This window comes from Streptomyces sp. NPDC023481 (genome assembly GCF_055560195.1).
Window position 1 is genome coordinate 335,304 of the sequence record NZ_JBVHJE010000003.1, and the last position, 56,516, is coordinate 391,819.

At 72.7% G+C, this 56,516-nt stretch carries 50 protein-coding genes (2 of these 50 cut by a window edge); 25 read left to right on the forward strand and 25 right to left on the reverse strand.

Going from position 1 to position 56,516, the window contains the following annotated elements; translation table 11 throughout:
• From ACZ3ZD_RS09035 to narI, 5 genes are all read left to right on the forward strand, one after another.
• Positions 1 to 1,079, forward strand: the 3' portion of a protein-coding gene (locus ACZ3ZD_RS09035; RefSeq protein WP_467395092.1) for a chloride channel protein. The gene continues 784 nt to the left of window position 1, outside the view; the window shows 1,079 of its 1,863 coding nt (coding positions 785–1,863); its start codon lies off the left edge, out of view; its stop codon occupies positions 1,077 to 1,079.
• 165 nt (positions 1,080 to 1,244) lie between these two features.
• Positions 1,245 to 4,922 (forward strand): nitrate reductase subunit alpha, encoded by a 3,678-nt coding sequence (locus ACZ3ZD_RS09040; RefSeq protein ID WP_467395093.1) that lies wholly within the window; start codon positions 1,245 to 1,247, stop codon positions 4,920 to 4,922.
• A gap of 1 nt (position 4,923) precedes the next feature.
• Positions 4,924 to 6,546: a nitrate reductase subunit beta gene (narH, locus tag ACZ3ZD_RS09045; protein WP_467395094.1), complete on the forward strand. Its 1,623-nt coding sequence runs from the start codon at positions 4,924 to 4,926 to the stop codon at positions 6,544 to 6,546.
• Positions 6,543 to 7,148: a nitrate reductase molybdenum cofactor assembly chaperone gene (narJ, locus tag ACZ3ZD_RS09050; RefSeq protein WP_467395095.1), complete on the forward strand. Its 606-nt coding sequence runs from the start codon at positions 6,543 to 6,545 to the stop codon at positions 7,146 to 7,148. Before narH ends, narJ begins: the two co-directional genes overlap by 4 nt.
• On the forward strand, positions 7,148 to 7,888 hold the full coding sequence (gene narI, locus ACZ3ZD_RS09055; RefSeq protein WP_467395096.1) for a respiratory nitrate reductase subunit gamma: 741 nt from the start codon (positions 7,148 to 7,150) through the stop codon (positions 7,886 to 7,888). Before narJ ends, narI begins: the two co-directional genes overlap by 1 nt.
• Positions 7,889 to 7,968: 80 nt before the next feature.
• Here the strand turns inward: narI and ACZ3ZD_RS09060 are convergent, their stop codons facing one another.
• Entirely contained in the window at positions 7,969 to 9,141 is a 1,173-nt protein-coding gene (locus ACZ3ZD_RS09060; protein ID WP_467395097.1) for a serine hydrolase domain-containing protein, read from the reverse strand.
• 333 nt (positions 9,142 to 9,474) lie between these two features.
• On the opposite strand from ACZ3ZD_RS09060, the gene ACZ3ZD_RS09065 reads away from it, so the two are divergent.
• On the forward strand, positions 9,475 to 11,232 hold the full coding sequence (locus ACZ3ZD_RS09065; RefSeq protein WP_467395098.1) for a M4 family metallopeptidase: 1,758 nt from the start codon (positions 9,475 to 9,477) through the stop codon (positions 11,230 to 11,232).
• 124 nt (positions 11,233 to 11,356) lie between these two features.
• Here ACZ3ZD_RS09065 and ACZ3ZD_RS09070 read toward each other — a convergent pair whose 3' ends face one another.
• The 3 genes from ACZ3ZD_RS09070 to ACZ3ZD_RS09080 are packed head-to-tail and all read right to left on the reverse strand — an operon-like array spanning position 11,357 to position 14,837.
• Positions 11,357 to 11,716, reverse strand: a complete 360-nt coding sequence (locus tag ACZ3ZD_RS09070; RefSeq protein WP_467395099.1) for a UBP-type zinc finger domain-containing protein — start codon at positions 11,714 to 11,716, stop codon at positions 11,357 to 11,359.
• The gene (locus ACZ3ZD_RS09075) at positions 11,713 to 13,164 is read right to left on the reverse strand and encodes an ATP-binding protein (protein WP_467395100.1); all 1,452 of its coding nucleotides are present in this window, start codon (positions 13,162 to 13,164) and stop codon (positions 11,713 to 11,715) included. Before ACZ3ZD_RS09075 ends, ACZ3ZD_RS09070 begins: the two co-directional genes overlap by 4 nt.
• Complete coding sequence (locus tag ACZ3ZD_RS09080) at positions 13,161 to 14,837, reverse strand: NAD(P)/FAD-dependent oxidoreductase (RefSeq protein ID WP_467395101.1); 1,677 nt, start codon at positions 14,835 to 14,837, stop codon at positions 13,161 to 13,163. Before ACZ3ZD_RS09080 ends, ACZ3ZD_RS09075 begins: the two co-directional genes overlap by 4 nt.
• A 199-nt stretch (positions 14,838 to 15,036) precedes the next feature.
• Between ACZ3ZD_RS09080 and ACZ3ZD_RS09085 the strand changes: the two genes are divergently transcribed.
• Positions 15,037 to 15,903 carry a universal stress protein gene (locus ACZ3ZD_RS09085; protein ID WP_467395102.1) on the forward strand — a complete coding sequence of 289 codons (867 nt, stop codon included), beginning with the start codon at positions 15,037 to 15,039 and terminating at the stop codon, positions 15,901 to 15,903.
• A 1-nt stretch (position 15,904) separates the two neighbouring features.
• On the opposite strand, the gene ACZ3ZD_RS09090 is transcribed toward ACZ3ZD_RS09085, so the two are convergent.
• From ACZ3ZD_RS09090 to ACZ3ZD_RS09100, 3 genes are all read right to left on the reverse strand, one after another.
• Positions 15,905 to 17,140, reverse strand: a complete 1,236-nt coding sequence (locus tag ACZ3ZD_RS09090; protein WP_467395103.1) for a DUF4032 domain-containing protein — start codon at positions 17,138 to 17,140, stop codon at positions 15,905 to 15,907.
• Positions 17,141 to 17,247: 107 nt separating this feature from the next.
• Positions 17,248 to 17,994 (reverse strand): MBL fold metallo-hydrolase, encoded by a 747-nt coding sequence (locus tag ACZ3ZD_RS09095; protein ID WP_467395104.1) that lies wholly within the window; start codon positions 17,992 to 17,994, stop codon positions 17,248 to 17,250.
• An 83-nt stretch (positions 17,995 to 18,077) separates the two neighbouring features.
• Entirely contained in the window at positions 18,078 to 18,710 is a 633-nt protein-coding gene (locus ACZ3ZD_RS09100) for an alpha-ketoglutarate-dependent dioxygenase AlkB (protein ID WP_467395105.1), read from the reverse strand.
• A 139-nt stretch (positions 18,711 to 18,849) separates the two neighbouring features.
• On the opposite strand from ACZ3ZD_RS09100, the gene ACZ3ZD_RS09105 reads away from it, so the two are divergent.
• Together ACZ3ZD_RS09105 and ACZ3ZD_RS09110 are read left to right on the forward strand one after the other, a co-directional pair.
• Positions 18,850 to 19,470 (forward strand): TetR/AcrR family transcriptional regulator, encoded by a 621-nt coding sequence (locus ACZ3ZD_RS09105; RefSeq protein ID WP_467395325.1) that lies wholly within the window; start codon positions 18,850 to 18,852, stop codon positions 19,468 to 19,470.
• Entirely contained in the window at positions 19,467 to 21,179 is a 1,713-nt protein-coding gene (locus ACZ3ZD_RS09110; RefSeq protein WP_467395106.1) for an FAD-binding dehydrogenase, read from the forward strand. Before ACZ3ZD_RS09105 ends, ACZ3ZD_RS09110 begins: the two co-directional genes overlap by 4 nt.
• A 2-nt stretch (positions 21,180 to 21,181) precedes the next feature.
• On the opposite strand, the gene ACZ3ZD_RS09115 is transcribed toward ACZ3ZD_RS09110, so the two are convergent.
• Complete coding sequence (locus tag ACZ3ZD_RS09115; protein WP_467395107.1) at positions 21,182 to 21,529, reverse strand: DUF488 domain-containing protein; 348 nt, start codon at positions 21,527 to 21,529, stop codon at positions 21,182 to 21,184.
• Between the two features lie 169 nt (positions 21,530 to 21,698).
• Between ACZ3ZD_RS09115 and ACZ3ZD_RS09120 the strand changes: the two genes are divergently transcribed.
• The 5 genes from ACZ3ZD_RS09120 (at position 21,699) to ACZ3ZD_RS09140 (ending at position 27,143) form a co-directional block, all read left to right on the forward strand.
• Positions 21,699 to 23,105 (forward strand): M1 family metallopeptidase, encoded by a 1,407-nt coding sequence (locus ACZ3ZD_RS09120; RefSeq protein WP_467395108.1) that lies wholly within the window; start codon positions 21,699 to 21,701, stop codon positions 23,103 to 23,105.
• Positions 23,106 to 23,177: 72 nt separating this feature from the next.
• Positions 23,178 to 23,912, forward strand: a complete 735-nt coding sequence (locus ACZ3ZD_RS09125; RefSeq protein WP_467395109.1) for a L,D-transpeptidase family protein — start codon at positions 23,178 to 23,180, stop codon at positions 23,910 to 23,912.
• Positions 23,913 to 23,980: 68 nt separating this feature from the next.
• The gene (locus ACZ3ZD_RS09130) at positions 23,981 to 24,688 is read left to right on the forward strand and encodes a response regulator transcription factor (protein ID WP_467395110.1); all 708 of its coding nucleotides are present in this window, start codon (positions 23,981 to 23,983) and stop codon (positions 24,686 to 24,688) included.
• A gap of 95 nt (positions 24,689 to 24,783) precedes the next feature.
• Positions 24,784 to 26,604: a sensor histidine kinase gene (locus tag ACZ3ZD_RS09135; RefSeq protein WP_467395326.1), complete on the forward strand. Its 1,821-nt coding sequence runs from the start codon at positions 24,784 to 24,786 to the stop codon at positions 26,602 to 26,604.
• A gap of 89 nt (positions 26,605 to 26,693) precedes the next feature.
• Positions 26,694 to 27,143 (forward strand): DUF6098 family protein, encoded by a 450-nt coding sequence (locus ACZ3ZD_RS09140; protein ID WP_467395111.1) that lies wholly within the window; start codon positions 26,694 to 26,696, stop codon positions 27,141 to 27,143.
• Positions 27,144 to 27,207: 64 nt separating this feature from the next.
• On the opposite strand, the gene ACZ3ZD_RS09145 is transcribed toward ACZ3ZD_RS09140, so the two are convergent.
• Both ACZ3ZD_RS09145 and ACZ3ZD_RS09150 read right to left on the reverse strand, forming a co-directional pair.
• Complete coding sequence (locus ACZ3ZD_RS09145) at positions 27,208 to 27,459, reverse strand: WhiB family transcriptional regulator (protein WP_467395112.1); 252 nt, start codon at positions 27,457 to 27,459, stop codon at positions 27,208 to 27,210.
• A gap of 204 nt (positions 27,460 to 27,663) precedes the next feature.
• Positions 27,664 to 28,551 (reverse strand): LysR family transcriptional regulator ArgP, encoded by an 888-nt coding sequence (locus ACZ3ZD_RS09150; RefSeq protein ID WP_467395113.1) that lies wholly within the window; start codon positions 28,549 to 28,551, stop codon positions 27,664 to 27,666.
• 66 nt (positions 28,552 to 28,617) lie between these two features.
• Between ACZ3ZD_RS09150 and ACZ3ZD_RS09155 the strand changes: the two genes are divergently transcribed.
• Entirely contained in the window at positions 28,618 to 29,232 is a 615-nt protein-coding gene (locus ACZ3ZD_RS09155; RefSeq protein ID WP_467395114.1) for a LysE/ArgO family amino acid transporter, read from the forward strand.
• 75 nt (positions 29,233 to 29,307) lie between these two features.
• Positions 29,308 to 30,627 carry an MFS transporter gene (locus ACZ3ZD_RS09160; RefSeq protein ID WP_467395115.1) on the forward strand — a complete coding sequence of 440 codons (1,320 nt, stop codon included), beginning with the start codon at positions 29,308 to 29,310 and terminating at the stop codon, positions 30,625 to 30,627.
• Positions 30,628 to 30,631: 4 nt separating this feature from the next.
• Here ACZ3ZD_RS09160 and ACZ3ZD_RS09165 read toward each other — a convergent pair whose 3' ends face one another.
• Entirely contained in the window at positions 30,632 to 31,090 is a 459-nt protein-coding gene (locus ACZ3ZD_RS09165) for a cyclic nucleotide-binding domain-containing protein (RefSeq protein WP_467395116.1), read from the reverse strand.
• A gap of 275 nt (positions 31,091 to 31,365) precedes the next feature.
• On the reverse strand, positions 31,366 to 31,608 hold the full coding sequence (locus tag ACZ3ZD_RS09170; RefSeq protein ID WP_467395117.1) for a hypothetical protein: 243 nt from the start codon (positions 31,606 to 31,608) through the stop codon (positions 31,366 to 31,368).
• 125 nt (positions 31,609 to 31,733) lie between these two features.
• Between ACZ3ZD_RS09170 and ACZ3ZD_RS09175 the strand changes: the two genes are divergently transcribed.
• On the forward strand, positions 31,734 to 32,165 hold the full coding sequence (locus ACZ3ZD_RS09175) for an ATP-binding protein (protein ID WP_467395118.1): 432 nt from the start codon (positions 31,734 to 31,736) through the stop codon (positions 32,163 to 32,165).
• Between the two features lie 233 nt (positions 32,166 to 32,398).
• Entirely contained in the window at positions 32,399 to 33,253 is an 855-nt protein-coding gene (locus ACZ3ZD_RS09180) for an RNA polymerase sigma factor SigF (RefSeq protein WP_467395119.1), read from the forward strand.
• 4 nt (positions 33,254 to 33,257) lie between these two features.
• On the opposite strand, the gene ACZ3ZD_RS09185 is transcribed toward ACZ3ZD_RS09180, so the two are convergent.
• The 5 genes from ACZ3ZD_RS09185 to ACZ3ZD_RS09205 form a co-directional block, all read right to left on the reverse strand.
• On the reverse strand, positions 33,258 to 35,477 hold the full coding sequence (locus ACZ3ZD_RS09185) for an FUSC family protein (RefSeq protein WP_467395327.1): 2,220 nt from the start codon (positions 35,475 to 35,477) through the stop codon (positions 33,258 to 33,260).
• A gap of 96 nt (positions 35,478 to 35,573) precedes the next feature.
• Positions 35,574 to 35,783 (reverse strand): DUF4287 domain-containing protein, encoded by a 210-nt coding sequence (locus tag ACZ3ZD_RS09190; protein WP_467395120.1) that lies wholly within the window; start codon positions 35,781 to 35,783, stop codon positions 35,574 to 35,576.
• A 94-nt stretch (positions 35,784 to 35,877) separates the two neighbouring features.
• Positions 35,878 to 37,254, reverse strand: a complete 1,377-nt coding sequence (locus tag ACZ3ZD_RS09195) for an NAD(P)/FAD-dependent oxidoreductase (protein WP_467395121.1) — start codon at positions 37,252 to 37,254, stop codon at positions 35,878 to 35,880.
• 194 nt (positions 37,255 to 37,448) lie between these two features.
• Positions 37,449 to 37,883, reverse strand: a complete 435-nt coding sequence (locus tag ACZ3ZD_RS09200; RefSeq protein ID WP_467395122.1) for an ATP-binding protein — start codon at positions 37,881 to 37,883, stop codon at positions 37,449 to 37,451.
• Positions 37,884 to 38,034: 151 nt separating this feature from the next.
• Positions 38,035 to 39,930 carry an AMP-dependent synthetase/ligase gene (locus ACZ3ZD_RS09205; protein WP_467395123.1) on the reverse strand — a complete coding sequence of 632 codons (1,896 nt, stop codon included), beginning with the start codon at positions 39,928 to 39,930 and terminating at the stop codon, positions 38,035 to 38,037.
• 149 nt (positions 39,931 to 40,079) lie between these two features.
• Between ACZ3ZD_RS09205 and ACZ3ZD_RS09210 the strand changes: the two genes are divergently transcribed.
• Positions 40,080 to 40,313, forward strand: coding sequence for a DUF6480 family protein (locus tag ACZ3ZD_RS09210; protein WP_467395124.1), 234 nt, complete (start codon positions 40,080 to 40,082; stop codon positions 40,311 to 40,313).
• A 20-nt stretch (positions 40,314 to 40,333) separates the two neighbouring features.
• On the opposite strand, the gene ACZ3ZD_RS09215 is transcribed toward ACZ3ZD_RS09210, so the two are convergent.
• The 6 genes from ACZ3ZD_RS09215 to ACZ3ZD_RS09240 form a co-directional block, all read right to left on the reverse strand.
• The gene (locus ACZ3ZD_RS09215; protein ID WP_467395328.1) at positions 40,334 to 41,422 is read right to left on the reverse strand and encodes a glutamate--cysteine ligase 2; all 1,089 of its coding nucleotides are present in this window, start codon (positions 41,420 to 41,422) and stop codon (positions 40,334 to 40,336) included.
• A gap of 92 nt (positions 41,423 to 41,514) precedes the next feature.
• Positions 41,515 to 43,713 (reverse strand): 1,4-alpha-glucan branching enzyme, encoded by a 2,199-nt coding sequence (gene glgB, locus ACZ3ZD_RS09220; RefSeq protein ID WP_467395125.1) that lies wholly within the window; start codon positions 43,711 to 43,713, stop codon positions 41,515 to 41,517.
• 3 nt (positions 43,714 to 43,716) lie between these two features.
• Positions 43,717 to 45,081: a maltokinase N-terminal cap-like domain-containing protein gene (locus tag ACZ3ZD_RS09225; protein ID WP_467395126.1), complete on the reverse strand. Its 1,365-nt coding sequence runs from the start codon at positions 45,079 to 45,081 to the stop codon at positions 43,717 to 43,719.
• A 31-nt stretch (positions 45,082 to 45,112) separates the two neighbouring features.
• Entirely contained in the window at positions 45,113 to 46,831 is a 1,719-nt protein-coding gene (gene treS, locus ACZ3ZD_RS09230; protein WP_467395127.1) for a maltose alpha-D-glucosyltransferase, read from the reverse strand.
• Positions 46,828 to 48,819, reverse strand: a complete 1,992-nt coding sequence (locus tag ACZ3ZD_RS09235; protein WP_467395128.1) for an alpha-1,4-glucan--maltose-1-phosphate maltosyltransferase — start codon at positions 48,817 to 48,819, stop codon at positions 46,828 to 46,830. Before ACZ3ZD_RS09235 ends, treS begins: the two co-directional genes overlap by 4 nt.
• 110 nt (positions 48,820 to 48,929) lie before the next feature.
• Positions 48,930 to 49,229, reverse strand: coding sequence for a DUF5133 domain-containing protein (locus ACZ3ZD_RS09240; protein WP_030641557.1), 300 nt, complete (start codon positions 49,227 to 49,229; stop codon positions 48,930 to 48,932).
• Positions 49,230 to 49,532: 303 nt separating this feature from the next.
• On the opposite strand from ACZ3ZD_RS09240, the gene ACZ3ZD_RS09245 reads away from it, so the two are divergent.
• A complete protein-coding gene (locus ACZ3ZD_RS09245; protein WP_467395129.1) occupies positions 49,533 to 50,039 on the forward strand; it encodes a pep a2 in 507 nt (168 codons plus the stop codon).
• Entirely contained in the window at positions 50,036 to 52,180 is a 2,145-nt protein-coding gene (gene glgX / locus ACZ3ZD_RS09250) for a glycogen debranching protein GlgX (protein WP_467395130.1), read from the forward strand. The genes ACZ3ZD_RS09245 and glgX overlap by 4 nt, the downstream gene beginning before the upstream one ends.
• 44 nt (positions 52,181 to 52,224) lie before the next feature.
• Here glgX and ACZ3ZD_RS09255 read toward each other — a convergent pair whose 3' ends face one another.
• Positions 52,225 to 53,034, reverse strand: a complete 810-nt coding sequence (locus ACZ3ZD_RS09255) for a VOC family protein (RefSeq protein ID WP_467395131.1) — start codon at positions 53,032 to 53,034, stop codon at positions 52,225 to 52,227.
• A 129-nt stretch (positions 53,035 to 53,163) separates the two neighbouring features.
• On the opposite strand from ACZ3ZD_RS09255, the gene ACZ3ZD_RS09260 reads away from it, so the two are divergent.
• Entirely contained in the window at positions 53,164 to 53,478 is a 315-nt protein-coding gene (locus ACZ3ZD_RS09260; protein ID WP_467395132.1) for an ANTAR domain-containing protein, read from the forward strand.
• 43 nt (positions 53,479 to 53,521) lie between these two features.
• Here the strand turns inward: ACZ3ZD_RS09260 and ACZ3ZD_RS09265 are convergent, their stop codons facing one another.
• Positions 53,522 to 54,319: an RNA polymerase sigma factor SigF gene (locus tag ACZ3ZD_RS09265; RefSeq protein WP_467395133.1), complete on the reverse strand. Its 798-nt coding sequence runs from the start codon at positions 54,317 to 54,319 to the stop codon at positions 53,522 to 53,524.
• Between the two features lie 248 nt (positions 54,320 to 54,567).
• Between ACZ3ZD_RS09265 and ACZ3ZD_RS09270 the strand changes: the two genes are divergently transcribed.
• The 3 genes in view from ACZ3ZD_RS09270 to ACZ3ZD_RS09280 are tightly spaced (each overlapping or abutting the next) and all read left to right on the forward strand, a layout consistent with a single transcriptional unit that may run on beyond the window.
• On the forward strand, positions 54,568 to 55,068 hold the full coding sequence (locus ACZ3ZD_RS09270) for a MarR family winged helix-turn-helix transcriptional regulator (RefSeq protein ID WP_467395134.1): 501 nt from the start codon (positions 54,568 to 54,570) through the stop codon (positions 55,066 to 55,068).
• A complete protein-coding gene (locus tag ACZ3ZD_RS09275) occupies positions 55,049 to 55,927 on the forward strand; it encodes an ABC transporter ATP-binding protein (protein ID WP_467395135.1) in 879 nt (292 codons plus the stop codon). The genes ACZ3ZD_RS09270 and ACZ3ZD_RS09275 overlap by 20 nt, the downstream gene beginning before the upstream one ends.
• Positions 55,887 to 56,516: the 5' portion of an ABC transporter permease gene (locus ACZ3ZD_RS09280; RefSeq protein WP_467395136.1), read on the forward strand. 231 nt of this gene lie beyond the right edge of the window; 630 of the gene's 861 nt are visible here — the first part of the coding sequence; it begins with the start codon at positions 55,887 to 55,889; the stop codon falls past the right edge of the window. Before ACZ3ZD_RS09275 ends, ACZ3ZD_RS09280 begins: the two co-directional genes overlap by 41 nt.

Sequence of the window (56,516 nt, forward strand, 5' to 3'; positions counted from 1 at the left end):
TGGTCGCCGGCGTCGCGGCCGGGCTGCTCGCCCTGGGCGCCACCGCCCTCGTCTACTTCTCCGAGGACCTCTTCTCCCGCCTGCGCGTCCACTGGATGTGGTGGCCGGCCCTCGGCGGCGTGATCATCGGCGTCGGCGGCCTGGTCGAACCGCGCGCCCTCGGAGTCGGCTACGACGTCATCGACGCCCTGCTGACCGGACACGCCGACCTCGGACTGATCGTCGGCGTCCTGGTCGTGAAGACCCTCATCTGGGGCCTGTCCCTCGGATCGGGCACCTCCGGCGGTGTCCTCGCCCCGATGTTCATGGTCGGCGGCGCCCTCGGAGCCGCCGAGTCCCTGGTCTTCCCGCACGTCAGCCCCGGCTTCTGGGCGCTGGTCTCGCTCGCCGGCGTCCTCGGCGGTGTGATGCGCTCCCCGCTCACCGGCATCGTCTTCTGCCTGGAACTGACGCACGAGGTCAACGCCCTGGTCCCGATGGTGGTCACCGCGTCCGCCGCCCATCTGCTGTCGGTGGTCCTGCTCAAGCGCTCGGTGCTGACCGAGAAGCTGGCGCGCCGCGGCATGCACCTGACCCGCGAGTACTCCGTCGACCCGCTCGAAGTGCACCTGGTGCGCCAGCTGGAGACCCCGGCCGCCGTCACCTTCCGCGCCGACCGTCCGGCGGGCGAGGTCACCGCGCTGCTGCGGGCCGCGCACGACGAGGGCGACCCCGGCCGGCTCCTCGGCCAGCGCCTCTACCCGGTGCTCGACGCCGACGGTGCCCTCGCCGGTGTCGTCACCCGAGGGCGGCTGGTCCATGCCGATCCCGCCGACCGCACCCCGCTGGGTGCCCTGGCCACCACGGCGGTCACCGCCCATCCCGACGAGACCCTCCGGGCCCTCGCCAACCGCATGGCCCGGCACGAGGTGACCCGGCTGCTCGTCGTCACCCGGCACGAGCCGTCCCGGGTGGAGGGGATCATCGGTCTCCGCGACCTGCTGACCGCTCGGCGCATCGACCTCCACGAGGAACACCACGCCGAAAGGGTTTTCACCCTGCGCCTACGCAGGGGCGAGCGGGCGACGGTAACGACCTGACCAAGGCGCGCCCGGCAAAAACACATGCCTGTCACAACTATTGCAAAGGGCAAGGAAACCATCGTATAGGGAACATCAACTCTCCGTAGTCGTGCGATTCCGGTGGGTGGTGGTGCTGTCACGCTGAGAAAGCGCAACACCGACTGCGGCGAGGGAGTGATCACGGTGGGACGGCGTGGTGCCAGGCGGGAAGCGGAACGAGCGGCGGCCCTGGCCGCCGACCAACTGCTGCGGGCCGGGACGATACTGCGGCGCACCGAGACCACTCCCGACCTGCGGGCGGTCTTCCGCACCGACCAGGGCGTCAACGACGCTCCCTACCGGGAGCGCTGGGCCCACGACAAGGTCGTCCGCTCCACCCACGGAGTCAACTGCACCGGTTCGTGCTCGTGGAAGGTGTACGTCAAGGACGGCCTGATCACCTGGGAGACCCAGGAGACCGACTACCCGTCGACGGGCCCCGACCGGCCCGAGTACGAGCCGCGCGGCTGCCCGCGCGGCTCGTCCTTCTCCTGGTACACGTACTCGCCCACGCGCGTGCGCCACCCGCACGTGCGGGGCGTGCTGCTGGAGATGTACCGCGAGGCCCGCGACCGGCTCGGCGATCCCGTGGCCGCGTGGGCCGAGGTCACCACGGACCCCGCCAAGCGGCGCCGGTACCAGTCCGCGCGGGGCAAGGGCGGCCTGGTGCGCCTCGGCTGGGAGGAGGCCCTGGAGATCGCCGCCGCCGCGCACGTGCACACCATCGCCGCGCACGGACCGGACCGGGTGGCCGGCTTCTCGCCCATCCCGGCGATGTCGATGGCCTCGCACGCGGTCGGCGCCCGCTTCATGTCCCTGATCGGCGCGCCGATGCTCACCTTCTACGACTGGTACGCCGACCTGCCGATCGCCTCGCCGCAGGTGTTCGGCGACCAGACCGACGTACCCGAGTCCGGGGACTGGTGGGACGCCGCCTACCTGATGCTGTGGGGCTCGAACGTCCCGGTGACGCGGACGCCCGACGCGCACTGGATGGCCGAGGCCCGCTACCGCGGCCAGAAGGTCGTCGTCGTCTCGCCCGACTACGCGGACGCCACCAAGTTCGCCGACGAGTGGCTGCACCCGCACCCCGGCACCGACGGCGCCCTGGCCATGGCCATGGGCCATGTGATCCTCACCGAGTGCTTCGTACGGCGCCGCGTGCCGTACTTCGCCGACTACGTCCGCCGCTTCACCGACCTGCCCTTCCTGGTCGAGGTCGAGGAGCGGGACGGCGCCTGCGTGCCGGGCAGGTTCGTCACCGCGGCCCTGCTCGAACCCGGCGGGGACGACGAGTACGCCGCCTGGAAACCGGTGCTGTTCGACACCGGCTCCGGGCGCCCGGTCGTCCCGAACGGCACCCTCGGCGACCGCTGGTCCAAGGACGGCGAAGGCCGCTGGAACCTCGACCTGGGGGACGTCGAACCGCAGCTCACCCTGTACCGGCCGGGCGGCGACGCCGTTCCCGTCCGGCTGCCCCGCTTCGACGGCGGGCCACCCGTGACACGCGGGGTGCCGGTGCGGGAACTGAACGGACGCCGGGTCACCACGGTGTTCGACCTGCTGCTCGCCCAGTACGGGGTCGGCCGCGCCGGGCTGCCGGGGGAGTGGGCCGAGGGCTACCACGACGCCGACCGGCCGGGCACACCCGCCTGGCAGGAGGCGATCACCTCCGTGCCGGCCGGCGCCGTGGTGCGGCTCGCCCGGGAGTTCGCCGAGACCGCCGAGAAGACACGCGGCCGCTGCATGATCGTCATGGGGGCCGGCACCAACCACTGGTTCCACTCCGACACCATCTACCGCTCCTTCCTCACCCTGTTGCTGCTTACCGGCTGCCAGGGCGTCAACGGCGGCGGCTGGGCGCACTACGTCGGCCAGGAGAAGGTCCGCCCCTACGCCGGCTGGCAGCAACTGCAGTCCGCCGCCGACTGGGTGCGCCCCTCCCGGCAGATGGCCGGGACGCCGTACTGGTACCTGCACACCGACCAGTGGCGCTATGACCCGCACACCGCCGACGCGCTCGCCTCGCCCACGGGAAAGGGCCTGTTCGCCGGGCGGCACACCGCCGACCTGGTGGCCCAGTCCATGCGGCTCGGCTGGATGCCCTCGGCGCCCACCTTCTCCGCCAACCCGCTCGACCTCGGCCGGGCGGTGCACACCAGCGGGCACGATCCCGACGAGTGGGTCGCCGCCCGACTGGCCGCGGGAAAGCTGTCGTTCGCCTGCGAGGACCCCGACGCCCCCGCCAACTGGCCCCGCGTGCTCACCGTGTGGCGGGCCAACCTGATCGGCTCGTCCGCCAAGGGGAACGAGTTCTTCCTGCGCCATCTGCTCGGCGCGAGCGACAACGCGCACGCCGAACAGGCCCCGCCCGAGGCCCGGCCGCGCGACCTCGCCTGGCACGAGGAGGCACCGCGCGGCAAGCTCGACCTGCTGCTCGCACTCGACTTCCGGATGACGGCGACGACCCTCATGGCCGACCTGGTGCTGCCCGCCGCCACCTGGTACGAGAAGCACGACCTGTCCAGCACCGACATGCACCCCTACGTGCACGCGTTCTCCCCTGCGATCAACCCGCCCTGGCAGGCCCGCACCGACTTCGAGATCTTCCACGCGCTGGCCGCGAAGTTCAGCGAACTGGCCGCCGGGCGGCTCGGCACCGCCCACGACCTGGTGGCGACCCCGCACCAGCACGACACCCCCGGCGAGACGGCGCAGCCCGGCGGCACGGTGTCGGACTGGCGTACGGACGGGACGCCGGTCCCGGGCCGCAACCTCCCGCACTTCAGCCTGGTAGAACGCGACTACACGGCCGTCGCCGCGCAACTCGCCGCCTTCGGCCCGCTGGCCGAGGAGCACGGGATCACGGTGAAGGGCGTCACCGTGCGGCCCGCGCCCGAGGGCCGCTGGCTGGCCGCCCGCTGCGGGACCGCCGGCTCCGGGCCGGCCCGCGGACGACCCCTGCTGGACACCGACGTGAAGCTGTGCGAAGCCATCCTCGCCCTGTCCGGCACGACCAACGGACGCCTCGCCGCGGAGGGGTTCGCGCGGCTCGCCGAGCGCTGCGGGCCGGGCAGCGGCTTCGACGCCCTCGCCGAGTCCGCCCGCGAACGCCGGGTCGTCTTCGCCGACACCCAGGACCGGCCGGTGCAGGTCGGCACGAGCTACGAGTGGTCCGGCAAGGAGGCCCCCGACCGGCGCTACGCCCCGTTCACCGTCAACACCGAGCACCGCAAGCCGTGGCACACCCTCACCGGCCGCCAGCACTTCTACCTGGACCACGACTGGATGGCCGAGCTGGGTGAGCAACTGCCCGTCTACCGGCCGCCCCTGGACCTCAGCCCCTGGGCCGCCGCCGGCGAGCGAGAGGTCGACGTCCGCTACCTCACCCCGCACTCGAAGTGGTCGATCCACTCCGAGTACCAGGAGAACCTGCTGATGCAGACCCTGGCCCGGGGCGGCCCGGTGATCTGGATGAGCGTGGCCGACGCCGAGGCCATCGGGGCGGCCGACAACGACTGGGTGGAGGCGGTCAACCCCAACGGGGTCGTCGTCGCCCGTGCCGTCGTCTCCCACCGCATGCCGGCCGGCACGGTGTTCATGTACCACGTGCAGGAGCGCCTGGTGAACGTGCCCCGCAGCGAGAGCACCGGCCGGCGCGGCGGTGTCCACAACGCACTCACCCGCATCCTGCTCAAACCCACCCACCTCATCGGCGGCTACGCCCAGCTGTCGTTCGCCCCCAACTACTACGGACCCACCGGGAACCAGCGCGACGCACGCACCGTGATCCGCCGCCGCGCCCAGGAGGTGCAGTACTGACATGCGCGTCATGAGCCAGGTGGCCATGGTGATGAACCTCGACAAGTGCATCGGCTGCCACACCTGTTCCGTCACCTGCAAACAGACCTGGACCAACCGGCCGGGCACCGAGTACGTCTGGTTCAACAACGTCGAGACCCGCCCCGGCCAGGGCTACCCCCGGGGGTATGAGGACCAGGAGAAGTGGAAGGGCGGCTGGCGGCTGGGTGCCCGCGGCGGCCTCGTCCCGCGCACCGGGGGCCGCGCCCGCCGGCTGGCGCGCCTCTTCGCCAACCCCGAACTGCCCACGCTGCAGGACTACTACGAGCCCTGGACGTACGACTACGAGAACCTCATCGCCGCCCCGCTCGGCGACGACCTGCCCACCGCCCGGCCCCGCTCCCTGATCGACGGCCGCCCCACCGCCGTCACCTGGGGCCCCAACTGGGACGACGACCTCGGCGGCGGCCCCGAGCACCTCGCCGGCGACCCCGTGCTGCGCGCGATGGGCGAACAGGTCCGCCTGGAGTACGAGCAGGCGTTCATGTTCTATCTGCCGCGCATCTGCGAGCACTGCCTCAACCCGTCCTGCGTGGCGGTCTGCCCGTCCGGAGCGATGTACAAGCGGATCGAGGACGGCATCGTCCTGGTGGACCAGGACCGCTGCCGGGGCTGGCGGATGTGCGTGAGCGGATGCCCGTACAAGAAGGTGTACTTCAACCACGCCACCGGCAAGGCCGAGAAGTGCACCTTCTGCTACCCGCGCATCGAGGCGGGCGAGCCGACCGTCTGCTCGGAGACCTGCGTCGGGCGGCTGCGCTACCTCGGTGTGATGCTCTACGACGCCGACAAGGTGGGCGAGGCCGCCAGCGTGCCGGACGAACGCGACCTGTACGAGGCGCAGTTGGGCTGCTTCCTCGACCCGTACGACCCGGAGGTCGTCCGCGCCGCCGAGGAGTCCGGCATCCCGCACGACTGGATCACGGCGGCCCGCCGCTCCCCGGTCCGGGACCTCATCACGACCTACCGCATCGCGCTGCCGCTGCACCCGGAGTACCGCACCATGCCGATGGTCTGGTACGTGCCCCCGCTGTCCCCGGTCGTCGAGGCCCTCACCCGCGAAGGCCACGACGGCGAGCACCCGGCGGCGCTGTTCGGCGCGATCGACACCCTGCGCATCCCGCTGGCCTACCTGGCCGGCCTGTTCACGGCCGGCGACACCGCGCCCGTCGAGGCCGCGCTGTGCCGGCTGGCGGCGATGCGCGTCCACATGCGCCGGATCAACCTGGGCGAGGCACGCGACCCGGGCGTCGCCGCCGCCGTCGGCATGGACGAGTCCGGCCTGGAGGCCATGTACCGGCTGCTGGCGGTCGCCAAGTACGAGGACCGCTACGTCGTCCCCACCACCTACGTCGCCGGCGCCGACCCGGACGGCCGGGCCGGCGCCGGATGCAGCCTGGAGCACGACGGCGGCCCCGGCATGTACGGCCCGGACACACCGGAGGCCTTCCACGCCCCGCCGGCCCCGGAGGCCGCGGGCACCGGCGCGGACGGAGGTCTGCGCGGCCGGGTCAACCTGCTCAACTGGAACGGGCGGGGCCGGCCCCGAGGACTCTTCCCCGCCCGGAAGGCCGAGCCGCGGTGAGCCTGCACCGGGCCGTCCACCAGGCCGCCTCCCTGCTCCTGCACTACCCCGACGACACCTGGCCGGACCGGCGCGCGCGGGTCGCCGAGGCGCTGGCCGTCCTGCCCGGCCCCGAGACCGGTCTGCTGCTGCGCTTCTGCCGCCGCACCGCCGACGTCCCCCTGCTCGAACTCGCCGCCCGCTATGTGACCACGTTCGACCGCAGCCGCCGCCGGACCCTGCACCTGACCCACTACACCGACGGCGACACCCGTCGCCGCGGCGCGTCGCTCGCCGCGCTCAAGGCCCGCTACCGCCGGCACGGCTGGGAGCCGGCCGACGGCGAACTGCCCGACCACCTGCCCGCCCTGCTGGAGTTCGCGGCGCGCTGCCCGGACGCCGGCCGGGCGGCACTCCTCGACCACCGCGGCGCCCTGGACCTCCTCGCCCGCGGCCTCACCGCGCACGGCAGCCCCTACGCCGACGTCGTCGACGCGGTGCGGGCCACCCTCCCGGCCGCCCTCCCCGTCGTGCCGCCGCCCCCCGCACCCCCGCAGGACAACCCCGGCCCGGTCCCGTACCCCCTGCTGCACGCGCCGGCCGACGAAGGAGCCCGCCGCTGATGAACCACCTGGAGATCGCCCTGTGGGGCGTGTTGCCCTATCTCGCGCTGGCCACCATGGTCATGGGCACCGCCTGGCGCTACCGCTACGACCGCTTCGGCTTCACCACCCGCTCCAGCCAGCTCCACGAGTCCCGGCTGCTGGGCATCGGCGCGCCGCTCTTCCACTACGCGCTGTTCCTCGTCATCGGCGGCCACGTCATGGGCCTGCTCGTCCCCGAGGCCCTCACCCGGTGGCTCGGGGTGAGTGAGGAGCAGTACCACGCGGTGGCCCTGACCATGGGCGGCACCGCGGGCGTCGCGGCCGTCGCCGGTCTCGCGCTGCTGCTGTACCGCCGGTTCAGCGTCCCCGCCGTGCGCCGCGCGACCAGCCGCGACGACCGGGTGACCTATCCGCTGCTGACCCTCGTCCTGCTCGCCGGACTCACCGCGACCGCGTCCTCGGTGACCAACCCCTACGACTACCGGCTCGGCGTCGCGGTCTGGTTCCGCAGCCTGTTCACCCTCGACCCGAACGTGCCGGCCATGGCCCACGCACCGCTCGTCTACCAGCTGCACGCCCTGCTCGCCCTGGCCCTGTTCACGCTGTGGCCGTTCAGCCGTCTCGTCCACGCCTTCGCGGTGCCGGTCGGCTACGCCGGCCGGCCCTATGTCGTCTACCGCTCCCGCGGCCGGGTCGCCGGCCCCGGGTCACGGCGGACGGCCAGGCGCGACACCGCCGGCGGACCCGTGCCGCGCTGACGCGCCCCGGCACCGGGGCCGCCGGCGGGACGCGAGCCGCTGGGCCCTTTCTTTCGGCTCCTGCCGGCGAAGGAAAGGACCTAGTTCCGTACCGTCTTGCCGGCCGGCTTCCCGCAGAACGCCGATTCCAGGGTGCCGGCCAGCGTGTCGAGCACCTTGCCGTTGTTCGACGTGTTGACCACGGCGGTGAGGCTGCGCCCGCCGTCCTTCGTGGCGAACGCGTACGTGTAGTACCCCTGCACCGCCCCGGTGTGCCCGTACACCGACACCCCGCACGTCAGGTCGCGCCGCCGCAGTCCGAGCCCGTACGCGGTCGTGGCGTTCACCTTGGTGAACCGCTCCATCTCCGCCAGCCGCGCCGCGGACATCAGCTTCCCCTGGAGCAGCGCGCTGTAGAAGACGTCGAGGTCGTGCGCGCTGGAGATGATCGCCCCCGCGCTCTGCGCCCAGGACACGGTCTGCGCGGTCGCGTCGACCAGCGGCGCGCCCGCCGTGTCCGGGGTCAGGTACCCGCGGGTGTACCGACCCGGGATCGCGGTGTCCGGGTGGACGTAGAACGTGTCGGCCAGCTTCAGCGGCCCGATGATGCGGTCCTGGTACGCCGTCTTCACCGGCTGCCCGGTGAGCTTCTCGATGAGCATCCCGGCGACGACGAAGTTGGTGTTGGAGTACGAGTAGGCGGCGCCCGGCGCGTTGGTGCGCGGCTTCTTCAGGGAGAGGGCGACCAGCTCGCGGTAGGTGAAGACCTTCTCGCGGACCGCCTCGAAGCCGGAGACGCTGCTGGCGAACATGTCGTTCGTGTAGTCGTACAGCCCGCTGCGGTGGCTCAGCACCTGGCGCACGGTGATCCGGTCGTCGGGCAGCAGGCCCGGCAGATAGCGGTTGACCGGCGCGTCGAGATCGAGCCGGTGCTCGTCGGCGAGCTGGAGCAGCACGACGGTGGAGAAGGTCTTGGTGACGCTGCCGATCCGGAACCGGTCGTCGGTGCTGATGGGCCGCCCGGTGGCACGGTCGGCGACGCCGTCGGTCAGCCGGTACGTCGTGCCGTGGTCGTCGATCCGGGCCAGCGCCCCCGGCGCGCCCTGGGCCACCGCCGAGCGCAGCACCGCCGCCAGGCCCGCGGTGTCCGGCGCCTGCAGCGTGGCGGCCGCCGGGGTGGCAGGGCCCCCGGTCGCCGCCCGCGCCGGGACCGCGAACAGCGACAGCGCGACCGCTCCGAGAACCGCTCCCCGTCCCACCGTTGCTGAGACCATCCCGTACTCACTCCCGTCGTCCGGTTTCTGATGCGACATCGGTCACATCTCGCCCTGGGAACCTAGGGGATGTGGCAGACGTCTCCACAGCCGACACACAGTTGGTCATCTCGCGATCACTCTGCGGCGCCCATTCGTAAAGGATTGCCCTAGAAGTTCGCGAAATGGATCATTCCATCTTTACGTGCCCATGACTGATCAGCAAGGGTGACCACCCGGGGCCGGACCGGCCCCCGTGGCGCCAACGGTGCCATGCCTCAAGGCGGTTGGTCACCCCGGCCGCCTTCGAACGAAGGAACCCTGATCAGATTGCGTAGACCGCACATACGCACCGTGGCGGTCGCCGTCGCGGTGGCGACGGCTGCCACGGGCCTGGCCGGTACGGCTTTCGCGGGTCCCGCCACGGGGGTGGAGCGGTCCGCCGCCTCCGCCACGAGCGCCACGGCGGTGGTGGAGGCGGCGCGCACCGCGGCCTTCGCGCACGCCTCGGCGACCGGCGTGTCGAAGGGTGACGCACTGCACGCGCAGGACGTCATGATCGACCCCGAGGGTGCCCGGCACGTCCGCTTCGTCCGCACCCACAACGACCTGCCGGTGCTCGGTGGCGACCTCGTCGTCCACCTCGACCGCAAGCTCGGCTACACGGGCGTGACCCGTGCCGCCGGCCACGCCGTCAAGCCGGCCGCCAAGGCCAGGCTGACCGCGGACCAGGCCGCCGCCAAGGCCGCCCAGGCCGCCAAGGGCGACGCCGGCAGCGTCCAGCTCGTGGTCGACGCCCGCGACGGCGCCTCCGCGCTGGCCTACCAGGTCACCGTGACCGACAAGGACGACGCCCACACGGTCGTCGTCGACGCGGTCACGGGCAAGGTGCGCAGCAACACCCCGACCCGGGACGAGTTCCTTTCGCCGAAGCTGCTCGGCGCCCTGCGTCAGCGCGGCGAGAGCGCCGACCCGGCCACCGGTGCCGGCTCCGCCTCCACCCCGTCCGGCCTCGTCGGCTCGGCCGCCACCGGTGCCGCGCACTACCCGTCGGCCGCCAAGGGCACCGGCAAGACCCTCTTCGTGGGCAGCGTCGGTCTGACCACCACGCAGACCTCGCGCGGCCACTACCAGCTCAAGGACCCGAACCGGTACGGCACCGAGGTGCGGGACGCCAAGGGCTCGTACACGGAGAAGTTCAGCGCCGGTTCGAAGCTGACCAACACCACGAACGTGTGGGGCAACGGCAAGACCACCAGCCGGGTCAGCGCCGCCGCCGACGCCCAGTACGGCATCACGAAGACGCTCGACTTCTACAAGAGCGCCTTCGGCCGCAAGGGCATCGCGAACAACAGCAAGCCCGCGCAGGGCATGGTCCACTGGGGCAAGAAGGTCGCCAACGCCTTCTGGGACCCGGACTGCAACTGCATGCTGTACGGCGACGGCGACGGCGACATGTTCAAGAAGCCGCTCGTCGTCCTCGACGTCACCGGTCACGAGCTGACCCACGGCGTGGTCGAGGCGACCGCCAACCTGCAGCCGACCTTCGTCGACTCCCAGGGCAACCAGTACGGCGAGCCCGGCGCGCTGAACGAGTCCCTCGCGGACATCTTCGGCTCGAACGTCGAGTTCTACGCCAAGAACAGCAAGGACACCCCGGACTACCTGATCGGCGAGAAGCTGGGCCTCGCGCAGAAGTTCCTGCGCCGCCTGGACCACCCCTCGCTCGACAAGCTCGAGGGCACCATCGACTACTGGTCGCCGGCCGCCTACGACACCGAGGTGCACGCCGGTTCCGGTGTCTCGTCGCACGCCTACTACCTCCTCGCCGAGGGCAGCGGCAAGAAGACGATCAACGGCGTGAACTACAACTCGCCGACGTACCACAGCATCGCGGTCAAGGGCATCGGCCGCACCAAGGCGACCGCCATCTACTACCGGGCGCTCACCCGCTACATGGTCTCCACGACCGACTTCCACCAGGCGCGCCTCGCGACCCTGAAGGCGGCCAAGGACCTGTACGGCGCGAACAGCACCGAGTACAAGACGGTCGACAAGTCGTGGGCCGCGGTCAACGTCACCGTCGCCAACACGCCGAGCGCCCACCACTGACGGACGCCGGAACACCCCCGCACCACCGGATGCCCCGCCCCGCGCGGGGCATCCGCACGTCCGGACGGAGTGCGTGCGCGGCGGGACCCGGCGCGGAGAGCCGCCCGCGCCACCCGCCGTGGTCTCAACGCAGCGTGCGCGCCCAGTCGGCCGGTACCCGGCCCGCCGGACCCGGCACCGGCTGGTCGGCGGGATGCGCGGCCGGGGGAGCGAGTTCGGGTCCAGAGGGGTACGACTCCTGCGTGGCGTAGTTCCAGAACCAGCCCTCGCCCGGCTCGAAGCTGCGGATCACCGGGTGCCCGGTGGCCCGGTAGTGGGCGGTGGCGTGCTTCGCCGGGGAGTCGTCGCAGCAGCCGACATGCCCGCACCGCGCGCACCTGCGCAGGTGGAACCACCAGCCGCCCGCCTCCTCGCACTCCGCACAGCCCGTGCCGCTGGGCGGTACGCCGGGGTCGATGCCCTCGATCCCCTCGATGTCGGTCATGCCGTCTCCTCGTCGGGTGTCGGGGCGGTCAGGGGCAGCAGCACCTGGAAGCGGGTGTCGCCCGGTACGGACTCGACCCGCAGGGTGCCGTGGTGCTTGTTGACGACGATCCGCCAGGAGATGTCCAGGCCGAGCCCGGTGCCCTCGCCGACCGGTTTGGTGGTGAAGAACGGGTCGAAGATCCGGTCCCTGATCTCCGGCGGCACACCGGGCCCGGTGTCCCGGAACTCCACCAGCAGCCGCTCGTGGTCCAGAGCCGTCCGCACGGTCAGCGTGCCCTGGCTGCCGGCGCTCTTCATGGCGGAGACGGCGTTGTCGACGAGGTTGGTCCACACCTGGTTCAGCTCCGCCGGGTAGGCGGGCACCGGCGGGAGAGTGCGGTCGTACTCCTTGACGACCTCGATGTCCGGACCGGTCTTCGCGGAGAGCATCAGCAGCGTGCTGTCGAGGAGTTCGTGCACGTCGACCACCCGGTACGGGGCCCGGTCCAGCTGGGAGTACTGCTTGGCCGCGTCGACCAGGTGCGAGATGCGGGTGGTGGAGTCCTCGATCTCGTTCATCAACAGCTCGGTCTCGACGGTGTAGCTGAGCCAGCCGATCGCGTTCGGCAGGATCTCCTCGCCCACCGCCGCCGCGACCTGCTCCAGCCAGTCCACGTCGAGCCCCGCCTGCACGAACGTGGGCGCCACCTGCCAGCCGTGCTCGAAGCCGTGGTCCTCCAGCCAGTCGCCGAGCGCGTCCTCCCGGTCGCTGGCCTCCAGCGGGCTGAGCACCGGGGCCTTCCCCACCCGCTCGGCGGTGCGCTCCTGGATCTCCACCAGGCTCGCCAGGCAGTCGCGGGAGAACGGCCCCCCGGCGATCAGGCCCAGCTTGTGCCGCATCTTCGCGACCCGCTCCCGCAGGGTCGCCGTGGCCCGCACCGCCGCGGCCGCGGGATTGTTCAGCTCGTGCGTGAGCCCCGCCGACAACGAGCCGAGCGCAAGCAGCCGTTCCCGCTGCCCGATCATCGCCTGGGTGTTCTTCGCCCCGAAGAACAGGCCCTCCAGCAGGTGCACGGCCATCGGGAACCACTCGCGCATCACGTCCGCGAACAGGTCCGCCGGGAGCACGAAGAACCGCGTCGGCTCGGTGACCCGCATGGAGTTGTTGTAGACCTGCCGCACCCGCTCGCCGAGGTACGCCTGCATCGCGCCCGCGTACACGCCGGGCTGCGAGGTCCGGGTGACCTCCACGTCGTCGCCGCCGACCCGGCGGGACAGCACGACCGTGCCCTCGATCATCACGAAGAAGCAGGTGGCCGGGTCGCCCTCGGTGTACACCGGGCCGGGCTGGAACAACTCCACCCGGCCCTGGGCGCACAGCCGGCCCAGCTGCTCGGCGCTGAGCTTCTCGAAGAGGAACAGCGAGCCGATCTCCCGCGGGCTGCACGCCACGACCTGCCCGCTCACGACTGCTCCAGATACCGGTGGACGAGCATCACGGCCATGGCTCCCTCTCCGACGGCGGACGCGACACGCTTGGCGGACTCGGCGCGCGCGTCACCCGCGACGAACACGCCGGGAATGCTGGTCTCCAGGTGGTACGGCGGCCGGTCCAGCTCCCAGCCGGCCGGCGGCAGCCCGTCGGCGGTCAGGTCGGGCCCGGCCAGGATGAAGCCGCGCGCGTCGCGCAGCACCGTGTCGCCCAGCCAGTCGGTCAGCGGGGCGGCACCGATGAACACGAACATCCACTGGGCGTCGACCTGTTCGGTCTGACCGGTCACCGTGTCCCGCAGCGTCAGCCGCTCCAGGTGGCCGGCACCGTGGGCCCGGTCGACGACCGTGTGGCAGCGCAGCGAGATGTTCGGGGCCTCGCCGATCTGCTGGATGAGGTAGTGCGACATGGACGCCGACAGGTCCGGGCCGCGCACCAGCAGCGTCACCGACTTCGCGCCCCGGGACAGGTACATCGCCGCCTGGCCCGCCGAGTTGGCGCCGCCGACGATGTACACGTCCTGCCCCTGGCAGGAGGCGGCCTCGGTGAGCGCCGAGCCGTAGAACACCCCGCAGCCGGTCAGGTCGGTGCAGCCGGCGGCCTCCAACTGCCGGTACTGCACCCCGGTCGCCAGGATCACGCTGTGCGCGGCGACCGCCGAGCCGTCCGAGAAACGTACGACCCGGGCGGCACCGTTGACCTCCAGACCCGTCACCTCGCGGGCGGTCAGGATCTCCGCGCCGAACCTGGCCGCCTGCCGGCGCGCCCGGTCGGTGAGCTGGGCGCCGGAGACCCCGTCGGGGAAGCCGAGGTAGTTCTCGATCCGGGAGCTCTGCCCGGCCTGTCCGCCGGTCGCCGATCGCTCCACCAGCACGGTCCGCAGGCCCTCGGAGGCGCCGTACACGGCCGCGCCCAGCCCGGCCGGCCCGCCGCCGATCACGACGAGGTCGTAGAAGTCGGCCGTCGGTGTCGTCGCCAGGCCGACCCGCGCGGCCAGCTCCGGGGCCTCCGGCTCGACCAGGACCGTGCAGTCCGGGGTGATCACCAGCGGCAGCCGCTGCCCGTCCTGCCCGGCCGCCGCCAGCAGCCGCCGCCCCTCCGGCTCCTCCACCGAGTACCAGCGGTACGGCACCTGGTTGCGGGCCAGGAACTCGCGCACGTCCGACGAGCGCGCCGACCAGCGGTGCCCCACGACCTTGGTGCTGGGCACCGGCTTGTAGGCGCTGTGCCGCCACGCCTCCAGCAGGTCGTCCAGGACCGGGTAGAGCTTCTCCTCCGGCGGGTCCCAGGGCTTGAGCAGGTAGTGGTCCAGGTCGACCACGTTGATCGCGTCGATCGCCGCGCTGGTGTCCGCGTACGCGGTCAGCAGCACCCGGCGCGCCCCCGGGTACACGTCGAGGGCCTGCTCCAGGAACTCGATGCCGTTCATCTGCGGCATCCGGTAGTCGGCGAGGATCACCGCCACCAGGTCCCCGCGCAGCTTCAGCTCGCGCAGCGCCTCCAGTGCGGACTCGCCCGACTCCGCGCGCACGATCCGGTACGACTCGCCGTAGCGCCGCCTGAGGTCGCGGGCGACGGCACGGGAGACCCCCGGGTCGTCGTCCACGGTCAGGATGACGGTCCGCGCGGTCTCGGCGGCCTGTGCCATACGTCTCCCCACCCGGTGTCGTATCCCCCGGCCGGTTGTCGTGGAGACCACCGACCCGGTACCAGGCCATCGTAGGGTCGGCCACCCGGGTCGCGCCTGCCCGGCGGCCCGCTGGAGAGATCATCGTCAGGACCGTGTGCGCCGGTGCCCGGCAGCGGGCACCGGTGTCCCTGTGGACACGACGACGAGGAGATCACGGATGACACGCCCGATCACGGCAGGGGTGGACGGCACCGAGGAGAGTCTGGCCGCGCTGGACTGGGCGGCCCGGGAGGCCGTACGCCGGGGCCTGCCGCTGCGCGTGGTGCACGCCTGGCGGTACGCCGAGGCGCTGGCCACCGCCGACCGGGACACCCAGCGCGGGTGGGTGTCGCAGGGGGTGGACGAGGCCGTGCGGGCCGTCTGCGGCCGGCATCCGGGGCTGACGGTGACCACCGACGTGGTCGAGGGCGGCGCCGCGCACGCGCTGGCCGAGGCGGCGGCCGGCGCCGAGACGCTGGTGCTCGGCTCGCGCGGGCACGGACCCGTCGTCGGGTTCCTGCTGGGCTCGGTCGGCCAGCAGGTGATCGCGGAGGCGACCCGGCCCGTGGTCCTGGTCCGGGCCGGGGACCAGCCCACGGCGGAGGCGGCCGGCCGAGACGTCGTGGTCGGCCAGCACGGCGGGCCCGAGGACAGCGCGGCGGCGCTGCGGTTCGCCTTCGAGACGGCGGCGGCCCGCGGCGCGGCCGTCACCGCCGTCCGCGCCTGGACCCTGCCGCCGGTCTTCGCCTACAGCCCCGGATCGCTGAAGCTGCTCGACGACGCGGGCGGCCTCGAACCGTACGAGAGGCAGGCGCTGGGCGAGGCCCTCCAGCCCTGGCGCGAGCGGTTCCCGGAGGTGTCCGTCGCCGAGCACGTGGAGATGGGCAGCGCCGGACAGGTGCTGCTGTCGCTGGCCGGCCGGGCCCAGCTGATGGTCGTCGGGCGCCGCGCCCGCCGTACCGCGGTCGGTGCCCGGATCGGCTCCGTGGCGCACGGGGTGCTGCACCACGCCGAGTGCCCGGTGGCCGTCGTCCCGCACGAGTGAGCTACCCGGGAGTGGTCGGCTCCAGGGTGGTCCGCGCCTTCGGCAGCACGTGGTCGATGTAGTCCGCCACGGCGGTGTCGAGGCCTATGTCGTGCTGCGCGCGCTCGGACAGGTACCAGCGGTGTTCGAGGAGTTCGTGGTAGATCTCGGCCGGATCCATGGAGCCGCGCAGCTCCGGGGGCACCGCCCGCACGGTCGGCCGGAACACGTCCCGCACCCAGCGGTGGGCGAGCACCTCGGGGCGGGCGGCGAGGGGGTCGCCGGGCGCGTGGTCGTCCTGGGTGGCCATCCAGCTCTCCAGGTCGTTCAGCAGCCGCCGCGCCTGGTTCTCCTCGGCGTCCAGCCCGGTCAGCCGCAGCAGTTGGCGCTGGTGGTGGCCGGCGTCGACGACCTTCGGCACGAAGGTGACCGTGTCGCCGTTCGAGGAGTGCTCGATCTGCATCTCGGCGACGTCGAAGCCCATGTCGTTCAGGCGGCGGATCCGGCGCTCGATGTAGTGGTACTTGCCCGCCGGGTACACCGAGGTGCGGGTCAGCTCCTGCCACAGACCCTGGTAGCGGGTGCAGATCTCGTGGCCGAACGCGACGGGGTCGACGGACGGGTGCAGCGCGCCGGACGCCTCCAGGTCCAGCAGCTCGCCGCTGATGTTGACGCGGGCCAGGTCCAGGTCGTAGTCCCGCTGCCCGGGGCTGAGCCGCGGGTGCAGGTCGCCGGTCTCGGCGTCGACCAGATAGGCCGCGTAGGCGCCCGCGTCCCGCCGGAACAGGGTGTTGGACAGCGAGCAGTCGCCCCAGGCGAAACCGGCCAGGTGCAGGCGGACCAGCAGCACGGCGAGGGCGTCCATCAGCCGGTGCATGGTCGCCGGGCGCATGGTCGTCTCGAACATCGACCGGTACGGCATCGAGCCGCGCAGGTGCCGCGTGACCAGCACCGGCTCCAGGGGGGCACCGGACCGGCCGGTGCGGCCGGTGACCACGGCGAGCGGGTCGACGGCGGGGATCCCGAGCCGGTCCAGGTCGCGCAGCAGCTCGTACTCGCGCAGCGCCGGCCGCTCGGCCAGCTCCTTGACGGCGATCACCTCGTCCCCGGCGCGCGCGTAGCGCACCACGTGCCGGGAGATGCCGCGGGGGAGCGGCACGAGGTACTCCTCGGGCCACTCCTCCAGCGGGGTGTCCCAGGGCAGGGCGAGCAGCAGCGCGGGGTGCTCCGGGTTCGTGGCGTTGATCTGCAAGGCCATGGCACGAACCCTACGGCCCCGCGTACCTGTTCGAGGAGCCCGTACGGCCCCGGCGCCCTGTCGGGAACCCGCAGGCGCCGGGAGCGGCCCGATCCGGAGGAAAGGACCTAGGAGGCCAGCTCCCGGGCCCGTTCCGCCGCGGCCCGCACCGAGCCGCGGTGGACCGGGCCGTGTCCGGGCAGCAGGGTGTCGCCGTCGAGCGCGCCGATCACGTCGAGGGAGGCCACGACCCGGGCCCGCTCGTGGTGGAAGAAGTCGGGCAGGATCTGCGGGCCCTTGACGCGCGAGGTCGCGTGCCCGCTGACCAGGGCGTCGCCGGAGATGACGAGGCCGGCGTCGGGGAGGTGGTAGACGCAGTGGCCGTCGGTGTGGCCGGGGGTGTGCACGGGCACGGGACGGCCGGGCAGGTCCAGCGGCCCCTCGTTCGGGAACGGTTCGGGCGCGGTGACCGGGTTGTGCCGGGTGCCGCCCACCTGGATGGCGTGCCGCGCCCAGGAGGCGACGCCGGGCCGCCAGGCGTTGCGCACCACGTCCCCCAGGGTGGCCTGCTGGAGGAAGTCCCTGCGGGCGTGGGGCACTTCGGCCGGGTGCAGATAGACGGGGGTGCCGTGGGCGGCGCGCAGGTACTCGGCCGAGCCCAGGTGGTCGTTGTGCGCGTGGGTGATCAGCACGGCGGCGACCGCCTCCGGTGAACCGCCCACCTCGGCGAGGGATTCCAGGACCCCCTGGCGGTCTCCCGGATAGCCGGTGTCCACCAGGGTGACGGCGTCCCCGTCCTTCAGGATCACCCAGTTGACGTGGTTGCCGTGCACCAGGTAGATGCCGTCGGCGACTTGGTGTACCTCTGCCCGCATGTTCTCTCCGAGCCCGTGTGCGGCTGCTGGTCGAAGGCCAGCCAACCAGATCCGCCGCGGCCCCGTGCAAGGGGCCCGCCCGGTCAGCGCACGCCGTGCGGCCGGAACTGGATGCTGATGCGCGGGCCGGTGGCCCGGCTGCTCTTCGGGACGCAGTGCTCCCAGGTGCGCTGGCAGGAGCCGCCCATCACGATGAGGTCGCCGTGGCCGAGGGGCCGGCGCAGGGTGCCGCCGCCGCCTCCGCCGGCCGGGCGCAGCAGCAGGTCGCGGGGGGTGCCGACGGAGAGGATCGCGACCATGGTGTCCGCGTGGGCGCCCCGCCCGGTCCGGTCCCCGTGCCAGGCCACACTGTCCCGGCCGTCGCGGTAGAAGCAGAGCCCCGCGGTGGTGAACGGTTCGCCCAGCTCCTCGGCGTAGTGCCGGGAGAGGGCGGCGCGTGCCTCGTCCAGGACCGGGTGGGGGAGCGGGTCCTCGGGGCCGTAGAAGGCGAGCAGGCGCGGTACGGCCACCACGTTGTCGTACATCCTGCGCTGCTCCGCGCGCCACGGCACGCGGGCCGCCAGCTGCTCGAACAGCGCGTCGGCCCCGCTCAGCCAGCCGGGCAGCACGTCGATCCAGGCGCCGGCGCTCAGCCCGGTCCGGCGCAGCCCGTCGAGCGGGCCGAGCCGCAGCTCGTCGGTCTGGTCGAACAGGGAGCCCTGGAGATGCGTGGACATGGGGCCAGCGTACTCCTTAATCGAAAGTACGTTCCCATTCGATCAAGGGACGCCCGGGCCCTTTCGATACATCGGTGTATCGGATACATTCATGCATCGAAACGGGGGCGACAGGAACGACGAGGGGCCGGACACGCCGATGGACGACACACCGAAACGCGTCACCCGGCGCCGGGCCCACACCCGGGCCCGGTTGCTCGACGCCGCGTTCGCCGTGTTCGCGGCCAAGGGCTTCGGGCGGGTCTCCATCGAGGAGGTCTGCGAGGCCGCCGGGTTCAGCCGGGGCGCCTTCTACTCGAACTTCGCCACCCTGGACGAGCTGTTCTTCGCCCTCTACCAGGACCGCGCCGACCTCATCGCCGCCCAGGTCGCCGACGCGCTGGCCCAGGACGGGCCCGACCTCGACGTGCCCGCCGCCGTCGACCGGGTCACCGAGGTGCTGCTGCTCGACGTCGACTGGCTGCTGGTCAAGACCGACTTCCTGGTGCACGCCGCCCGTGACCGGGCGGTCGCCCGGGCCCTCCTCGACCACCGCGCCCGGCTCCGGCAGGCCATCGCCGACCGGCTCGCGCGGGCCCGGGGCCACACCGCACTGCCCGCCGCGCTCGGCGACACCGACGGCGCCGCCCACGCGGTCGTCGCGGCCTACGACGGCGTGACCACCCAGCTGCTGCTGGACCGGGACGTCGACGCGGCCCGCCGCTGGCTCGGCCGGCTGCTCACCGCACTGCTCACCGAGAGCAGCGGCACCCCCGCATGAGCCGCACACGGAAGGACACGGACACCATGGCCGCCAAGGACGCGGACGTCATCGTCGTCGGAGCGGGCCTCGCCGGCCTGGTCGCGGCACACGAACTCACCAGCCGGGGCCGCCGGGTCGCCCTCGTCGACCAGGAGAACGCCGCCAACCTCGGCGGCCAGGCGTTCTGGTCCTTCGGCGGGCTCTTCCTCGTGGACTCGCCCGAGCAGCGCCGCCTGGGCATCAAGGACTCCCTCGCCCTCGCCTGGAACGACTGGCAGGGCAGCGCGGGCTTCGACCGGCTCGCCGACGAGGACTCCTGGGCGGTCCGCTGGGCCCGCGCCTACGTCGAGTTCGCGGCCGGCGAGAAGCGCTCCTGGCTCAAGGGTCACGGCATCGAACTGCTGCCCACCGTCGGCTGGGCCGAGCGCGGCGACCTGCGCGCCGACGGACACGGCAACTCCGTACCCCGCTTCCACATCGCCTGGGGCACCGGCACCGGAGTGGTCGAGCCCTTCGTGCGCTACGCCCGGCAGGCCGCCCGGGACGGACTGCTCACCTTCCACCACCGCCACCGGGTGGACGAACTGGTCGTCGAGGACGGCACGGCACGCGGTGTACGCGGCACCGTCCTCGCCCCCGACGACTCCCCGCGCGGTGTCGCCTCCCACCGCGACCGCGTCGGCGACTTCGCCCTCACCGCCCAGGCCGTCATCGTCACCAGCGGCGGCATCGGCGCCGACCACGACATCGTCCGCCGCTACTGGCCCGAGCGGCTCGGCACGCCCCCCGCCCGGATGGTCACCGGCGTCCCGGCCTACGTCGACGGCCGCATGCTCGACATCAGCGCCGAGGCCGGTGTCCGGCTCGTCAACCGCGACCGCATGTGGCACTACACCGAGGGCCTGCAGAACTGGGACCCGATATGGCCCGGCCACGGCATCCGCATCCTGCCCGGCCCCTCGTCCATCTGGCTCGACGCCCTCGGCCGCCGGCTGCCCGACCCCTGCCTGCCCGGCTACGACACCCTCGGCACGCTCAAGTACCTGCGCACCACTGAGGACATCGCCGGCCACGACCACTCCTGGTTCATCCTCAACCGGAAGGTCATCGAGAAGGAGTTCGCCCTCTCCGGCTCCGAGCAGAACCCCGACATCACCGCCAAGGACCGCAAGGCCGTGCTGCGAGACCGGCTCCTCGGCAAGGGCGCGCCCGCCCCCGTCCAGGCCTTCCTCGACCGGGGCGCCGACTTCGTCACCGCCCGCAGCCTGGAGCAGCTGGTCGACAAGATGAACGCCCTCACCGCCGAGCCGCTGCTCGACCCGGCCGGGGTGCGCCGCCAGATAGAGGCCCGCGACCTCCAGATCGACAACCCCTACAGCAAGGACGCCCAGATCCAGGGCATCCGCAACGCCCGCCGCTACATCGGCGACCGGCTCGGAAGGGTCGCCACCCCGCACCGCCTCCTCGACCCCGCCGCGGGCCCCCTCATCGGCGTCCGGCTGCACGTGCTGACCCGCAAGACCCTCGGCGGCATCCAGACCGACCTCGACTCCCGCGCCCTCGGCACCGACGGCACCCCCGTCGAGGGGCTGTACGCGGCCGGCGAGGTCGCCGGGTTCGGCGGCGGCGGTGTGCACGGCTACAACGCCCTGGAGGGCACCTTCCTCGGCGGCTGCCTCTTCTCCGGCCGCGCCGCCGGCCGGCACGCGGCCCTGCACACCGGCTGACCTCAGCCCCTCAACAGCTCCGCCAGGACGTGCGCGTGGCTCTCCTGCGGCTTCCTGGACGCCGTCAGGAGGGTCACCCGGCCCTTGCGGGCCGCCTTCCTGAGCCGGTCCAGCAGTTCGGCGGCCCCCGGGGCGCCCAGCTCCTCCTCGTACCGGCTGCGGAACTCCTCGTAGGAGCCGCCGCCGTGGTACCACGTGCGCAGTTCGGTGGACGGGGTCAGGTCCTTCGGCCACTCGTCCACCCGCGCCTCGTCCTTGGCGAGGCCGCGCGGCCACAGCCGGTCGACCAGCACGCGCAGGCCGTCGTCGGGCTCGGGCGGTTCGTAGATCCGGCGCACGCGCACGCTCACGGTCGGGGCCCCTCTCGGGTCGCGGACGGTGCCGCGAGCGTACTGCGCCACCTCCCGCCCACGCGGCGGCGACGCGGCACGACTTGACCGGATCAAGGGGGAATCCGGGCCCGCCCGGCGCCTAGTCTGACGGCCAGTCGATCATCGGCCACCCCTCCGAGGAGCGCACGTGACGCCACCGCGCAGACAGCCCGCCCGCCGCCGTACCGCCGTTCTCGCCACCGTCCCCGTGGCCGTGGCCGCCCTCCTCGGCGCCGCCGCACCCACGGCGCCCGGCACCGGGTCGCCCGGTGCGGGCGACCCGTACTTCCCGCTCAGCGGCAACGGCGGCTACGACGTCCGCCACTACGACCTGACCCTCGGTTACGACACCGGCTCCCACCGCCTGGACGGCACAGCGGTCCTCACCGCACGCGCCACCCGGAACCTCACCCGGTTCGACCTCGACCTGTCGGGCCTGAAGGTCACCGCCGTCACCGTCGACCGCGCCGGGGCGGCCTTCCGCCGCGACGGCCAGGAACTCGTCGTCACCCCGCGCCACGCCCTGCGCCGGGGGCACGCGTTCCGCGTCACGGTCGCCTACCACGGCACCCCGAAGCCGGTCACCGACCCCGACGGCTCCGCGGACGGCTGGATCCCCACCGACGACGGCGCGTTCGTCGCGGGCGAACCGCAGGGCGCGATGACCTGGTTCCCGGCCAACGGCCACCCCAGGGACAAGGCGTCGTACGACATCACCCTCACCGTGCCGAAGGGCCGCACCGCCGTCTCCAACGGCGTCCTGCTCGGACAGCGCACCGCCCACGGCAGGACCACCTTCCACTGGCGCCAGAGCCGGCCCATGGCCGCCTACCTGGCCACCGCCACCATCGGCACCTTCCGGGTCGAGCGGTACACCACCCGCGACGGCATCCAGGTCTACAACGCCGTCGACCCCCGCGAGGCGCGCGCCGCCGCGCCCGTCCTGAAGAAGCTGCCCGCCGTACTCGCCTGGGAGAGCAAGCTGTTCGGGCCGTACCCGTACCGGGCCGCCGGCTCGATCGTCGACCACGCCCCGGACATCGGCTACGCCCTGGAGACCCAGACCCGGCCGCTCTACGACTCCGCCCCCGACCTCGACACCCTCGTCCACGAGAGCGCCCACCAGTGGTTCGGCGACTCCGTCACCCTCACCGCCTGGAAGGACATCTGGCTCAACGAGGGCTTCGCCACCTACGCCGAGTGGCTCTACACCGAGCAGCACGGCGGCCGCAGCGCCCAGCGCACCTTCGACGCCCTGTACGCCCGGCCCGCGAAAGACGGCCTGTGGGCCTACCCGCCCGGCGACCCCGGCAGCGGCGCCCGCATCTTCGGCACGCCCGTCTACGCCCGCGGCGCCATGGCCCTGCACGAACTCCGCCGGGCCGTCGGCGACCGGGACTTCTTCCGCATCCTGCGCGCCTGGGCCACCGGGCACCGCGGCGGGCACGGAACCACGGCACAGTTCGTCAGGCTTGCCGAGAAGACCTCGGGGAAGCAGCTCGAAAGGCTGTTCCACACCTGGCTGTACACGTCGGGCAAGCCGGACCGGCCCTGAACACCGGCCTGTTCGACACCGGACGGCGCCGGACCTGACCAGTTCCAAACAACCGTCCACCACGATCGGATCATGATCCAACGCAGAACCGCCGTCGCCCTCCTCGCCTCCCCGCTGCTGCTCTCCGGCTGCGGCGGCGGAGCCGAGGCGACCGAGCGCCAGGCCCCGGCCCGCGGTCCGGCGCCGGCGCCCACCCCCGAGACCTCCACACGGCCCGAACCGAAGGGCATACCCGGGCTCGGGCCGCTGCGGACCGCGGCGATACCCGAGCGCTGCGAACAGGCCGTCGTCGTCACCGGGCGGGGCCGCAACTCCCCGCTGTGCACGGTGGTCCTGCACCAGCGCACCGACACCGGCTGGCGGGCCGGCCCCACCTGGGCCGCCCACAACGCGCGACGCGGCTGGAGCGACCACCACATGCTCGGCGACCTGCGCTCCCCGCTCGGCGTCTACACCCTTTCCGACGCCGGCGGCCTGCTCCCGGACCCGGGCAGCAAACTGCCCTACCACCGCTCCGGCGGCTTCCACTCGCCCGGCACCGGCTTCGAGGGCGAGCCGCTGGAAGGCTCCTTCGACTACGTCATCGCCATCGACTACAACCGCAGGCCCGGCACCTCCCCGCTGGACTGGACCCGCCCCCTCGGCCCGCGGCGCGGCGGGGGAGTGTGGCTGCACGTCGACCACGGCGGACCCACCCACGGCTGCGTCAGCGTCGCCAAGGCGCACATGAAGGAGCTGCTGCGCACCCTCGACCCCGGCCGGCATCCGGTCGTCGTGATGGGCGACGCCGACTGGCTCGCGCACTGAGCGGCTCAGGTCCTTTCCTGCCGATCAGGTCGGCAGGAACCGGAAGAGAGAGCCTAGGATCCGAACTCGTGTGCGCACATGTACTGGTCGCCGAGGACGACGAGAAGCAGGCCGAACTGATCCGCCGCTCGCTGCTGGCCGAGGGCCACACGGCCACGGTGGTGCACGACGGCGCGGCGGCCCTGGACACCGCCCGCAGGCTGCGGCCCGACCTCGTCGTCCTGGACCTGATGCTCCCCGTCCTCGACGGCTTCGGCGTGTGCCGGGTGCTGCGCGCCGACGCCGAGCGGCCGGACATCCCGGTGGTGATGCTCACCGCCCGCTCCGGCGAGGACGACCTGCTGCTCGGCCTCGACGTCGGCGCCGACGACTACCTGACCAAGCCGTACAGCCCGCGCGAGCTGATGGCCCGTATCCGTACGGTCCTCAGACGCGCCGGACGGGGCGTCGGCGCCCGGGGCGAGGACCCCGTCGTACGGGCCGCCGGGATCAGCGTGGACCCGGTACGGCACGAGGTGCGCTGCGACGGCGCACCGGTGGAGTGCACACCGGCCGAGTTCGAGATCCTGCTGGCCATGGCGGGCGAGCCGGAGCGGGTGTTCACCCGGCGCCAGCTGTTGCAGTGCACCCGAGGCCTCGACCGGGCCTCCACCGAGCGGGCCGTCGACGTGCACATCATGAACCTGCGCCGCAAGATCGAGCCCGACCCGCGGCGCCCGGTCCGCCTGCTGACCGTCTTCGGCGTCGGCTACAAACTGGCTGGCGCCCGACCGTGAACCGCCGACGGCCCGGGGCCGACCGCGCGCGGGACGGGCAAGCCGCCGGGCAGCGCGACGCGGCGGCCGGCCGACGGGCGGCCGGCGGACGGCAAATCCCGCTGCGCAAGCGGCTGGTCGTCCGGCTGCTGATCGTCTCCGCGCTGATCGCCGTCTGCTCGGTGACGGCGACGGCCTGGCTCGCGGTGACCACCACCACCAGCGCCCTGAAGGAGGAGCAGGGCCAGGACCTCGCCGCCGACAACCGCATCCTCGCCCGGCTCAGCGGCTACGCCGCCACCCACGCCGACTGGCGGGACGTCCGGGACACCCTGCGGGAGCTGGCCGCCCGCACCGGGCGTCGTATCGCGCTCACCACCGCCGACCGCACCCTGGTCGCCGATTCCGCGCCCCGCGGCACCCCGCTGCCGCCCCGGCCCGCCGCCACCGTCGACCCGCTGCGCACCGACACCTACACCGAGTCCGGTGCCCAGCTGAGCGGCATCGACCCGCGCGTGGTCGGCCCCTACCGGCTCCCGGCGAAGGAACGCGCCCGGCTGGACGCCCTCGCCGCCAAGCGCAAGCGGTGCTACGAGCGCTACGGCGTGCAGGCCACCATCACCCGGACCGCGAGCGGCCGGCCGGTGGTCGGCACCGCGGACGGCGCCGGACCGGCCGACCCCGGCGCCACGGTGTGCGAGGACGGACGGCTCAACACACCCACCCCGACCGAGCAGAAGGCCCTGGACGCGCTGTCCGACCTGGCCCTGCCCTGCCTGCACCGGGCCGGCGTGCACCTCGGACCGCTGCTCCTCGCCTACGACCCCGGCGCCAGGGACCCCCTCGACGGCGGCTACCCGCTCACCAAGGAGGCCAGGCCCGGCACCGGTGAGAGCGCGCGGACCGCCCAGCGGTGCCTCGCGACCGCCCGCCGCACCCAGCTGGAACCCTATGTGGCCCCGGTGGCCGAGCTGTTCCTCGGCATCGGCGACCAGAACCCGACCCGCTTCGACATGTCACCGGCCAACAAGGCCAAGGTGGTCGGCGTGGCCGGGCTCGTCCTCGCCGTCACCGTGGCGGTGACCGCCGTCGTCGCCGTCCGGCTGGCACGGCCGCTGCGCGCACTCACCCTGGCCGCGCAGCAACCGCCCGAACTGCACGTACGGGTGCCGGTGACCACCCGTGACGAGACGGGCATCCTCGCCGAGGCGTTCAACGGCCTGACCGAGCGGCGCGAACGCCTGGAGGCGCAGCGCAAGGCCATGGTCAGCGACATCGCGCACGAGCTGCGCAGCCCGCTCACCAACATCCGGGGCTGGCTGGAGGTCGTCCGGGACGGTGTCGTCGGCCCCGACCCGGCGCTGCTGGACTCGCTGCACGAGGAGGCCCTGGTCCTCCAGCGGATCATCGACGACCTGCAGGACCTCGCCGCGGCCGACGCCGGCACCCTGCGCCTGCACCGCGAGCCGCTGCACGCCGGAGACCTGCTCGACCAGGTCGCCGCCGCCCACCGGGTCGCCGCCGACGCGGCCGGGGTCGCCCTGCGCACCGGGACCGACGGCGCCGCCTGGCTGGACGCCGACCCGGTGCGGATGCGCCAGGCCCTCGGGAACCTGGTCTCCAACGCGCTGCGGCACACCCCCGCCGGCGGCACCGTGACGCTCGCCGCCCGCCGGGACGGCCCCGACGTCGTGCTCACCGTGACCGACACCGGCGCGGGCATCGCGCCCGAGGACCTGCCGCACGTCTTCGAGCGGTTCTGGCGCGCCGAGAAGTCCCGCAGCCGCCGCACCGGAGGCAGCGGGCTCGGCCTGCCGATCGTCCGCCACCTGGTCGCCGCCCACGGCGGTACGGCGCGGGCGGCGAGCGAGCCGGGGAGGGGCGCGGTGTTCACCCTTCGGCTGCCGGCCGCGTCGCCGCCCGGTGACGAGCCCTGAGAGGGCGAGAGCGGAAGGTCACCGTCCGATATTCGGCGCGCGCCGGGGGTACTCCGGTCGCGCGACGCACAGCACAGGGAGGTCATGTCATGAGCGCACCGGAGAACCTGCCGGTCCTGACCACGCTGTCCGAGATGGCCCGCCTGGTGGAACGGCACCGGAACCTGTATGTGCGCTGGTCGAAGGGGCCCGGCGTCGACCTCGACGCCGCCTCCAGCACCGACGAACTGACCGGTGTCCCGATGCCGGGGCTGTCCGCCAACCCGCTCGACGTGGAGGACTGGTGGCAGGACCGGTCCGTCGAGCTGTGGGTGGCCCGCCGCCTGTACGACTACGCTCACCTGCCGCACGACAAGGGCCCCGGCGTCCGTCCCTGGGTCCTCACGGGCCGGGAGACGGGCCGGGGCCCCGACAACGAGCCGCTCGTGGCCGACATCGAGCCGCTGTGCTGGATCGCCGACGAGGTGACCGACGCGGCCCGGGACGAGGTGGCCCGGCAGGAGCGGGAATGGGGGACCCTCCGCCGCGGCGGACGCTGACCCCCGGCCGGCCCCCACCGCCGGCCCCCCACCGCCGGCCCCCTCGCCGGTCAGCCGTCGCCGGTCAGCCGGAGCGCGGCCGGGAGCGGGCGCGGCGCCTGAGCGCCCGCCGCTCCAGCTCCGTCGTACCGCCCCAGACCCCGATGCTCTGGCCCGTGTCCAGCGCCCAGTCCAGGCACTGTTCCCGCACCGGGCAGCGCCCGCACACCGCCTTGGCCTGCTGGGCCTGGACCTGCGCCGGTCCGGTGGTGCCGATCGGGAAGAAGAGGTCGGGGTCCTCTTGGCGGCACGCGGCATGGTCGCGCCAGTTGTCCATGGGAGTCTCCTGGTTCGATCGAAGTCGTCCGTGCCCTGCCGTTCGCTTTCCGCACGGTCAGGCATTCGGGTGACCGGTCGCGGCGCCGTGAAACGGAACAAACGGCGGAGGATGGGGAAAGCCGGCCAACAGACCGGAATCCGCGGGCGCGACGACGGCGGAACGCCCAACTGCCGGGCCGCCGACGCGTCCAGGCCGCGCCCCTCAGCCGCGCAGCGCCCGTGACGCCGCTTCGGCCACCGCATCGGCCAGGGCGGCCAGCGCGGGGGAGTCGAGTCTCCACTGCTGCCAGTGGAGGGTGACGTCCATCCACTCGCCGGGGGCGAGCGGGACCAGCCGCCCCTGTGCGAGCAGCGGCCCGGCCTGCACCTCCGGGATCATGCCCCAGCCGAGCCCGGCGGCGACTGTGGCCAGGAACCCCTCCGAGGTGGGCACATGGTGCCGGTACGGTCCCGCCGAGGCCAGGCCGAGCCGGCGGGCGAAGCCGTCCTGGAAGTCGTCCTTGCGGTCGAAGGTCACCACCGGCGCCCGGTGCAGCGCCTCCGCCAGGGGCCGGCCCGCCAGGTGGGTCGCGGCGAACTCGGGGGTGGCCAGGGGCAGGTAGCGCATCCGGCCGAGCGGGCGGACGGTGCAGCCGGACACCGGGTCGGGCGCGGAGGTCACCGCGGCCATGACGACGCCCTCGCGCAACAGCGCCGCCGTATGGTCCTCGTCCTCCCGGTGCAGTACGAAGCAGAGGCCCGGCACCCGGGTCAGCGCCGGCAGGAACCAGGTCGCGAGCGAGTCCGCGTTCACCGCGACCGAGACCCGCGTCGGCTCCTCGCTGCCGCTCAGCCCCAGCTCACCCCAGGCGTCCCGCTCCAGCCGGGCGAGCTGCCTGGCGTACCGCACCAGCACCGCGCCGGACTCCGTGGGCCGCACCGGCTTGGTGCGCTGGAGCAGGACCCGGCCGGTGCGCTGTTCGAGGGCCTTGACCCGCTGGCTGACCGCCGACGGCGTCACGTGCAGCGCGGCGGCGGCCGCGTCGAAGGTGCCCTCGTCCACCACGGCCAGCAACGTCCGCACCTGCTCCAGGGGCAACTCCGGCATCACAATCGCTAATCCTACGTAAAAATCTTTAGCTGTACTTGCGCAGTGGGATTTCCTAGCGTCGTCGGCATGACCCACGCCCTGACCGCCGCTGCCGCCGGATTCGGCACCGGCCTCTCCCTGCTCGTCGTCATCGGAGCGCAGAACGCCTTCGTCCTGCGGCAGGGGGTGCGCCGGGACGCCGTACTCGCCGTGGTCGGCATCTGTGCCCTGTCCGACGCGCTGCTCATCTCGCTCGGCGTCGGCGGGGTCGGCACGGTGGTGGTGGCCTGGCCGGGCGCGCTCCGGGCGGTCGGGCTCGTCGGCGGTGCCTTCCTGCTCTGCTACGGCGCCCTGGCCGTCCGCCGGGTGCTCAGGCCCGGCACCGGGCTGCGCGCGCAGGGCGAGGAGGCCGGCTCGCGCCGCCGGGCGGTGCTCACCTGCCTGGCGATGACCTGGCTGAACCCGAACGTCTACCTGGACACCGTGTTCCTGGTCGGCTCCCTGGCCGCCGACCGGGGCCCGCTGCGCTGGACCTTCGGGCTCGGCGCCGCACTCGCCAGCCTGTGCTGGTTCACCGCGCTCGGTTTCGGCGCCCGGCTGCTCGGCCGGTTCCTGGCCCGGCCGGGCGCCTGGCGGGTGCTGGACGGCCTGGTCGCCGCCACCATGCTGAGCATGGGCGCGACCCTGGTCGCCGGGGCCTGAGCCGACACCGTGCGGCGTGTACAGGGATGGTTAGGCTCTCGAAGCGAAAAGATGTAACGAGCAACCAGGACATCCGTGGACACGAGCGACAGCAGCAGCACCGGGACCGACCGCCCCGGACACCGGCCGCCGACCGACGCGCCGGCGGCCGCGGACCCGCCCCGGCGCGGCTGGCGCCGCTGGGCGATGGACACCCGCCCGCTGTGCATCCCCGCCTACCGGCGCCTGTGGTCGTCGACCATCGTCACCGCCGTCGGCAGCCAGCTCACCGCCGTCGCCGTACCCAAGCAGATCTACGACATCACCCACTCCTCGGCCTGGGTCGGCTACGCCAGCCTCGCGGGCCTGCTGCCGATGGTGGCCTTCGCGCTGTGGGGCGGGGCGGTCGCCGACACCGTCGACCGCCGCAGGCTGCTGCTGGTCACCAACAGCGGTATCGCGGTGACCTCGCTGCTGTTCTGGGCCCAGGCCGCCACCGGGCTGGGGTCCGTCACCGTGCTCATGGTGCTGCTCGCGGTCCAGCAGGCCTTCTTCGGCCTCAACTCGCCGGCCCGCAACGCCTCCATCGCCCGCCTGGTGCCCGCCGGGCAGCTGGCGGCCGCGAACGCGCTGGGCTCGACGGTGATGCAGACCGGGCTGGTCGCCGGTCCGCTGCTCGCCGGTGTGCTCATCCCGGTCATCGGGCTGCCCGAGCTGTACCTGATCGACGCGCTGGCGCTGTGCGTCACCGTGTGGGCCGTCGTCCGGCTGCCCGCGCTGCCGCCGCTCGGCGAGGCCGCCCGGCGCGCCGGCGTGCGCGAGATAGCCGCCGGGTTCCGGTACATCTCGCTCCACAAGGTGCTGCTGCTGTCCTTCCTCGCCGACATCGTCGCCATGGTGTTCGGCATGCCCCGCGCCCTGTTCCCGCAGCTGGCGGCGCAGACCTACGGCTCCTACGGCGAGGGTCTCGCGCTCGGTGTGCTGTTCGCCGGCATCCCGGTCGGCGCGGTGCTCGGCGGGCTGTTCTCCGGCGTGTTCTCGCGGGCTCGCCGGCACGGCTGGATGGTGATCGGGTCGGTCGTCGGCTGGGGGGTGGCCGTCGCCGGGTTCGGGCTGAGCGGCAACCTCTGGATCGCCATGGCCTTCCTGGCGGCGGCCGGTGTCGCCGACATGGTCTCGATGGTGTTCCGCGGCGCCATCCTGCTGTCGGCCGCGACCGACGAGATGCGCGGCCGGATGCAGGGGGTGTTCACGGTGGTCGTCGCGGGCGGGCCGCGCCTCGCGGACGTGCTGCACGGCACCGCGGGCTCGGCGTTCGGCCCGCGGGCCGCGGTCGCGGGCGGCGGCGCCCTGGTGGTCGTGGTGATGCTGGCCCTGGCCGGCGCCGTCCCGGCGCTGCGCCGCTACCGGATCTGACCGCCTACAGCGGGCCGCTGCGCCGCCGCATCGTGTACTGCTCCATCAGCTTGCCGCGGGTCGTCTCGAGCCGGCTGGCGAGCACCTCGGCCACCGTGCGGACCAGCGAGAGCCCGAGCAGCGGATCCTCCACGCACAGCCCGAGCACCGAGGGTCCGTCGAACTCGTAGGCCCGGACGTCGGTGAAGGCCACCGCGCCGAAGTCCCACTCGTACGGCGGGAACAGCCAGGACCAGCCGAGCAGGTCGCCCGCGCCGAGCGAGGCCACGGTCACCCGCTGCCGGGAGGTGACCTGCTGGTCCAGGTGGACCGCGCCGGAGCGGATCACCCAGAACCGGTCGGCGGTGCCACCCGCCTCGAAGATCCGGGTGTCCTCCCGGAAGGAGACCTCCTTGGCCAGCTCCATCAGGCGCTCGCGCTGCGCCTGGGGGAGGGCGGTGAGCAGTTTGATCGCTTTGGTCATGGCGCGGGGCTCCTCGCCGGCAGGCGGTTGCGGTGGGGGTGGTGTGTTCCCTCCCATTTCATCCGCTACGGGCGCCCCGAGCACCTCGAAGGGGGCGGAGTTCGATCCGCGTGTCGCGTTTCGGACAGCAAAAAGCCCTGGCTGGACGGGGGAAGCCAGCCAGGGCCGTATGCGGGTGACCACAGGAGGGGGGAAGGACGGTTCCGCGCCCCTCCGCGTCACGTATGGATGAACACTAAACCATCTGCCGTACTTTTGGGTAACCCAGTACCGGGTCAGGTGACCTGTTTCGCTCCGTCCGTCCGGACCGGCTCCCCGCCCGGGGAGACGATCTCCTCCAGCACCCGATGCACCACCTCGTACGCCCGGGCCCGGTCCGTCGCGTCCCGCGCGCCCTCCGGATCCGTCGCCGTGAGACTCAGGGCCCGCTCCCGCCAGGCCCGCTCCTCCTCGGCCGCGTGCTCCCGGCCCCGCCGGATCCGCCGCAACAACTCGTCCGCGTCCACCACATCCGTCATGCGGGGCGGGTACCCGCCCGATCCTTCGTGATGACTCCGGAACCCGCGGTGTTTGACAGCGCGTCGAGGGGTCAGTCGAAGGAGCAGAGAACCCTGCAATCCGGGCACCGCCAGGGGAGGAAGGGATGCTAGACAACCACCGGACCAGCTCCGCAGCCGTCCTGCCGGAGACTCGCCGCCGCCTGCCGGGCCGGCCGGCCGAGGCCCGCAGAACGGTCGAGCGGGTCATGACCGAACGGTGCCGGGCCCACGCCCTGCCGTGCGCGCCCGAGGCGGTCCAGGACGCCCTGCTGGTGACCTCGGAACTGACCACCAACGCGCTCGTGCACGGCGGCGGCATCACCGGCTTCGACGTCGACGTCGACTCCGGCGGTGTCCGGGTGTCGGTGAGCGACCGCAGCGACGCACTGCCCGTGACGGCCCGTTCCGGCGACGAGCGCACCACCCTGCCCGGCGGCCGCGGCTGGCCCCTCGTGTGCCGGCTGGCCCGGGACGTCCGGGTGGCGGAGCTGCCCCGCGGGGGCAAGCGCATCACGGCCGTCGTACCGCTGCACTGAAGCGGTTTCCGAAGTTCCGCTCAATGGCGTTTGCCCGAGGGGGCGAGGGGCAGACGGAATCTCGTGCTTCGGACCGGAGGCGCGCGCCCAGCGGGGATCGCAACCGCTGCCTGGGCCCCTCCCGGCGGCCCAGGCGGCTTCCCCGCGGCGACACCCTGACACCACCGTTCGGGCCGAAACCCGGAACCGCTGTTCCGGCCGTGCCCTGAAACCACGTTCAGGAGCGATTCCGCATGCTGACCGACATGTCGACAAGCCGTCCCGGCGCCGCCGCCACCGCCGACGGCACCCCGGCCCCCACCCGGCGGAACCATGACGACGCCCCTGATACGGCGGAGCTGTTCGCCCGACTGGCGGACCTGGACGACGGTCCCGAGCGGGACGCCGTACGCGACGAACTCGTGACCGCCTGGCTGCCGATGGCACACCGGATCGCCGGCCGGTTCCGCGACCGCGGCGAGTCCGTCGAGGACCTGCGCCAGGTGGCCGCCCTCGGCCTGGTGAAGGCCATCGACCGCTTCGACCCCTCGCGGGGGGCCTTCGAGAGCTATGCCGTGCCGACCATCACCGGAGAGGTCAAGCGGCACTTCCGCGACCGGATGTGGGCCCTGCGCGTGCCGCGCCGGGTGCAGGAACTGCGCAACCGGGTGCGGGTGGCCCGCCGCGAACTCACCCAGAACCCCGGGAGCCCCGAGCCCACCGTCGCCGACATCGCCGCCCACACCGGACTCACCGAGGAGGAGGTGAGCGCCGGCATGGAGGCGCTGGAGAGCTTCAGCACCCTCTCGCTGGACGCCGAGCTGTCCGCCGGCGACGACGGCTACAGCCTCGCCGACACCCTCGGCGAGGCGGACACCTCCTACGACGTCGTGGTCGACCGCGAGGCCGCCAAGGAAGGGCTGCGCCGGCTGCCCGAGCGCGAGCGGGCCATCCTCTACATGCGCTTCTTCGAGGACATGACCCAGAGCCGGATCGCCGACCAGCTCGGCATCTCCCAGATGCACGTCTCCCGGCTGATCAGCCGCAGCTGCGCCCGCGTCCGCGACGAGGTGCTCGGCGGCCGCCGCCCCGGCGGCGACCAGCGGTGAGCGGTCAGCTGCCGGGCTGCGCCGGACCGCCGCCGACGCCCAGCGGCCGGGCGAGGCCCGACACGGCCTCGTCCAGCCGCTGCAGATGGCGCAGCACCCGGTCGGTCACGCGGCCGTAGCGCGGGGTGCGCAGGGTGCCCGGCTCCAGCATCGACGCGATGCTGGGGCCGCTTTCCATCTCCGCGGTGGACCGCGGGTCGGTGAGGTGCGCGGCGATCGCCTCGATGTTGTGCACGATCCGCCCGCACGCCCCCCGCAGCCGCGGATCCGCCGCGATCGACGGATGCGTCGGCAGCAGCTCCGCCGTGGCCGCGAGGGAGCGCCCGTGGTACGCGCAGGTCTCCAGCAGTGCCACCACGTACCGGGCCGTGTTGCGGCGCGTGCGCAGCGGGGTGATCGGATGCGTCAGCGGCTGGCTGGCCGCGCGCAGGTCGGCCAGCGCCTGGTCCAGCTCGCGCGCCTGCTCCACCAGGTCGCCGCCCGCCCCGCCGCTCAGCTGGTCCACGGCGCCCCGCGTCACGTCGGCGAGCCGCTCCAGGACCGCCACGAGCAGGTCGTTGGTACGGCGGTCGGTGTGGATCGGCAGCACCACCGCCGCCGCGATCACCCCGCAGGCCGCGCCGAGCGCCGTCTCCTCGATCCGCAGCACCAGCACCGACAGGCTGTAGGTGTTCAGCAGCGTGTAGAGCAGCCCCAGCATGGCCGTCACGAAGAACGACATCAGCGTGTACGACAGGGGCGCGGTGTAGAACATCGCGAAGATGAACAGCAGCACCAGCGCGAACGCCGTCCAGGTGTGGTGCCCGACCAGCGCCGCGAGCCCGATGCCGGCCACCACGCCCAGCACCGTGCCGAGCAGCCGCCGGTAGCCCTTCACCAGGATCTCGCCGGTGGACGCGGTGTTGATGAACACGATCCAGCAGGTCAGCACCGCCCAGTACCAGCGCTGGCTGGACAGCAGCTCGCCGCCCACGATGGCCAGCGAGGAGCCGACCGCCACCTGGAGCGCGGCCCGGGTGGTGGGCCGCTGCAGACCGGCCGGTTCGGACTCCTCCGGTTCGTTCTCCTCGCTGATCTCGATCGCGGCGTCCTCGGCGTCCAGCTCCTCGCGCGACCGGGCGGTGGCCGGGGTGTCGTCGGACTCGTCCTGCGGCCCGTCCAGGGCGACCCGCAGGCCCAGCGAGGCCCGGGCGGCCTCGCCGAGGCCCCGGAAGACGTCCTGCACCGCCGGGGAGGCCGCGGGCAGGTTCTCCTCCTCGCGGTAGCCGAGCAGCCGGTTGCGCACCTGGGCGAGCGCGGTCCCCGAGGCCTCCCCGGCCGGCCGCAGCATCAGCAGCCGCAGCGCCTGCAGATCCCGGTGCAGCGCGGCCGACGCCTCGTCCCGCACCGGCACACCGCCGGAGGGCAGCGAGGCGCCCGGCAGGTGCAGGGTGAGGGTGTCGGTCCGCCGGGCGCTGCGCGCGGTGAGCAGCAGCAGACCGAGCCGCTCGGCGGCGATCTCGGCGTCCGCGACCCGCCGCTGGAGCAGCCGGGCCACCGCCGGGTCCGAGGTGCCGTCCTCCAGCCGGCCCTGGATCATCAGCGCCGTCTCGTGCAGCCGGGCGGTGCCGTCACGCAGGTCCGCCAGTAGCTTCTCCGCCTCCTCGGGGCCGGCGTCCAGCAACTCGGCCTGGGTGGCGATCAGCTGGGCGAGCCGGGCCCGGAAGGCCCGCCGCAGCCGGTCCAGGGTGCCCGCCGGGGTCTGCGGCACCAGCACGAACCGGGCGGTGGCGCTGCACGCGAACGCGACGCAGAGCACGCCGTACAGCGGGGGCAGCGTGGACGGGGCCGCGCCCACGAACAGCGACAGGAAGTAGACCTGGAACCCGATCAGCCCCAGCGCCGTCCCGCGGTCGCCGAACCGGCGGCCGTAGACGGCGCAGAAGATGAGGACGACGAAGAACAGGTCGCCGGCGATCACGCGGTGGTTCAGCAGCGCGCCCAGCGACAGCGAGGCCAGCGCCACCGGCAGGCCGAGCGCGAGCGTGACGGCCTGGGGGCCGCGCTGCTTCTCCCGGATGGCGAAGGTGGCGACCATCGCCGCCATGGCCCCCGCGACCAGCTGGGGCACCGGGACGCGCAGCACGGCGAGGACCGCGAGGGTCAGCGCGATGGCGGTGACCGTGCGCAGTCCCGCGGTGAGCCGGAGCAACCCCGGGTCCGACGCCGCCAGCCGGTCCCACATCCATGCCCGCCCCGACCGTGCCGCTGTCCTCACGCCGCCGTGCTCTCTCCCGTGCCGGAAATCGATCTACGACCCAGCATCGCACGTGCGCCCGGTTCAGCGGCCCTCGGCCAGGGTGGCGGCCACCAGCGCGTTCGCGTGGCCGTGGCCGAGCCCGTGCTCGGACTTGAGCCAGGCGACGAGTTCCATGTGCTTCGTCAGCGGCGAGGAGCGGATCAGCTCCTGCCACTCGCCGACGGGCCGGCCGTACGTCTTCTCGATCGACGGGAAGTAGCTCGCCGGGCCCTTCACGGTCTTCTCGCTCATGCCGGGTGTCCCTCCGTGACGTGTTTCCTGATCACCGGGTAAGACCGCCGGCCGGGTGGGGAATGATCGGCGGTCTTCGGTGATCCGGGTCACGTCACGGCTGGCCCGCGCCCGCGCCCTCCACCCGGGCCCGTACCTGTTCCGGGGTCAGATACGAGTCGGTGTACTCGAAGTCCTTCAGCCGGGCGGGCTTGCGGGCCTGGAAGCCGGTGCGGACGAAATCGTCTCCGGCGACCGCGTTCAGCAGCCAGTTGGTCAGCACCCGGGTCTTGGCGACGTTCGTGCGCAGCGCCGACCAGTGGTAGCCGCGGGCCACCACCTGCGCGGGCACCCCGCGCAGCTCGACACCCAGCGGCTTGGACACCGCGTCCTTGCCGCCGAGGTCGACGACGAGTCCCAGGTCCTTGTGCACGTACGGCTGCAACGGCTGGCCCCGCAGCGCCGCGATGACGTTGTCGCCAACCTTCCTGCCCTGCCGCATGGCGTGCTGCGCGGTGGGCGGGCAGACCGCGCCGTCCTGGCCCTTGGCGAGGTCCGGTACGGCCGCCGAGTCGCCGAGCGCGAACACCCCGTCGTGGCCCGGCAGGCACATCTCCGGGGTGACCGCCAGCCGGCCCTTGACCGTCTCCGCGCCGAGCGTGGCGATGAGCGGGCTGGCGACCACGCCGGCCGTCCAGATCAGGGTGTGCGTGGGCACCACCCGGCCGTCGGTGAAGGTGACCTCCTCCGGACCGGCCTTGTCGATGGAGACGCCCAGCGAGACCTCGATGCCGCGGCGCCCGAGGATCTCCTGCGCGCTGCGGCCGAGTTTGTCGCCCAGCTCCGGCATGAGCTTGGGCGCGATGTCGATCAGGTGCCACTTGATCAGGCCCGGGTCCAGCCGCGGATAGCGCCGCACGGCCGCGTGCGTCAGCCGCTGCAGGCAGGCAGCGGTCTCGGTGCCCGCGTAGCCGCCGCCGACCACCACGAACTGCAGCCTCGCGGCCCGCTCGGCCGGGTCTTCGCTGGCGTCCGCCAGGTCGAGCTGGGAGATGACGTGGTCGCGGATGTAGGCGGCCTCGGCGAGGGTCTTCATCCCGAAGGCGTGCTCGGTCAGGCCCGGGATGTCGAAGGTGCGGGTCACGCTGCCCGGTGCCAGCACGATGTAGTCGTAGGGCTCGTTGACGATCTTGTCGGTGATGGTGCGGACGACGCACACCTTCGCCTTCAGGTCCACGCCGATCGCGCCGCCCGGGATGATCCGGGTGCGGTACTTCCGGCTGCGGCGCAGCGACAGGGCGATCGACTGCGGCGTCAGCACGCCGGAGGCGACCTGGGGGAGCAGCGGCAGGTAGAGCTGGTAGGCGAACGGCGTCACCAGCGTGACGTCGGCCTCGGCCGGGGAGAGTTTCCGCTCCAGGCGGCGGACGCACTCGACTCCGGCGAAGCCTGCGCCAACCACCAGGATCCTGGGTCGTGTCACGGTGTTCATCCCTTTCTGCGGCTCCGGGCGGTCCGACTCGAACGCTGTTCGCATGCCCTGGATCGCTGTGCCGACTCCGATACCACCGTGCCTCCAGCCGTTCCGCCAGCTGGGTGCGGCAGGCAGACGAACACGTGGGGTCCGGCATACCCCCACTGCAGGGCGGAGTAACCGGCTGGCGCACACCTACACGTCGAACATCCTCACCAGGGCAGGAACGCGTGGATGTCCTTGCCCCGCTCGTGCACGACGACGCTGACCTGGGTGCACAGCGTGTGCACCAGGTGCCAGCCGATGCCGCCACCGCCGGTGCGCGGGTGGAACGGCCGCGGCTCCGGCCTCGTCATGCTCGTGTCCCGCATCGTCACGTGGACCCCGTCGAACGTGCGGCGCATCCGCAGGTCGAACGGGCCGGGCGCGTACTGGATCGCGTTCGCGGCGAGTTCGGTGACGACCAGCAGGATGTCGTCCCAGTACTCGTGCGCGCCCGGCGGGGCCTCCCGGGCGAGCGCGCGGAGGAACTCCTCCGCCGCGAGCCGCGCCCCCGTGACGTTGCGCAGCTCACCCGGGAAGGAGAACGTCTGCTCGTACTTCTCCTCCGAGGGTGGAGTGTCGTCCCAGCGCGGCTCCGTCACCATCTCGCATTCCCCGGTCCTGGACGCGGGGGCCGGGCTCGGTCCCCGCGACCAGGACGGTCGTCGTTGCTGATCTCTTGCTGGGCTGCGGGTTCCCCCAGCCGCGCGAGCTATCCGTCCCCCCTCGGATCGACCGCCCGTACGGTGCGCCTCCTCAGCGGAAGACATCGTCGGGTTCGTCCCACTCGGCCGGCTCCGCCGGGCCCCGCGACCGGGAGCGCGCCTGGTACATCGCCTCGATCTCGGCCGCGTAGTGCCGTACGACGGCGTCCCGGCGCAGCTTCAGGGACGGGGTGAGCAGCCCGTTGTCCGGTGCGAACGATTCCTGCAGGACACGGTAGACCCGGATGGACTCCGCACGGGAGACCGCACTGTTGGCCGAGGCCACGGCCCGCGCGATCTCCTCGCGCAGGGCGTTCTCCTCCCGGCTCTCCCGGCCCGCGCCGTCGCCCGGGAGCGCGAGCGCGGCCCGCCAGTGTGCGAGGAACTCCGGGTCCAGGGTGATCAGGGCACCCACGCACGGCCGGTCGTCGCCGATCACCACGGCCTGGTGGACCAGGGGATGCATGCGCAGCCGCTGCTCCAGCGGGGCCGGCGCCACGCTCTTGCCGCCGCTGGTGACGATGATGTCCTTCTTGCGGCCGGTGATCGTCAGATAGCCCTCGCCGTCCAGCCGTCCGATGTCCCCGGTGGCCAGCCAGCCGCCGCGCAGCGTGGCGCGGGTCGCCCGCTCGTCGCTGACGTAGCCCTGGAACACCGACGGCCCGCGCACCAGGATCTCCCCGTCGTCGGCCACCTGTACCTCGGTGCCCGGCAGCGGCCGGCCCACGGTCCCGGACTTCTCCCGGCCCAGCGGCTGCATGGTGATCCCGCCGCCTGCCTCGGTGAGCCCGTAGCCGTCGTGCACGAGCACGCCGATGCCCTCGAAGAACAGGGACAGTTCGCGGTCGAGCGTGGACCCGCCGGAGGTGCCGCGCACCACCCGTCCGCCGAGCGCGGCCCGCAGCCTGCGGTACACCGTCCGCTCGTACAGGGCGTGTTGCAGCCTGAGTTCCAGACCGGGGCCGGGACCGGTGCCCAGCCGACGGCGCTCCTCGGCCGCGGCGAAGTCCCGCGCGGTCTGCGCGGCCCGCTCGAACAGGGCACCCCGGCCGCTCTGTTGGGACGTGCGGAGGAAACTCTTGTACAGCTTCTCGAACACCGACGGCACCCCGTACAGGTACGTCGGCCGGAACGTGGCCAGGGCCGACGCCAGTGCCGTCCCGGTCTGCTCCGGCTCGTGCGCCAGCAGCACCCCGCCGCGCACGCACACCAGCATGATCATCATGCCGTAGACGTGCGAGAAGGGCAGGAAGGCCAGCACGGACGGCTGCTCACCGGGGGGTGCGGCGGTGTGCCCCCAGCCGGCCAGCAGGGTGTCGCACGGGTAGGCCAGGTTGCGGTGGCTGAGCGCGCAGCCCATCGGGCGGCCCGAGGTACCGGAGGTGTAGACGACGGCCGCCGTGGAGTCCGGCAGCACGATCCGGCGCAGCGACTCCACGGTGGTGTACGGCACGATCGCGCCGCGCTCCACCAGATCGGCCAGGGCACCGGAGTCCAGCTGCCACACGTGCCGCAGCCGCGGCAGCCGGTCGCACACGGTGCCGACGGTCATGACGCCCTGCTCGTCCTCCACGACGACGGCCACACAGCCGGCGTCCCGCAGGATCCACTCGACCTGGTCGCGGGCGGAGGCCGGGTGGATCGGCACCACCTCGGCGCCCACGGCCCACAGGGCGTGCGCCAGCACCGTCCACTCGTGGCGGGTGCGGGCCATCAGGGCCACCCGGTGGCCGGGCGAGATCCCGGCGGCGATCAGGCCCTTGGCCAGATCGACCACCTCGTCCCGCAGCTCGACCGCCGTCAGCTCTTCCCACCCGGCCGCGGGCGGACCGGCACGGCGCGCCAGCACCGGAAGCGTCGGATCGAGGTCCGCCCGCTCGAAGACGCTGTCGGCGAGGCCGCCGGTGAGCGGCCGGGTGACGGCTGGAGCGAGGGCGACGTCCCGCATGCGCTGCTCCTGGTGTACGGAGGATCACTCCGCCGAACGGCTCGGTGTCGGCGGTGCTCGAATGTAGCCCAGGGAGCAGCGTTCGGTGACGGGAACGAGGAATCGTGATCGACTGATGATGTGGGCGTGTCCCGGGGAACCCGGCAGGCATGAGTCATGTGAACCCCGATCCGGAACCCGAACGCAGCACCGGGCTGGAACCCGGCGGCGGTGTCCCGCCCGGAGAGACACCACCCGCCGAGAGCAGCATGCCCGAGGCCGGGCCCCGGGAGACGCACAACCCGACGAGGGGCTGGGCGAAGGCCCCGCTGACGCTGATCCTGGCCCTCGTGATCCTGATCGCCGCGTTCTTCCTGGTCTACGCCCTCGTCCTGATCCTCTGAGCGGCCGGGACCCCGGACACTCAGCCCTGTGTGCGCCGCACGCACTCGGTGACGACGTCCCGGAGGCTGCCGGTCCGCTCCAGCAGCCCGCGCTGCTCACGCGCGCCGTTTCCCGTGCGCAACAGTTCCCCGACGGCCCGCTCGGCCCGCTCCGCGTCGCCGCTCGCGGTGAGCGCGTCCCCGGTGTACTCCAGCAGCGAACGCAGCACCTGCGCGGCGGGCCGGGGCCGCAGGGTGACCGGGTCGAGGAGGTCCTCCTCGATGCCGTAGCGCGCGGCCTGCCAGTCGGCCAGCCGCAGCAGGCTCACCCCGGGGTCGGACACGGGCCGGCCGTCCCGCCACTCCCGCGCGGTCGTCTCCACCAGGGCGCGCACGAGCGTCGCGATCAGTACGGCGGTCCCCGCGCCCAGGCACACGTCGGCCACCCGGACCTCCACCGTCGGGTAGCGGGCCGACAGCCGCGCGTCGAAGTAGGCCATGGCCTCGTCCAGGATGACCCCGGTGGACACCATCCGCTCCACGCGCCGGTGGTACTCCTCGGCGGTCCCGAAGGGCTCGGTCGGGCCGGCCGACGGCCACCGGTTCCACACCCGGCTGCGGTAGCTGGCGTACCCGGTGCTCCGGCCCTGCCAGAACGGCGAGTTCGCGCTCATCGCCCGCAGCACCGGCAGCCACGGGCGGAGCCGGTCGAGGACCGCCACGCCCTCCTCGTCGGACTCCACCGAGACATGCACATGGCACCCGCAGACGAGTTGCTCCCAGGTGGGGATCCCGTACCGTCCGGCCAGCCACTGGTACCGCTCGTTCACGCTCAGGGAGGGGCTGACCTGCAACGGGGAGGCGGCCAGCGCGGCGACCCCGCAGCCGATCTGCCCGGCGTGCCGGGCCGCCTCCTTGCGGCAGCGGACGATCTCGTCGCCGAGGGCCGCCATGTCCGACTGCGGATGCGTGGCGAACTCCAGCATCTGCCCGAACAGCTCCTTCTCGAACACGTCCTGCCCGGGATCGTCCTGGGCCGCACGGGCGAGAACAGCCGCCGCCAGCGCCTTCGGCTCTCCGCTGTCCGGATCGACCAGAAGGAGTTCCTCCTCCACTCCGACGGTGCGCACCTGGTGCCGCCCTTCTGTCCGTGCCACGCGGGGCAGTCAAGGATCTGTACGACCCCGACTGCCCCCCGGACGGGCGCCGACACCTGCGGCCCTCAGCGCACCGGCACCATCCAGACAGTGGCGAGCGGCGGAAGGGTCAGGCTCACGCACCCGTCCTCGGACCGGACCGGCCCGCCGGCGCCGACCCCGCTGCCGCCGTAACGGACGTCGTCGGTGTTCAGCGCCTCCCGCCAGGCGGGGACCCCCTCCGGGACCCACAGGCGGTAGTCCTCCCGGACGACGGGGGAGAAGTTCGACACCGCCAGCAGCGGGTCGCCGTCGGCGGCGAACCGCACGAACGCCAGCACGTTGTCGTCCGCCGCGTCGCACAGCACCCACCGGAAACCGCCCGGATCGGTGTCCCGCTGCCACAGCGCCGGCGTCGCCCGGTACACCGTGTTCAGCTCCCGCACCAGGTCCTGCACGCCCCGGTGGTCACCGGCGGAGTGGTAGTCGTCGCCGAGCAGCCACCACTCCGGGCCGTGCTCATGGGACCACTCCGCGCCCTGCGCGAACTCCTGCCCCATGAACAACAGCTGTTTGCCGGGATGGGCCCACATGAAGCCGAGGTACGCCCGGTGGTTGGCGCGCCGCTGCCACCAGTCGCCGGGCATCTTCGACACCAGCGCCTGCTTGCCGTGCACCACCTCGTCGTGGGAGATCGGCAGGACGTAGTTCTCGCTGTAGGCGTACACCATCGAGAACGTCATCTCGTCGTGGTGGTACCTGCGGTGCACCGGCTCCTTCTGGATGTACTCCAGCGAGTCGTGCATCCAGCCCATGTTCCACTTCAGCCCGAACCCGAGCCCGCCGCCGTCCGTCGGCCGGGTCACCCCGTCCCACGCGGTGGACTCCTCGGCGATGGTCACCACCCCCGGGCAGCGCCGGTACACGGTGGCGTTCATCTCCTGGAGGAACGCCACCGCGTCCAGGTCCTCCCGGCCGCCGAACACGTTCGGCTCCCACTGCCCGGAGTCCCGCGAGTAGTCCAGGTAGAGCATCGAGGCGACCGCGTCCACCCGCAGCCCGTCGATGTGGAACTCCTCGCACCAGTACACCGCGTTGGCGACGAGGAAGTTGCGCACCTCGGTGCGGCCGTAGTCGAACTCGTACGTCCCCCAGTCCGGATGCTCCGCCCGCGTCGCGTTCCCGGGCTCGTACAGCGGGCCCCCGTCGAACCGGGCCAGCGCCCAGTCGTCCTTCGGGAAGTGCGCCGGCACCCAGTCCATGATCACCCCGAGGCCCGCCCGGTGACAGGCGTCCACGAAGTACCGGAAGTCGTCCGGGGAACCGAGCCGGGGCGTCGGCGCGTAGTACGAGGTGACCTGGTACCCCCACGAACCGCTGAACGGGTACCCGGCCACCGGCATCAGCTCCACGTGCGTGAAGCCCATCTGCCGGACATAGGCGGGGAGTTCCTCCGCCAGCTGCCGGTACGACAGCCCCGGCCGCCAGGACGGCAGGTGCACCTCGTACACCGAGAACGGCGCCTGGTGCACGGGGGTGTCACCGCGGTGCGCCATCCACTCGGCGTCGCCCCACTCGTACCGCGAGGCCGTCACCACCGACGCGGTGTCCGGCGGGACCTCCGTACCGCGCGCCATCGGGTCCGCCTTCAGGAACCGGTGGCCGTACCGGGAGGTGATCTCGAACTTGTACCGGGTGCCCTCGCCGATCCCGGGCAGGAACAGCTCCCACACCCCGGACGCGCCGAGCGAGCGCATCGGGTACTGCGTGCCGTCCCAGTACGTGAAGTCCCCGGCCACCCGCACTCCCTGGGCGTTGGGCGCCCACACGGTGAACCGGGTGCCGGCCACGCCCTGGTGGACCATTGGCTCCGCGCCGAGCGCCCGCCACAGCTGCTCGTGCCGGCCCTCCCGGATCAGGTGCAGGTCCAGCTCGCCGAGGGCGGGCAGGAAGCGGTACGGATCGTGCACCTCCTGCTCGCCGTCGTCGTACGCCACCAGCAGCGTGTACGCCGGGGCCTGGGCGCCGGGCAGGACGGCGGCGAACAGGCCGTCGCCCTCCGACCGCAGCGCGGTGCGCTCGCCGTCGATCACGACGCTCACCGCCCGGGCGTTCGGGCGCAGCGCCCGGAACAGCGTGCCGCCCGGCACGGGGTGGGCGCCCAGCAGGGCGTGCGGATCGTGGTGCGCGCCGGCCAGCAGCCGGCCGCGGTCGGCGGAGTCGAGACCGGCGGCCGCGGCCGGCCTCGGGCCCGCGGCCTCGGGTCGCGTGGTGCGCAGTGCCATCGGTCAGCCTCCCCACACGGCGAGCCGCTTGATCGCCGCCATCGGTACCGGCAGCCAGTCGGGCCGGTGTCTCGCCTCGTACAGCACCTCGTAGACCGCCCTGTCCGTCTCGTGCGCGCGCAGCAGCGCGTGCTTCTTGCGTGGGTCCCAGCCGGCGCGGGCCGCGTAGCCCGCGCAGAACGCCTCCCGGCAGCGGCGCGCCCACTCGGGTCGCCAGGGGCGGCGCTGCCGGGCCGCGTAGTCGAAGGAGCGCAGCATCCCGGCGACGTCCCGCACCGGGGACTGCGGGGCGCGCCGCTCGGCGAGCGGACGGGACGGCTCGCCCTCGAAGTCGATGACGAACCAGTTCCGGCCTGCCCGCAGCACCTGACCGAGGTGCAGGTCGCCGTGGATACGCTGGGCCGGCGGCCCCGTGTCGCACGTGGCGAGCGCCCCGAACGCGGCCCGCAGACCGGGCACGAAGGGCTGCAAGCCGGGCACGGCGTGCGCGGCGGCCTCCAGCCGCGCGCACATCGCCTCGGCGGTACGGCCGTTCTCGCCCGGCCCGGCCGGCGGGAAGGCCTCGGCCAGCGCCAGGTGCACCTCCGCCATGGCCCGGCCCAGCGCGCGGGCCTCGGCGGTGAAGTGGTCGCCCGCGGCGAGCGCGCGCAGCGCCAGCGTCCAGCCGTCGGTGGCGTCCGGCAGGAACGGCTGCAGCACACCGAGAGTGGCCGGCCGGGAGCCGGTCGTGGTGAACCAGGCCACCGGCGCGGGCACCCGGGTGCAGCCCTGCGCGGCCAGCGCCGCCGGCACCTCCAGGTCGGGGTTGACGCCCGGCTGGATCCGGCGGAACAGCTTCAGGATGTACGCGTCGCCGTACACGATCGACGAGTTGGACTGCTCGGCGTCCAGCAGCCGCGGCGGCAGCCCGCCGGGCACCAGGGCGGCCGGGTCCGCCTCGAACCGCAGCGGACCCGCCGTGCCCGGCCTGCGCAGCCGCTCCAGCAGCAGGTGCGCCGAGCGGGGGTCGTGCAGCGCGTCGTACACCGCGAGCCCGGCCAGCGGGCCGTTCTCGGCGCGCCCGATGTACGCCTGCTCCAGCCGCGGCGCGAGGTGCGGGCGCAGGCCCAGCAGCAGCTGGTAACAGTCCCCGGGCGGGGGCGTGCCGCCGGGGTTGGGCACCGGCACGTGCGAGGCGTGCACCAGCAGGTGCAGACACCCCGGGAACAGCTCGGTCACGGACAGCACCGTCAGGTCGGTGACGGGCCGGTCCTTGCCCGCGAACCAGCGTTGCCTCGGCAACCACTCGCGCAGCAGCGCGCCGAGCGAGACCAGGGGGCCGTCGGTGCCGACGGCGGTTCTCGGTCGGGGAGTGATGGTCTTCGGCATGGTGACGCGTCCTTTCCTCGGCGCCGTCGGATCAGCGGCGGCGGCCGATGCGGGATGCGACTCGGGTGAGCCGGAACCAGTAGAAGCCGTGGCCTTGCAGGGTGAGCAGGTAGGGCAGTTCACCGATCGCGGGGAAGCGCACACCGCCGATCAGCTCGACCGGGTGCCGGCCGTCCCAGGCCCGCAGGTCCAGTTCGGTGGGCTGGGCGAAGCGGGAGAAGTTGTTCACGCACAGCACGAGGTCGTCGCCGTACTCGCGCAGGAAGGCCAGGACCGCGGGGTTGGAGGACTGCAGTTCCGTGAACGAGCCGAGACCGAAGGCGGGGTTCTGCTTGCGGATCTCGATCATGCGGCGGGTCCAGTGCAGCAGGCTGGACGGGGAGGACATGGAGGCTTCCACGTTGGTGACCTGGTAGCCGTAGACCGGGTCCATGATCGTCGGCAGGTACAGGCGCCCGGGGTCGCACGTGGAGAAGCCGGCGTTGCGGTCGGGGGTCCACTGCATGGGGGTGCGGACGGCGTCGCGGTCGCCGAGCCAGATGTTGTCGCCCATGCCGATCTCGTCGCCGTAGTAGAGGATCGGCGAGCCGGGCAGGGACAGCAGCAGGGCGGTGAACAGCTCGATCTGGTTGCGGTCGTTGTCGAGCAGGGGCGCGAGGCGGCGCCGGATGCCGATGTTGGCGCGCATCCGGGGGTCCTTGGCGTACTCGGCCCACATGTAGTCGCGTTCCTCGTCGGTGACCATTTCGAGGGTCAGCTCGTCGTGGTTGCGCAGGAAGATGCCCCATTGGCAGTTGGAGGGGATGGCGGGGGTCTTGGCCAGGATCTCGGAGACGGGGTAGCGCGACTCGCGCCGTACGGCCATGAAGATGCGTGGCATGACCGGGAAGTGGAAGGCCATGTGGCACTCGTCGCCGCCGCCCCGGAAGTCGCCGAAGTAGTCGACCACGTCCTCCGGCCACTGGTTGGCCTCCGCCAGCAGCACGGTGTCCGGGTACATCGCGTCGATCTCGCGGCGCACCCGCTTGAGGAAGGCGTGCGTGGCGGGCAGGTTCTCGCAGTTGGTGCCCTCCTCGGCGTAGAGGTAGGGGACCGCGTCCAGGCGGTAGCCGTCGATGCCCAGGTCCAGCCAGAACCGCAGGGCGGCCAGGATCTCCTCCTGGACGGCCGGGTTCTCGTAGTTGAGGTCCGGCTGGTGCGAGAAGAAGCGGTGGAAGAAGTACTGACCGCGCACCGGGTCGAAGGTCCAGTTGGAGGACTCGGTGTCGACGAAGATGATCCGCGCGTCCTCGTACTGCTTGTCGTCGTCGGCCCACATGTAGTAGTCCCCGTACGGGCCGTCGGGGTTCTTGCGGGACTCCTGGAACCACGGGTGCTGGTCGCTGGTGTGGTTCATGACGAAGTCGATGATCACGCGCATGCCGCGCTGGTGGGCGGCGTCCACGAACTCCACGAAGTCGGCGAGGTCGCCGAACTCGGGGAGTACGGCCGTGTAGTCGGAGACGTCGTAGCCGCCGTCCCTGAGCGGCGACTGGAAGAACGGCGGTAGCCACAGGCAGTCCACGCCGAGCCACTGGAGGTAGTCGAGCTTGGCGGTCAGGCCCTTCAGGTCGCCGACGCCGTCACCGTTGCTGTCCTGGAAGGAGCGGACCAGGACCTCGTAGAAGACGGCGCGTTTGAACCACTCCGGGTCCCTGTCCTTGGCGGGAGTGTCCTCGAAGGTGTCCAGTACGGGGTCGTTCACGGTCATGACGCTGCGGGCCCTCCGATCTGGGGCGTCGATCGCCCGACGTGGAGCACGTGCGCCGGCGTCCGGCCGGGCGTGAGGCGCACGTAGTTGGTCCTGCCCCAGTGGTACGTCTCGCCCGTCAGTTCGTCGTTGACGGACAGGGCGGCGTCCCAGTCCAGGCCGAGTTGCGGCATGTCCAACGAGACCGTGGCCTCCTGGGTGTGGTGCGGGTCGAGGTTGACGACCACGACGACCGTGTCCGAACCGGTGCTCTTGCTGTAGGCGAGCACGGCGTCGTTGTCGGTCGGATGGAAACGGAGGTTGCGCAGGCGCTGTAGCGCCGGGTGCTGCCGTCGGATGGTGTTGAGCCGGGTGACGAGCGGTGCGATGGACCGGCCCTCGCGCTCGGCGGCCGCCCAGTCGCGGGACCTGAGCTGGTACTTCTCCGAGTCCAGGTACTCCTCGCCGCCCTCGCGCAGCGGGGTGTTCTCGCACAGTTCGTAGCCGGAGTAGATGCCCCAGGTGGGGGAGAGGGTGGCGGCGAGCACGGCCCGCACCTCGAACGCCGGCCGGCCGCCGTGCTGGAGGTAGGCGTGCAGGATGTCGGGGGTGTTGGCGAAGAAGTTCGGCCGCATGTAGGCCGCCGCCTCACCCGACAGCTCCGTCAGGTACTCGGTCAGCTCCTGCTTGGTGTTGCGCCAGGTGAAATAGGTGTACGACTGCTGGAAGCCGATCTGCGCCAGCGTGTGCAGCAGGGCCGGGCGGGTGAACGCCTCCGCCAGGAAGATCACGTCGGGGTCCTCGCGGTTGATCTCGGCAATGACCCGCTCCCAGAAGACGACCGGCTTGGTGTGCGGGTTGTCCACGCGGAAGATGCGGACACCGTGGCCCATCCAGTGCCGCAGGATCCGCACCGTCTCCGCGACCAGGCCGTCCATGTCGGCGTCGAAGGCGACGGGGTAGATGTCCTGGTACTTCTTCGGCGGGTTCTCGGCGTACGCGATGCTGCCGTCGGGCCGGTGGTGGAACCACTCCGGGTGCTTGTGCACCCAGGGGTGGTCGGGAGAGCACTGCAACGCGAAGTCGAGGGCGACTTCCAGCCCGGCCTTGTCCGCCTCGGCGACGAAGAAGTCGAAGTCCTCGAGGGTGCCGAGGTCGGGGTGGACGGCGTCGTGGCCGCCTTCGGGTGAGCCGATCGCCCAGGGCACGCCGACGTCGTCCGGGCCGGCGGTCAGGGTGTTGTTGGGGCCCTTGCGGAAGGTCGTGCCGATGGGGTGGATCGGCGGCAGGTAGACCACGTCGAAGCCCATGTCCGCGATCGGCTTGAGCCGCCGCGCGGCCGTGCGGAACGTGCCGTGCGGCTGCTCGGCCGTGCCCTCCGAGCGCGGGAAGAACTCGTACCACGAGCCGAACAGGGCGCGTTCGCGCTCCACCAGCAGCGGCATCGGATCCGAGGCGGTGACCAGCTCCCGCAGCGGATACCGGGCCAGCAGCGCCTCCACCTGCGGTGACAGGGCGGCCTTCAGCCGGTGGTGCACCGACAGGGAGTCGTCGCCGAGGGCGTGCGCGGCGGCCAGGACCAGCTGGCGCTCGGGGCCCTTGGGCACACCGGCGGCGGCCCGCTCGTACAACTCGGCGCCCTCCTCCAGCACCAGACCGGTGTCGATCCCGGCCGGCACCTTCACGGACGCGGTGTGCCGCCAGGTGGCCAGCGGATGGCTCCAGGCCTCCACCCGGAAGGTCCAGCGGCCCGTCGAGTCCGGGGTGACCTCGGCGCCCCAGCGGTCGCTCCCCGGGGACAGCTCCCGCATCGGGGTCCACGGGCCGCGGCGGCCCCGGGGATCGCGCAGGACCACGTTCGCGCCGACGGCGTCATGCCCTTCGCGGAACACGGTGGCCGTGACCTCGAACGTCTCCCCGGCCACCGCCTTCGCCGGGCGCCTGCCGCACTCCACGGCCGGCCGGACGTCGCGTACCGGTACACGGCCGATGGCCGGGGTCCTGCGCATGTATCTCACCTCCGCCGTGCGCGGAGCCGGGCACCCGGCCCGGCTCCGCGATCCAGGGATCGGGGCCGACGTGCGCCGGTCCCGAGAGGAACGCCTTGTACGGTGCCAGGTCAGGGGCTTGGCGCCGTGGAACGCCGCTCCGGTGGCGGCGCTCTTCTGGCGGCCCGACGCGGCTGCGGCCGTCCGTCCTGCTCGCGCAGGTAGGTGACCAGGTTCGTGCGGAGATAGCGCTCGGCGGCGTCCGCGGCCTCGCGGGCGCAGCGCTTGCCCATCAGCACGCACAGCGTGTAACCCGAGTCCTCGAAGGTGGCCCGGACCGTGCGGTCGTGGGGCGAGGCGAGCATGACGCGCTCCCACGCCCGGTAACGCCGCAACTGCCGTGCCACTTCGGCCTTGGCGGGTAGCAGCATGGCCCTCATTCACCTTCCACGCTCTCGACTGGGCGCGTTCCCGACGGTCGGGTGGCGTCCGCGCAGGGGAGGGCGCGGCACCGTTACGGCGATCGAGGCTTTCACTTATGGTGCACGCGCGACGACGCAGCGTCTTGTTAGAGCTTCAACCAAGTGGGACGGCGGTGGCTCATGTTGCACGAATGGCGTAGTGCCCTCACCGTGGAGGTGACTCAGAAGCGATCAACGCTCACGCTGGGTGTCCGGGATCCCTCCCGGACGGGCGAGGGGAGCGAGAGCTTCGCCGGTGAGGAGCAAGCGACGATGAAGACCGCAGTGCCCTGCTACTACCACCTCGACGTGGAAGTCAGCCCGGAACGGGTGGGACAGGTCAGCCGCATCCTGGCCGCCCATCTCCGCTACTGGTATCTGGAGAACCTCGTGGATCCCGTCTGCCGCGGCGCCGAACTGCTGCTGCGGGCGATCGACGAGCACGCGAAGGACAAGCACACCTCCATCGAGATGTGGTGGAACGGCCAGCACCTCATCACCGCCTTCGGTGACGACGACCCCGATCTGCGCCCGGACACGGACCTGCGGTCCTGCCTGGCGGACATCGCCGCCATGAGCGACGGCTGGGGCTGCTGCGCCTCGGAGACCGGCAGCAAGATCATCTGGTTCTCGCAGCGCGCCCGGGCCGGACAGCGCGTCCCGCTGGTACCTCTCGCCCCCGACCCCGCGCTGCGGGAAGGGCTCCGGGTGCCACGCGAGGAGGCCGTGGCCGTCCTGGCCGGGCCGGCGGCCGCCGACGCCCCGGAGGGCCGCCGGTGACCGCCCGCAAGTCCCGCACAGGGGTGCCCGTGTGGAGCGGGCACCCCTACCCGTTGGGTGCCGCGTTCGACGGACAGGGCACCAACTTCGCCCTCTTCAGCGAGGTCGCCGAACGCGTCGAACTGATCCTGGCCGACGACTCCGGCAAGCTGACCCCCGTCCGGCTGCACGAGGTCGACGGCTTCGTCTGGCACGCCTACCTGCCCGGCATCGGCCCCGGCCAGCGTTACGGCTACCGGGTTCACGGCCCCTGGCAGCCGTCCTTCGGCAACCGCTGCAACCCGGCCAAGCTGCTGCTCGACCCCTACGCCCGGGCGGTGGACGGCCAGATCGACAACCACGCCTCGCTGTACGAACGCGCCCCGGACGGGCCGGACCCGCAGGACAGCGCCGGGCACTCCATGCTGGGCGTGGTCACCGACCCGTTCTTCGACTGGGGCGACGACCGCCCGCCCCGGACGTCGTACGCGGACTCCGTGATCTACGAGGCCCACGTCCGTGGCCTGACCATGACCCACCCGGACGTCCCCAAGCGGCTGCGCGGCACCTACGCGGGCCTCGCGCACCCCGCCGTCACCGGCCACCTCACCTCGCTCGGTGTGACCGCCGTCGAACTGATGCCGGTGCACCAGTTCGTCCAGGACGGCGTGCTCCAGGACCGGGGCCTGTCCAACTACTGGGGCTACAACACCATCGGCTTCTTCGCCCCGCACAACGCCTACGCCGCCTTCGGCACCCGCGGCCAGCAGGTCAACGAGTTCAAGGCCATGGTGAAGGCGCTGCACGCGGCCGGCCTCGAAGTCATCCTCGACGTGGTCTACAACCACACCGCCGAGGGCAACGAGATGGGCCCCACCCTGTCCTTCCGGGGCATCGACAACGCCTCCTACTACCGCCTGGTCGACGGCGACTGGGCGCACTACTACGACACCACGGGCACCGGCAACTCGCTGCTGATGCGCCACCCCTACGTACTCCAGCTGATCATGGACTCGCTGCGGTACTGGGTCACCGAGATGCACGTCGACGGCTTCCGCTTCGACCTCGCGGCCACCCTGGCCCGGCAGTTCCACGAGGTGGACCGGCTCTCGGCGTTCTTCGACCTGATCCAGCAGGACCCGGTGATCAGCCGCGTCAAGCTCATCGCCGAACCCTGGGACGTGGGGGAGGGCGGCTACCAGGTGGGCAACTTCCCGCCGCTGTGGTCGGAGTGGAACGGCAGGTACCGGGACGCCGTACGGGACTTCTGGCGGGCCGAGCCCGGCTCGCTCGGCGAGTTCGCCTCCCGGCTCACCGGCTCCTCCGACCTCTACCAGCACAGCCGGCGCCGGCCGCGCGCGAGCGTCAACTTCGTCACCGCGCACGACGGGTTCACGCTGCGCGACCTCGTGTCGTACAACGACAAGCACAACGAGGACAACGGCGAGGACAACCGGGACGGCGAGAGCCACAACCGGTCCTGGAACTGCGGGGCCGAGGGCGAGACCGACGACCCGGGCGTCCTGGAACTGCGCGCCCGCCAGCAGCGCAACCTGCTGGCCACGCTGCTGCTCTCGCAGGGCATCCCGATGCTGTGCCACGGCGACGAACTCGGCCGCACCCAGCGCGGCAACAACAACGCCTACTGCCAGGACAACGAGATCTCCTGGGTGGACTGGGACCTCACCGACGCGCAGCGGGGCCTCGCCGACTTCACCCGGCACCTGATCGCGCTGCGCGCCGCGCACCCGGTGCTGCGCCGGCGGCGCTTCTTCCGCGGCGAGACGGCGACCAACGCCGAGCAGCCGCTGCCCGACCTGATGTGGCTCAGGCCCGACGCCCGCGAGATGACCGACCGGGACTGGCAGCGCGACGACGCGCACTCGGTCGGCGTGTTCCTCAACGGCGACGCCATCGCCGAGCGCGATCCCCACGGCGGCCGCATGGTCGACGACTCGTTCCTGCTGCTTGTCAACGGCTACTGGGAGCCGGTCGTCTTCCGCCTGCCCGACGGCTCCTTCGGGGAACGCTGGACCACCCTGATCGACACCGCCGACTCCGACGGCATCCCCGACGAACGCGAACACAAGGCGGGCACCAGGCTCCGCGTGGAGGCACGCAGCATGGTGCTGCTGTCACGTCCGTCGCGCGCCGGCAGCTGACCCGCCCGGCCGACGGGACGGCCACGCACGACCGCCCCCTCGGCTCAGCGGGCGCCCCGGGACGTCACCGTGAACTGGGCGCCGTCGGCGTCGCGCAGGATCGCCTCGGTCTCGTCCTCCCGCAGCACGCTCCCGCCGTGCTTCTCCGCCGCGCGGGCGCAGCCGGGCACGTCGGCCACCGAGAAGTGGATCTGCCAGTGCGGCCGTACCGACGGGTCCGGGGCCGCCTCCACCGCGCCCGAGTCGATACGCGCCACGACGTCACCGCGGCTGCGCAGCACCACCTCGCCGCCCTCGTACTCCACCTCGCAGCAGCCCGGGAGCCCGCTCGCCCAGTCCAGGACCTCGCCGTAGAAGATCGCGGCGTCGAAGGCGTCCCGGGTGTGCAGCCGGACGAAAGTCGGCGCCGCCTGCCGCCACGCCTCCCAGTTGGTGACCAGCTCGCCCTGCCAGATCCCGAAGGTGGCCCCGTCCCGGTCGGCGAGCAGAGCGGCCCGGCCGGGCGGGAAGGACAGCGGCCCCACCGCCGAGGTACCGCCCCGCTCCCGGACCCGGGCCACGGCGACGTCCGCGTCCGGCACGGCGAAGTAGGGCGTCCAGGCCACCGCCATCTGCCACATGGAGGCGACGGCGGCGATTCCCGCCACCGGGACCCCGTTCGCCAGGGCGATGCGGAAGTGCTCGCCCAGCTTGGCACCGCGCCAGCGCCAGCCCAGGACGGCGGCGTAGAAGTCCTGGGTGGCCTGGAGATCGCGGCTGGTCAGGCTCACCCAGCACGGCGCGCCGAAGACGGAGTGGGTGGAGAGGACTTCTTTTCTGCGTGGTCCGGCGCCGGCGGGGGTGTCGTGTGTCATGGCAGTCGCGTCCTGCTCTCGGGGGCCGGGCGGCCACCGGTATGACACCAGTGTCCAACCGGAACGGGGTGGGATGCCTCCCGTGTACCCCGGGTGGCGGCTGTCCAGGCCCCTGCGCAGGATGGAGGGATGGGAGACAGCGAGCCGGACCGGGTGGCCGCGCTGCAAGCGGAAGTCCACCAGCTGAAGGAGGCCATGGCCTCGCACGCGGTCGTGGACCAGGCGATCGGCATGATGGTGGCCCTCGGCCGCATCACCCCGGACCTGGGCTGGCAGGTGCTGAAGGACGTCTCCCAGCACACCAACATCAAGCTGCGCAACATCGCGGAGCTGATCCTGATCTGGGGGCGGCGCGGCGACATCCCGCCCGACGTCCGCGCCGAGCTGGAGGACGCGCTGGACCGGTACGGCCCCACCCAGGTGCCGGGCTCCGAGGAGAACTAGCCCCGGCTCGGCGGGACAGCCCTCAGCGGGCGCGGCGAGAGCCTCAGCGGACGCGGGCCTCGGCGAGCAGCTCCTCGCGCAGCCGGTCGAAGCAGCCGCTCAGCAGCCGGGAGACGTGCATCTGCGAGATTCCGAGCTGCTCGGCGATTCGGCTCTGCGTCATCCCGCCGAAGAACCGCAGGTAGAGGATGGTGCGCTCGCGCTCCGGCAGGGCCGCGAGGCACGGCTTGACCGCCGCCCGGTCCACGACGAGGTCGAACCCCGGATCCGGTTCGCCCAGGGAGTCACCGAGCGCGTACCCGTCGGTGCCGGCCACCTCCGCGTCCAGGGACAGCGCGGAGAAGCACCCCAGCGCCTCCATGCCGGTGCGTACCTCGTCCTCGCTCAGCCGGGTGTGCGCGGCGATCTCGGCGACGGTGGGGGCCCGGCCCGGCGTGGTCTGCGCCAGCTCCTTCGTGGCCGTGCGGACCCGGTTGCGCAGGTCCTGGACCCGGCGCGGCACGTGCAGGGTCCACATGTGATCCCGGAAGTGGCGCTTGATCTCGCCGGTGATGGTGGGCACGGCGTACGCCTCGAAGGCCCGGCCGCGGTCCGGGTCGTAGTGGTCGACGGCCTTGACCAGGCCCAGGGCGGCCACCTGGTACAGGTCCTCCAGGGCCTCGCCGCGGCCGCGGAACCGTACGGCGATCCGCTCGGCCATCGGCAGCCAGAGCCGGACCAGCTCGTCCCTGAGCGCCTGGCGCTCGGGTCCGTCGGGCAGCCCGGCGAGGCGCGCGAAGGCGGCTGTCGTGTTCGGGGCGTCGTCGTGGGGATGGGGCTTCGTGCTGCTGGTGACACGCATCGGGCGCACCTCTCTCAGCAGGTGCCGGATGGACAGACACCGTGGGAGGTGCGCTCGGACCATGAGGTGGACACCGGGGCGTCGGCAGGGGCCGCCTCCCACGGACGTGCCTCCTGGCCGAAGCACTGTTGTGCCCCTTCCCGCTGACGGACATCACAAAACAAATGCGGACGAAAGGGCGCCGATCCATGGTGTTCTTGACCGCCCTTTGAGAAGCGGTACCTCTGTAACAGAGGTAATCTTCAGGAGTGGAGACCGACACCTTTCCGGAGCAACTGGCGGACGCGCTCGTGGGCGTCCAGCGGCTGATCCGGCGCAGGCTGCGCGGCGGGGTCAGCGGGCCCCGGCTGCGCGGTGCGGAGGTCGAACTGCTCCGGCTGGTCGAGGCGCGGCCCGGCGTCGGTGTGTCGGAGGCGGCCAGGAGGCTGCACCTGGCCGGCAACTCCGTGTCGACCCTGGTCAACCAGCTCGTCCGGGACGGCTATCTGGTCCGTGAGCCCGACCCGGCCGACCGGCGTGCCGTCCGGCTGCTGCTGACCGGCGCCGCCGAGCAGCGGCTCGCTGACTGGCGGCGCCGCCGGACCGAACTGGTCGGCCGGCACGTCTCCCGGCTCGGCGAGGCCGACCGGGAGGCCCTGCGCGCGGCCCTGCCGGCCCTGCGCCGGCTGGCCGCCACGCTGCACGAGGAGACCGAGGAGACGCAGGCAGCGCCAGGGAGAGCGAGGAACCATGACGACCGACACTCCTGACCACCCCGAGCCCTCCCGCACCCCCGATACCGCCGGTGCGCGTGACGCCGTGGTCTGTGACCGGCTCGCGTACTCCTTCGGGGACACCCGGGCCGTCGACGGGCTCGACCTCGCGGTGCGCGAGGGGGAGGTGTTCGGGCTGCTCGGGCCCAACGGGGCCGGGAAGACGACCGCCATCCGGTGCATCACCACCCTGCTGCCGGTCACGGCCGGGACCGTGCGGGTCTTCGGGCACGACGCCGCCCGGGAACGCATGGCGGTGCGCCGCCTGCTCGGGTACGTCCCGCAGCAGCTGTCCGCCGACAGCGGGCTCACCGGCCGGGAGAACGTCGCCCTGTTCGCCCGCGTCTTCGACGTGCCCCGCCGCGAGCGGGCCGCACGCGTCGGCCAGGCCCTGGCCGCCGTCGGCCTCGCCGACGCCGCCGACCGGCTGGCCGGCACCTACTCCGGCGGCATGGTCCGCCGCCTGGAACTCGCCCAGGCCCTGGTCAGCGCGCCCCGGCTGCTGATCCTGGACGAGCCCACCATCGGCCTCGACCCGATCGCCCGCACCGGCGTCTGGGAGCACATCAACGCCGTACGCGCCGCCACCGGCATGACCGTACTGGTCACCACGCACTACATGGACGAGGCCGACCAGTACTGCGACCGGGTCGGCCTGATGCACCGCGGCCGGGTCCGCGCCCTCGGCACCCCTGCCGCGCTGCGCCGGGACCTCGCCGAACGGCACGGCGCCGACCGGCTGCCCACGCTGGAGGACGTCTTCCGGGACGTCGCCGGCAGCGAGCTCGACGACCGCACCGCAGGAGGTTTCCGCGATGTCCGAAGCACCCGCCGCACCGCACGCCGCGTCGGCTGACAGCGCCCCCGCACCGGACACCACCCTGCTGCTCACCCCGCCCGTGCCGCGCGCGGGCTGGCGGCTGCTGCCCGCCCGGGTGGCCGCCATGTGCGCCGTGGAGCTGCAGAAACTGCGCCACGACCGGACCGAGCTGTACACCCGCGCGGTCCAGCCCGCCCTGTGGCTGCTGATCTTCGGCCAGACCTTCACCCGGATCCGGGCGATACCCACCGGCGGGGTCCCCTACCTCGACTACCTGGCGCCCGGCATCATCGCCCAGTCCGCGATGTTCATCGCGATCTTCTACGGCATCCAGATCATCTGGGAGCGGGACGCGGGCATCCTGAACAAGCTGCTCGTCACCCCGACCCCACGCGCGGCCCTGATCACCGGCAAGGCGTTCGCGGCCGGAGTGAAGTCGCTGGTCCAGGCCATCGTCGTGGTCGTGATCGCCGCGCTCCTCGGCGTCTCCCTGACCTGGAACCCGCTCAGGCTGCTCGGCGTCGCCCTCGCCGTGGTCCTCGCCTCCGTGTTCTTCTCCTGCCTGTCCATGACCATCGCCGGCATCGTGCTCAGCCGCGACCGGCTGATGGGCATCGGACAGGCG

Coding starts and splice junctions, on each gene's coding strand:
- narH (WP_467395094.1), top strand. CDS start 4,924: ATGCGCGTCATGAGCCAGGTGGCCATGGTGATGAACCTCGACAAGTGC.
- narI (WP_467395096.1), top strand. CDS start 7,148: ATGAACCACCTGGAGATCGCCCTGTGGGGCGTGTTGCCCTATCTCGCG.
- ACZ3ZD_RS09060 (WP_467395097.1), bottom strand. CDS start 9,141: ATGGTCTCAGCAACGGTGGGACGGGGAGCGGTTCTCGGAGCGGTCGCG.
- ACZ3ZD_RS09070 (WP_467395099.1), bottom strand. CDS start 11,716: ATGACCGACATCGAGGGGATCGAGGGCATCGACCCCGGCGTACCGCCC.
- ACZ3ZD_RS09080 (WP_467395101.1), bottom strand. CDS start 14,837: ATGGCACAGGCCGCCGAGACCGCGCGGACCGTCATCCTGACCGTGGAC.
- ACZ3ZD_RS09085 (WP_467395102.1), top strand. CDS start 15,037: ATGACACGCCCGATCACGGCAGGGGTGGACGGCACCGAGGAGAGTCTG.
- ACZ3ZD_RS09090 (WP_467395103.1), bottom strand. CDS start 17,140: ATGGCCTTGCAGATCAACGCCACGAACCCGGAGCACCCCGCGCTGCTG.
- ACZ3ZD_RS09095 (WP_467395104.1), bottom strand. CDS start 17,994: ATGCGGGCAGAGGTACACCAAGTCGCCGACGGCATCTACCTGGTGCAC.
- ACZ3ZD_RS09100 (WP_467395105.1), bottom strand. CDS start 18,710: ATGTCCACGCATCTCCAGGGCTCCCTGTTCGACCAGACCGACGAGCTG.
- ACZ3ZD_RS09105 (WP_467395325.1), top strand. CDS start 18,850: ATGGACGACACACCGAAACGCGTCACCCGGCGCCGGGCCCACACCCGG.
- ACZ3ZD_RS09110 (WP_467395106.1), top strand. CDS start 19,467: ATGAGCCGCACACGGAAGGACACGGACACCATGGCCGCCAAGGACGCG.
- ACZ3ZD_RS09125 (WP_467395109.1), top strand. CDS start 23,178: ATGATCCAACGCAGAACCGCCGTCGCCCTCCTCGCCTCCCCGCTGCTG.
- ACZ3ZD_RS09140 (WP_467395111.1), top strand. CDS start 26,694: ATGAGCGCACCGGAGAACCTGCCGGTCCTGACCACGCTGTCCGAGATG.
- ACZ3ZD_RS09145 (WP_467395112.1), bottom strand. CDS start 27,459: ATGGACAACTGGCGCGACCATGCCGCGTGCCGCCAAGAGGACCCCGAC.
- ACZ3ZD_RS09155 (WP_467395114.1), top strand. CDS start 28,618: ATGACCCACGCCCTGACCGCCGCTGCCGCCGGATTCGGCACCGGCCTC.
- ACZ3ZD_RS09165 (WP_467395116.1), bottom strand. CDS start 31,090: ATGACCAAAGCGATCAAACTGCTCACCGCCCTCCCCCAGGCGCAGCGC.
- ACZ3ZD_RS09170 (WP_467395117.1), bottom strand. CDS start 31,608: ATGACGGATGTGGTGGACGCGGACGAGTTGTTGCGGCGGATCCGGCGG.
- ACZ3ZD_RS09175 (WP_467395118.1), top strand. CDS start 31,734: ATGCTAGACAACCACCGGACCAGCTCCGCAGCCGTCCTGCCGGAGACT.
- ACZ3ZD_RS09180 (WP_467395119.1), top strand. CDS start 32,399: ATGCTGACCGACATGTCGACAAGCCGTCCCGGCGCCGCCGCCACCGCC.
- ACZ3ZD_RS09185 (WP_467395327.1), bottom strand. CDS start 35,477: ATGTGGGACCGGCTGGCGGCGTCGGACCCGGGGTTGCTCCGGCTCACC.
- ACZ3ZD_RS09190 (WP_467395120.1), bottom strand. CDS start 35,783: ATGAGCGAGAAGACCGTGAAGGGCCCGGCGAGCTACTTCCCGTCGATC.
- ACZ3ZD_RS09195 (WP_467395121.1), bottom strand. CDS start 37,254: ATGAACACCGTGACACGACCCAGGATCCTGGTGGTTGGCGCAGGCTTC.
- ACZ3ZD_RS09200 (WP_467395122.1), bottom strand. CDS start 37,883: ATGGTGACGGAGCCGCGCTGGGACGACACTCCACCCTCGGAGGAGAAG.
- ACZ3ZD_RS09205 (WP_467395123.1), bottom strand. CDS start 39,930: ATGCGGGACGTCGCCCTCGCTCCAGCCGTCACCCGGCCGCTCACCGGC.
- ACZ3ZD_RS09210 (WP_467395124.1), top strand. CDS start 40,080: ATGAGTCATGTGAACCCCGATCCGGAACCCGAACGCAGCACCGGGCTG.
- glgB (WP_467395125.1), bottom strand. CDS start 43,713: ATGGCACTGCGCACCACGCGACCCGAGGCCGCGGGCCCGAGGCCGGCC.
- ACZ3ZD_RS09225 (WP_467395126.1), bottom strand. CDS start 45,081: ATGCCGAAGACCATCACTCCCCGACCGAGAACCGCCGTCGGCACCGAC.
- treS (WP_467395127.1), bottom strand. CDS start 46,831: ATGACCGTGAACGACCCCGTACTGGACACCTTCGAGGACACTCCCGCC.
- ACZ3ZD_RS09235 (WP_467395128.1), bottom strand. CDS start 48,819: ATGCGCAGGACCCCGGCCATCGGCCGTGTACCGGTACGCGACGTCCGG.
- ACZ3ZD_RS09240 (WP_030641557.1), bottom strand. CDS start 49,229: ATGCTGCTACCCGCCAAGGCCGAAGTGGCACGGCAGTTGCGGCGTTAC.
- ACZ3ZD_RS09245 (WP_467395129.1), top strand. CDS start 49,533: ATGAAGACCGCAGTGCCCTGCTACTACCACCTCGACGTGGAAGTCAGC.
- ACZ3ZD_RS09255 (WP_467395131.1), bottom strand. CDS start 53,034: ATGACACACGACACCCCCGCCGGCGCCGGACCACGCAGAAAAGAAGTC.
- ACZ3ZD_RS09260 (WP_467395132.1), top strand. CDS start 53,164: ATGGGAGACAGCGAGCCGGACCGGGTGGCCGCGCTGCAAGCGGAAGTC.
- ACZ3ZD_RS09265 (WP_467395133.1), bottom strand. CDS start 54,319: ATGCGTGTCACCAGCAGCACGAAGCCCCATCCCCACGACGACGCCCCG.
- ACZ3ZD_RS09275 (WP_467395135.1), top strand. CDS start 55,049: ATGACGACCGACACTCCTGACCACCCCGAGCCCTCCCGCACCCCCGAT.